The organism is Bacteroidota bacterium (genome assembly GCA_039111535.1).
Lineage (GTDB): Bacteria > Bacteroidota > Rhodothermia > Rhodothermales > JAHQVL01 > JBCCIM01.
In genome coordinates, this window is the sequence record JBCCIM010000020.1 from 1 (window position 1) to 48,376 (window position 48,376).

Annotated in this window: 41 protein-coding genes and 1 tRNA gene; 17 read left to right on the forward strand and 25 right to left on the reverse strand. The window is 48.7% G+C overall.

Going from position 1 to position 48,376, the window contains the following annotated elements:
* Positions 1 to 209 precede the first annotated feature (209 nt).
* Positions 210 to 1,133: a PHB depolymerase family esterase gene (locus AAF564_05310; GenBank protein ID MEM8484943.1), complete on the forward strand. Its 924-nt coding sequence runs from the start codon at positions 210 to 212 to the stop codon at positions 1,131 to 1,133.
* A 6-nt stretch (positions 1,134 to 1,139) separates the two neighbouring features.
* Here the strand turns inward: AAF564_05310 and AAF564_05315 are convergent, their stop codons facing one another.
* Both AAF564_05315 and AAF564_05320 read right to left on the reverse strand, forming a co-directional pair.
* A complete protein-coding gene (locus tag AAF564_05315) occupies positions 1,140 to 2,630 on the reverse strand; it encodes a glycine betaine ABC transporter substrate-binding protein (protein ID MEM8484944.1) in 1,491 nt (496 codons plus the stop codon).
* On the reverse strand, positions 2,623 to 3,357 hold the full coding sequence (locus tag AAF564_05320) for an ATP-binding cassette domain-containing protein (protein ID MEM8484945.1): 735 nt from the start codon (positions 3,355 to 3,357) through the stop codon (positions 2,623 to 2,625). The genes AAF564_05315 and AAF564_05320 overlap by 8 nt, the downstream gene beginning before the upstream one ends.
* A gap of 238 nt (positions 3,358 to 3,595) precedes the next feature.
* Between AAF564_05320 and AAF564_05325 the strand changes: the two genes are divergently transcribed.
* Positions 3,596 to 3,668 (forward strand) — tRNA-Thr (locus tag AAF564_05325).
* Positions 3,669 to 3,746: 78 nt separating this feature from the next.
* On the opposite strand, the gene AAF564_05330 is transcribed toward AAF564_05325, so the two are convergent.
* The 7 genes from AAF564_05330 to AAF564_05360 all read right to left on the reverse strand — a co-directional run bounded on the left by AAF564_05330 (position 3,747) and on the right by AAF564_05360 (position 11,574).
* Positions 3,747 to 5,030, reverse strand: coding sequence for a prolyl oligopeptidase family serine peptidase (locus AAF564_05330; GenBank protein ID MEM8484946.1), 1,284 nt, complete (start codon positions 5,028 to 5,030; stop codon positions 3,747 to 3,749).
* 456 nt (positions 5,031 to 5,486) lie between these two features.
* Positions 5,487 to 6,257 (reverse strand): intradiol ring-cleavage dioxygenase, encoded by a 771-nt coding sequence (locus AAF564_05335; GenBank protein ID MEM8484947.1) that lies wholly within the window; start codon positions 6,255 to 6,257, stop codon positions 5,487 to 5,489.
* A gap of 61 nt (positions 6,258 to 6,318) precedes the next feature.
* Positions 6,319 to 6,759 (reverse strand): DoxX family protein, encoded by a 441-nt coding sequence (locus tag AAF564_05340; GenBank protein MEM8484948.1) that lies wholly within the window; start codon positions 6,757 to 6,759, stop codon positions 6,319 to 6,321.
* 103 nt (positions 6,760 to 6,862) lie between these two features.
* Positions 6,863 to 7,537: a thioredoxin family protein gene (locus AAF564_05345; GenBank protein ID MEM8484949.1), complete on the reverse strand. Its 675-nt coding sequence runs from the start codon at positions 7,535 to 7,537 to the stop codon at positions 6,863 to 6,865.
* A 48-nt stretch (positions 7,538 to 7,585) separates the two neighbouring features.
* Positions 7,586 to 9,715, reverse strand: coding sequence for a thioredoxin family protein (locus AAF564_05350; protein MEM8484950.1), 2,130 nt, complete (start codon positions 9,713 to 9,715; stop codon positions 7,586 to 7,588).
* A gap of 4 nt (positions 9,716 to 9,719) precedes the next feature.
* A complete protein-coding gene (locus AAF564_05355; GenBank protein MEM8484951.1) occupies positions 9,720 to 10,607 on the reverse strand; it encodes a dienelactone hydrolase family protein in 888 nt (295 codons plus the stop codon).
* A 28-nt stretch (positions 10,608 to 10,635) separates the two neighbouring features.
* Positions 10,636 to 11,574 (reverse strand): hypothetical protein, encoded by a 939-nt coding sequence (locus tag AAF564_05360; protein ID MEM8484952.1) that lies wholly within the window; start codon positions 11,572 to 11,574, stop codon positions 10,636 to 10,638.
* 390 nt (positions 11,575 to 11,964) lie between these two features.
* Here AAF564_05360 and AAF564_05365 point away from each other — a divergent pair, with 390 nt between their 5' ends.
* Complete coding sequence (locus tag AAF564_05365) at positions 11,965 to 14,487, forward strand: DUF5916 domain-containing protein (GenBank protein ID MEM8484953.1); 2,523 nt, start codon at positions 11,965 to 11,967, stop codon at positions 14,485 to 14,487.
* A gap of 395 nt (positions 14,488 to 14,882) precedes the next feature.
* On the opposite strand, the gene AAF564_05370 is transcribed toward AAF564_05365, so the two are convergent.
* Both AAF564_05370 and AAF564_05375 read right to left on the reverse strand, forming a co-directional pair.
* The gene (locus tag AAF564_05370; GenBank protein ID MEM8484954.1) at positions 14,883 to 16,370 is read right to left on the reverse strand and encodes a carboxylesterase family protein; all 1,488 of its coding nucleotides are present in this window, start codon (positions 16,368 to 16,370) and stop codon (positions 14,883 to 14,885) included.
* 133 nt (positions 16,371 to 16,503) lie between these two features.
* Entirely contained in the window at positions 16,504 to 17,316 is an 813-nt protein-coding gene (locus AAF564_05375; protein MEM8484955.1) for a DUF6503 family protein, read from the reverse strand.
* Between the two features lie 419 nt (positions 17,317 to 17,735).
* Here AAF564_05375 and AAF564_05380 point away from each other — a divergent pair, with 419 nt between their 5' ends.
* The 7 genes from AAF564_05380 (at position 17,736) to AAF564_05410 (ending at position 24,507) form a co-directional block, all read left to right on the forward strand.
* Positions 17,736 to 18,935: a DUF3500 domain-containing protein gene (locus tag AAF564_05380; protein ID MEM8484956.1), complete on the forward strand. Its 1,200-nt coding sequence runs from the start codon at positions 17,736 to 17,738 to the stop codon at positions 18,933 to 18,935.
* Between the two features lie 23 nt (positions 18,936 to 18,958).
* Positions 18,959 to 19,612 (forward strand): methyltransferase domain-containing protein, encoded by a 654-nt coding sequence (locus AAF564_05385; protein MEM8484957.1) that lies wholly within the window; start codon positions 18,959 to 18,961, stop codon positions 19,610 to 19,612.
* A 321-nt stretch (positions 19,613 to 19,933) separates the two neighbouring features.
* Positions 19,934 to 21,049: an ABC transporter permease gene (locus AAF564_05390; GenBank protein MEM8484958.1), complete on the forward strand. Its 1,116-nt coding sequence runs from the start codon at positions 19,934 to 19,936 to the stop codon at positions 21,047 to 21,049.
* A 1-nt stretch (position 21,050) separates the two neighbouring features.
* Entirely contained in the window at positions 21,051 to 21,827 is a 777-nt protein-coding gene (locus AAF564_05395) for an ATP-binding cassette domain-containing protein (protein ID MEM8484959.1), read from the forward strand.
* Between the two features lie 75 nt (positions 21,828 to 21,902).
* Positions 21,903 to 22,934, forward strand: a complete 1,032-nt coding sequence (locus AAF564_05400; GenBank protein MEM8484960.1) for an MlaD family protein — start codon at positions 21,903 to 21,905, stop codon at positions 22,932 to 22,934.
* A 2-nt stretch (positions 22,935 to 22,936) separates the two neighbouring features.
* A complete protein-coding gene (locus tag AAF564_05405; protein MEM8484961.1) occupies positions 22,937 to 23,557 on the forward strand; it encodes a PqiC family protein in 621 nt (206 codons plus the stop codon).
* Positions 23,558 to 23,616: 59 nt separating this feature from the next.
* Positions 23,617 to 24,507 (forward strand): RNA-binding domain-containing protein, encoded by an 891-nt coding sequence (locus AAF564_05410; protein MEM8484962.1) that lies wholly within the window; start codon positions 23,617 to 23,619, stop codon positions 24,505 to 24,507.
* Between the two features lie 233 nt (positions 24,508 to 24,740).
* Here the strand turns inward: AAF564_05410 and AAF564_05415 are convergent, their stop codons facing one another.
* The 3 genes from AAF564_05415 to AAF564_05425 form a co-directional block, all read right to left on the reverse strand.
* Complete coding sequence (locus AAF564_05415) at positions 24,741 to 24,950, reverse strand: DUF2892 domain-containing protein (protein ID MEM8484963.1); 210 nt, start codon at positions 24,948 to 24,950, stop codon at positions 24,741 to 24,743.
* 251 nt (positions 24,951 to 25,201) lie between these two features.
* Positions 25,202 to 25,570 (reverse strand): hypothetical protein, encoded by a 369-nt coding sequence (locus AAF564_05420; GenBank protein MEM8484964.1) that lies wholly within the window; start codon positions 25,568 to 25,570, stop codon positions 25,202 to 25,204.
* A 12-nt stretch (positions 25,571 to 25,582) separates the two neighbouring features.
* The gene (locus AAF564_05425; protein ID MEM8484965.1) at positions 25,583 to 26,242 is read right to left on the reverse strand and encodes a Crp/Fnr family transcriptional regulator; all 660 of its coding nucleotides are present in this window, start codon (positions 26,240 to 26,242) and stop codon (positions 25,583 to 25,585) included.
* 224 nt (positions 26,243 to 26,466) lie between these two features.
* Between AAF564_05425 and AAF564_05430 the strand changes: the two genes are divergently transcribed.
* The 7 genes from AAF564_05430 to AAF564_05460 all read left to right on the forward strand — a co-directional run bounded on the left by AAF564_05430 (position 26,467) and on the right by AAF564_05460 (position 34,526).
* Positions 26,467 to 28,569 (forward strand): ATP-binding protein, encoded by a 2,103-nt coding sequence (locus AAF564_05430; GenBank protein MEM8484966.1) that lies wholly within the window; start codon positions 26,467 to 26,469, stop codon positions 28,567 to 28,569.
* A 436-nt stretch (positions 28,570 to 29,005) separates the two neighbouring features.
* Positions 29,006 to 31,177 (forward strand): DUF4331 family protein, encoded by a 2,172-nt coding sequence (locus tag AAF564_05435; GenBank protein ID MEM8484967.1) that lies wholly within the window; start codon positions 29,006 to 29,008, stop codon positions 31,175 to 31,177.
* Positions 31,178 to 31,313: 136 nt separating this feature from the next.
* Positions 31,314 to 32,627 (forward strand): hypothetical protein, encoded by a 1,314-nt coding sequence (locus AAF564_05440; protein MEM8484968.1) that lies wholly within the window; start codon positions 31,314 to 31,316, stop codon positions 32,625 to 32,627.
* Positions 32,628 to 33,090: 463 nt separating this feature from the next.
* The gene (locus AAF564_05445; protein MEM8484969.1) at positions 33,091 to 33,216 is read left to right on the forward strand and encodes a hypothetical protein; all 126 of its coding nucleotides are present in this window, start codon (positions 33,091 to 33,093) and stop codon (positions 33,214 to 33,216) included.
* 59 nt (positions 33,217 to 33,275) lie between these two features.
* Complete coding sequence (locus tag AAF564_05450; protein ID MEM8484970.1) at positions 33,276 to 33,440, forward strand: hypothetical protein; 165 nt, start codon at positions 33,276 to 33,278, stop codon at positions 33,438 to 33,440.
* A 350-nt stretch (positions 33,441 to 33,790) separates the two neighbouring features.
* Positions 33,791 to 34,144, forward strand: coding sequence for a nucleotidyltransferase domain-containing protein (locus AAF564_05455; protein ID MEM8484971.1), 354 nt, complete (start codon positions 33,791 to 33,793; stop codon positions 34,142 to 34,144).
* Positions 34,134 to 34,526 (forward strand): HEPN domain-containing protein, encoded by a 393-nt coding sequence (locus AAF564_05460; GenBank protein ID MEM8484972.1) that lies wholly within the window; start codon positions 34,134 to 34,136, stop codon positions 34,524 to 34,526. The genes AAF564_05455 and AAF564_05460 overlap by 11 nt, the downstream gene beginning before the upstream one ends.
* A gap of 175 nt (positions 34,527 to 34,701) precedes the next feature.
* Here AAF564_05460 and AAF564_05465 read toward each other — a convergent pair whose 3' ends face one another.
* From AAF564_05465 to AAF564_05515, 11 genes are all read right to left on the reverse strand, one after another.
* Positions 34,702 to 36,729: a tetratricopeptide repeat protein gene (locus tag AAF564_05465; protein MEM8484973.1), complete on the reverse strand. Its 2,028-nt coding sequence runs from the start codon at positions 36,727 to 36,729 to the stop codon at positions 34,702 to 34,704.
* Entirely contained in the window at positions 36,710 to 38,767 is a 2,058-nt protein-coding gene (locus AAF564_05470; protein ID MEM8484974.1) for an SMP-30/gluconolactonase/LRE family protein, read from the reverse strand. The genes AAF564_05465 and AAF564_05470 overlap by 20 nt, the downstream gene beginning before the upstream one ends.
* 19 nt (positions 38,768 to 38,786) lie before the next feature.
* On the reverse strand, positions 38,787 to 39,653 hold the full coding sequence (locus AAF564_05475; GenBank protein ID MEM8484975.1) for a hypothetical protein: 867 nt from the start codon (positions 39,651 to 39,653) through the stop codon (positions 38,787 to 38,789).
* A complete protein-coding gene (locus AAF564_05480) occupies positions 39,650 to 40,438 on the reverse strand; it encodes a ParA family protein (protein ID MEM8484976.1) in 789 nt (262 codons plus the stop codon). Before AAF564_05480 ends, AAF564_05475 begins: the two co-directional genes overlap by 4 nt.
* 75 nt (positions 40,439 to 40,513) lie before the next feature.
* On the reverse strand, positions 40,514 to 41,722 hold the full coding sequence (locus AAF564_05485) for an Hpt domain-containing protein (protein MEM8484977.1): 1,209 nt from the start codon (positions 41,720 to 41,722) through the stop codon (positions 40,514 to 40,516).
* Positions 41,723 to 41,796: 74 nt separating this feature from the next.
* Positions 41,797 to 42,399, reverse strand: a complete 603-nt coding sequence (locus tag AAF564_05490; protein ID MEM8484978.1) for a DUF3332 family protein — start codon at positions 42,397 to 42,399, stop codon at positions 41,797 to 41,799.
* Positions 42,400 to 42,457: 58 nt separating this feature from the next.
* Positions 42,458 to 43,051: a DUF3332 family protein gene (locus tag AAF564_05495; protein MEM8484979.1), complete on the reverse strand. Its 594-nt coding sequence runs from the start codon at positions 43,049 to 43,051 to the stop codon at positions 42,458 to 42,460.
* A 12-nt stretch (positions 43,052 to 43,063) separates the two neighbouring features.
* On the reverse strand, positions 43,064 to 45,202 hold the full coding sequence (locus AAF564_05500; protein ID MEM8484980.1) for a tetratricopeptide repeat protein: 2,139 nt from the start codon (positions 45,200 to 45,202) through the stop codon (positions 43,064 to 43,066).
* A gap of 197 nt (positions 45,203 to 45,399) precedes the next feature.
* Positions 45,400 to 46,203 carry an ADP-ribosylglycohydrolase family protein gene (locus tag AAF564_05505; GenBank protein MEM8484981.1) on the reverse strand — a complete coding sequence of 268 codons (804 nt, stop codon included), beginning with the start codon at positions 46,201 to 46,203 and terminating at the stop codon, positions 45,400 to 45,402.
* 74 nt (positions 46,204 to 46,277) lie between these two features.
* Positions 46,278 to 46,778, reverse strand: a complete 501-nt coding sequence (locus tag AAF564_05510; protein ID MEM8484982.1) for a TlpA disulfide reductase family protein — start codon at positions 46,776 to 46,778, stop codon at positions 46,278 to 46,280.
* A gap of 146 nt (positions 46,779 to 46,924) precedes the next feature.
* Complete coding sequence (locus tag AAF564_05515; protein ID MEM8484983.1) at positions 46,925 to 48,250, reverse strand: adenylate/guanylate cyclase domain-containing protein; 1,326 nt, start codon at positions 48,248 to 48,250, stop codon at positions 46,925 to 46,927.
* Positions 48,251 to 48,376 lie beyond the last annotated feature (126 nt).

Below are 48,376 nucleotides of genomic sequence, written 5' to 3' on the forward strand. Positions count from 1 at the left end.
AAAGAAAGTGGCTTTGATAGCAGTGGCCAACAAGCTGGTAAGACAGGTGTTTGCAGTAGTCAAAAGCGGTGTTGCCTTCGACAATGATTATGTCGAAAAAATGAAACTGAATACTTGATTCTTAACACAGTTCATCCTGAGTCCGGGAAGGATCTCTGCATGCATGGCACCGTACCTAAACTTCTGTGCAAACCCTCTATCCAAAGCCAATGAAGCAAACCAGTTTTCTCATCCTCGCCCTTCTACTCGCAGTCGGCTGCGATAACAGTACTACTGCCCCAGAACAGGAAATGCAGCAGATGGAAACCGTAGGCACCATCACAGCAGGCCTTACCCACGACGGGCTTGACCGGACCTACATCCTCTACGTCCCCGAATCCTACACCGGAGATACCCCCGTCCCTGTTGTCTTCAACTTCCATGGCTACACCTCCAACGCGACCGAGCAAATGGGCTACGGCGATTTTCGTGCGATTGCAGACACAGCCGGCTTCATTGTCGTGCACCCGCAAGGCACTTTGCTCGATGGCAGCACGCACTGGAACGTGGGGGGCTGGACGCTGGCCAGTACAGTCGATGATGTAGGGTTCACCGCAGCGTTACTCGACAAGCTGATTGAGGGCTACAACATCGACGAAAGCCGCATCTACTCGACGGGGATGTCTAACGGCGGATACATGAGTTTCTTGCTTGCCTGTCAGCTTAGCAACCGAATTACGGCTGTGGCCTCTGTGACGGGGTCAATGACACCTGAAACCTACAGCGCCTGCAACCCGCAGCATCCAACGCCAATTTTGCAAATCCACGGTACCAATGACAGCGTGGTGCCCTACAGCGGGGCAGTGTGGACACGGTCCATTGAAGATGTGCTCGACTACTGGGTAACCCACAACAGTTGCGACGGGAGCATGAAAACTGTTGCAGATCTGGCAAATACGAGCACGGCGGATGGCAGTACTGTCGACTACATTACCTATCCCTGTAGTGTCGACAACGCCGCAGTAGAACACTATCAGGTAGCCGGCGGCTTCCATACATGGCCTGGTGCAGAAGGGCCGGGCACCAATCAGGATATTGATGCCTCCGTTGAGATTTGGCGCTTCTTTTCGCGGTACGCACTACCCACAAATTGATCAAGCTCAGACGCGCAGCCCTTTAGGAATCACAACCTTCTCGAGGCTGTCAAAAAATGCCTGCGCAACGATGGCTAGCACTGCAGCCGGGATGGCGCCTTCAAGAATGAGCGCGGTATCATCAAGTCGAATGCCAGTGAGAATGGGTTGTCCATAACCGCCGGCGCCAATCAGCGCACCCAGTGTGGCCGTTCCAATGTTGATGATGGCAGAAGTTTTGATGCCGGCAAGAATGGAGCGCGAGGCCAGCGGCAACTCAACTTTAAGCAGCTTTGTGGAAGGAGAGAGGCCGAGGGCGTGAGCCGACTCAATAAGCGGTTGCGGGATATCGGTCAGGCCGGCGTGTGTGTTTCGGACAATGGGCAGCAGACTGTACAGGAAAAGTGCAACCATGGCCGGCGGCCCCCCAATTCCTAGCAGTGGAATCATAAAAACCAGAAGCGCCAGCGACGGGATGGTATAAATTACACCCACAATCCCCAGGATCACTCGGCCAATCTGTTCATATCGCGCGGCAATAATGCCCAGCGGGATGGCAAGTAAAATGGCTGCGAAAAGGGAAATTAGCACCAGATAGAGGTGTTCGCGGGTATATTGCCAGATACGCTCCCAGCGTGTAGCTTGAGATACTGCAATCTGGTTGTCCTGGAAAAAGGTCTCGTTGAGGAAATCGGCTGCGACAACGGCTTCTGGATTTTTGTCGAGTTTTGACCGGGCGTTGAGCGCGGTCATGCCTGCTTCATCGATCAGATGCTCAAGTTTCTTTAAACGTGCTTCCGCGCCGGGGAAGCGGTCCTCCAGATCATCACGATAGAGCAGGACCGCCTGGTAATCTGGGAAGAACTGCCGATCATCTTCCAAAACAGTGAGTCCGTAGTACGCAATCTCTGCATCTGTGGAGTACAGGTCCATCATATCGATTTCGCCAGACTCCAGCGCCCGGTAGGCAAGGTCGTGTACGAGGCCGCGGACGTTTTGCTGGGGCAGTCCGTATGCACCTTGCAGCCCCGGCCATCCATCTTCCCGATCCATAAACTCATTTGAAAATCCGCCGACGAGTTCAGGATGATTGATCAGGTCTGAAATCTGCGTGATACCAAGCTGGGTTGCCCGATCAGTGCGCATCCCAATGGCGTAGGTATTGTTGAATCCAAGCGGACGGGTAATGCTTATGCCGCGGTTGGCTAGGGAAGCCTTGAGCGCATCGTAGTTGGCTATGTTTTCCTGGGCGAGTACATCCTGGATGAGGGTGCCGGTGTAGTCCGGGTAGATGTCAATTTCGCCGGCCTGGAGTCCGTTCCACAAAATTGCAGTCCCGCCAAGTTGCGCACGGTGTGTTGCCGGTAACGCGTTGTTGGCGAGCAACTGTGTTGCAATCTCTCCGAGGATAACGGATTCGGTAAACGACTTGGAGCCAACCGTAATGGTGGATTGCCCAAAGGCCGGAAGGGCCCACGCAAAACAGAAGAAGAGTCCGATTAAGCAGCGATTACCCATCAAAAACCGTCCGTTGTGCGTTGGTGAAAGCTTCGACAAAAGGGGTAGCGGGTGAGTCAATGAGGTCGGTAAACGATCCCTGCTGTTCAACGCGTCCTTCGCGCAGGAGCAGGATGGTATCTGCAAAGTAGCCGGCTTCGTGCAGGTCGTGGGTGACCAACACCACGGTTTTGCTGAGCCGGCGGAAGATAGACCGCAAATCGGATTGCAGGTTGGCGCGGATCATCGGGTCAAGTGCGCCGAGGGGTTCATCGAGGAGTAGGACGTCGGGGTCGAGCATCAGGGCGCGCATCAAGCTGACGCGTTGCTGCTGGCCACCTGAGAGTTGGCCGGGGAAGCTGTCGAGCCGGTCAAAAGGGAATTGCACAAGGTCGGCCAGTTCGCGCAGCCGGCTTTCCTGTCGCTCTTTGGGCCACCCGAGTTGGGTTGCCAGCAGGGTCACGTTGTCGCGTGCCGAGAGATGGGGGAAGAGGCCACCATCCTGAATCACATAACCCATGTGGTACCGCATGGCTTGCAGGTTGTCGCGGGTGATGGGTTTACTGTCGAAGTAAACGTTGCCGGTGGTTGGAGCGATAAGTCCGTTCATCAGCCGGAGAAGTGTAGATTTGCCACAGCCGCTGGGCCCGATGAGGACCGTGGTTTCACCCGGTGTCGTGGTGAGGGACAGCGGGTGCAGCGCAACGGTAGATGCGTACGTCTTGGAGACCTGGTCTAGTTCGATCATGGTACCTTGGTGCGGCTGTAATTTAGCAGCGGTGCCAAGTCAATGCACAGGTATCCATTTGGTTCAACAACGGATCACGGAAAAGTAAAGCCGGTAATTCCCGGAGTCTCGGATGCATGTGAAGAAATATTGAGTAGCATTCAGGAAATCATCTCCCATGGGATCTCAGCCGCGATAACGGCGTGAAATGCCCTCGTTTGCAGAAATCAATCGGCAATCGAAATTCGACATTCGAATGGCCAACGTAGCTCAGCTGGTAGAGCAGCTCACTCGTAATGAGCAGGTCACCGGTTCAAGTCCGGTCGTTGGCTCTGGTCTAACATGGAAAGCCGCTGGTAGCGTATGTAGCCGGCGGCTTTTTTTGTTTTTGCATTTTGGCTAGAAATCTATCACCGCGACTGCGCAGCCAACCATTCCATAATCGTCACAGCCCTCCCATCGATCTCGACCAAGCTACCGTCGTAGTCATGCCGGGCAACGTTCGCGTGGCCGTAGATCCAGCTCAAGTGGCCGTTGTAGTGGAAGCCGGAACCGCCAAAGAAGCCGGTGATGTCTACCACGTGGTCGTAGTAAGAGAAGTACACGTCGGATGCGCCGGCAGCTTTCAACCGATTGTATACCGGCACCACCGTTTGCTCTGGATCGGTAACCGTATCATCTTTTGAGTGGATAAACCACATAGGGATTTCTTTAATCCGCTCAATCTGTGCATCTGTCAGGTACTCATTCGAAAAGGCTAGCGCGCTTGGGAACGCGGCTGCGTAGAAGTCGGGATACTCGATTAACAGTTTGATGGTCATATAGCCGCCATTGGAGCAGCCGCCTACATAAATCCGATCTCGATCTATGGATGGGTTTTGAGCGATGTACATTTCAATCAGGTTTTGGAGCGCCTTAAAGTAAATATCGTCAATCTCGCCCCAGGTTGTGCCCTCGCCGCTGTCCATCCAGCGCGTAGGTGTTTGTGGAACCAGTACAAAAGCGCCGCCCATAATCGCCTGTATTTCGTCGGATGCATAATTGGCAGCACGGTTGGCCACCAAGGGAATGGACGGATCTGTTCCGCCTTCACCGCCGCCATGCAGCCAGATCAGGAGGGGCGGTTTTTCGTTGTTGGTTTCCGGACTGTATGCTGCGTAGGTGAGGGTTGTGCCGTTGCCATCTGAGAACTTTCCAGAGAGATCAAAACGATCAATGATGGGCATGATTCTGTTCACTTCCCTGTTCCAGATCAAGCCGCTCGATTCATCCCTGATGGTCATTTTGTAGTCTACCCAGGCGTTGCCGGGGCAGCCTTTCGCCTGCGAGTACTGCATGGGTGAGCCGATGGGTAGATTGGGTGCCACGGCTAACACGAGCGTGACATGATTGCCTTCAGCTAACCGGTTGCCGGCTCCATTCGATACATACCCGTTGATCACACGCCGGCTACCCAGCTGCTGACTGGCGGGGATGTTATCGCAATCTGACGACCGTTGTACCAGGACCTCGTAGTTGCGCCAGTTGACCGTCTTGACGGGTTCGTTCAGCGACAGCATGACTTTGCTCACCGCCGGCCCCCAGTCGTAGCCTTCTATGACGATACCGTATGTGCCGTCTGTCGTTGGGGAGGCAGCAATGGAGCCGTGAAAGGCTGTGAAGAGGAGAAGGAGAAGTGGGAGTTTCTTTGTCATTGTGGGGGTCTCGAAGTGGGGTAGTACACTATGGCGATTCAAGGGGGAGTGCATAATAAGCAACTTTTTTGATTCCAGAGACTGTATACGTTTTTTTTTGCTTACCAAAAAACAAATCTCCAAAACGGCACCACCAAATAAGGCGCGCTGACTGATCTATCACCGAAAAACTGACCCATTCTAAATTTGAAAAATTACAGGTTCAATCGATCCTGTTTTTCGGGAAGCTTACACTTCCAGCAGCGCGATTTGCTGTTTCGCAGATGAAGGTGTGTCTCGACGCGATTTACGCCAGTTGGAATAGTGAGGCTGCATGTTGTATAACACCCGCGTCTGTCGTGCCAGACTTAATCTGGAATCCTGAGGGATGGCGTACAGTTTGGCTATTTGTATGCCTTTTGCTAGCCGAGTGGATACCGAATCAAGTTCTGCAGGACGTGGAGGTCAAGGGGATGACTAAGCGCGCTCAATGCCAAAGGTCAGCGTACCAACGTAGCCCCCTTCCACTTTGGTCATTTCCGCGATGGGGCCACGTTTGCCTTGTCGTTTGAAGATGCCGTCGTCAGCATTCATGGTACGGTTGCCACTTTTGGTGCTATATGCCTCGGCTCCATAGACGGCTTCGTTTACTTCTTCCGGGAAGTAAAGCTGACTCGTAAATACTTCGTTGTTTTCTAGATATACTTTGATGTGGATGTGGGTAGCACGCCCTGGGTACCAACCAGGATAAATAGTTTTGAAGGCGACCTCGCCTTTGGCATCAGTCACCTGGGCACCCCGCAGGTACGTTTTGTCGTTGTTCGGCTCCTGATGGAAACGCGGACGGTCTTTGTTTTCCGGTTTTGATCGATCCATAGGGCGGCCACGCTGCTCCTTGAACTCGCCGTCTTTGGTATAGACGGTTTCATAACCTGAATAAATACCGCCAGCATCGCAGCTCCAAATATCCACTACCGCATCCCGAACAGGCTCGCAGGCTTCATCTACAACTTTGAGTTTCAGATCCAGCACAGTACCGGGCCGGCCCTCGGTGATGTCCTGCCGGATCATCTTGGTGTCGAAGTAGAACGGCCCTTCTGTTTGTTGCGGTGTTACCGTGCAGGATGGTAACGCAGAAGGGGAGATGGCTGCTACTTGTTTTTCTCGCAGCGCGAGCGGTGCAAGGGCAGCACCAGCGCCGGCAGCACCAATACCCAGTACAACTTGTCTACGCGTTAGCTTTTTCATGGAATTGGATACGATAAAATGGAGTAATACACACTGAATAATAGTGTTTTGCTAAAATGGCTCACGCCGCAGCTGTTTCTTTTTCAGCTTTCGATTTTGCCATAATGGCATCTAGGCTGTATTTACCGGGGCCAAGAGGGAGTAGGCCTAGCAAGACGAACATATTCTTGAACGCGTGCGCTGGTGTTCCTTCTCCAGAAATAGCGTGCCGCAGTGTTGCAACCAGCATGGTGCCGGCTAGCAGTGCGACTATTGGACGATAGAACAGGCCGGCTGCGATCATTACCCCGCCAACCGATTCTGCAAAGGCAGCCAAAAATCCGAAGAAAGTATGGCCAAAGCCGATCCCAAACATCTCTAGCGTACTGCCCAGGCCTGCCCAGCTTTCCGGGCCACCCATGAGTTTGCCCCAGCCGTGGAAGAATAGGAAGCCGAGGCCAAAGCCAAGTCTGAAGATGAGCAGGCCATGGTCACGATACTTGTAGAGGTTGTCCCAAATCATGGTGGTAAGTGATTGGTGAGTAAATAAAAAACCGCCGGCTGAAGGGGAGCCGGCGGTTTAATATACTGATTTATGCGTTCTTTCGTGTTCTCGGGATCTCGTATCACCCCACAACACTCCGCACTCCAAACTCCACACTCAAATAATAATTAACCGAGCACCCATACGGCCGCGCAGTGGCAACAGACACTTCCTGCCCGTTCATTGCTTCTTCTAATGCGGCGCGGACGTAGTTGTTGGCCGTTTTGGTTTCATTCTCGCGGGCGCGTGGCTTGTCGTCGATGCCGCCTTTGTAGATCAGGGTGCCTTCCGGATTGATGATGTACATGTGCGGTGTGGTTTTGGCGCCGTAGAGCCGGCCGACGTCACCTGATGGGTCGAGCAGAATGGCCGTTTGCTGGCCGCCAAACTTTTCGTTCTGCATGTTCATACCGTCAGCTTCGTAATAACCCTGTTTGCCTGGGGAAGAAGAGACAATTGAAAGCCACACAACATCTTTGTCTTTATACGCTTGCTGGAGCTCTGGCATGTTGCCCGAGTTGTAGTGACGTTTCACGTATGGGCAGCCAAAGTTCAGCCATTCGAGTACAACAAACTTGCCTTCGAAGTCTGCAAGCGTGTACGATTCACCATCGGTACCGGGGAGGATAAAGGCCGGCGCAGCTGCGCCAATTGTTGCGTCATCTGCTGTGTTCGATGCAGGCGCATAGAAGCCCACAAAAAGTACCGCAGCAAAAGCAAGCAGTGCAATAGGTAAGAATTGGGTATGTGTTTTCATGGATAGTGTTCTATGTTTTTTATTCGGATTAAACGCAGGATATACTGATTAAAGTGACGCGCCGGCACGATCCGGGAGTGCTGAGAGCGCGTCGAGAATAATGGATTCGTTCAAAATTTCGGGAAGCAGCACTGGGGCCGCGTTTTTACCTGTGTAAAGCGCATACACCGGGACGCCATTTCGGCCAAGTGCTTCGAGGGCCTGTGTAATTTCAGGGTCTTCGTTGGTCCAGTCGGCCTGAAAAATCGTCACGCCTTTTTTGCGAAATGCATCCTGCACCGCAGTGGCGTTTAGCGTGGTGCGTTTGTTTACCTGACAGGTCAGGCACCACGCTGCCGTAAAGTCGATGAACACCGGTTGACCCTGTTCGCGCAATGCGGCAACCGCAGTTACAGAGAAGGGTTGCCAGCCCGATTTTACGCTGGCTGTTTCAACTGATGTCAAATCTGCCTGGCTGGCGGCACCGGTAAATACAGCGGCCATAGCGAGCAGGGTGAGGGCTGATGCGCCAGCGCGCGACCACAGCCGGGTACGCGTTGATATTTGAATGGCCGGCCATTTGCCAAGCACCCAACAGGCTGCCCCGAGCAAGAGCAGGCCCAGCAGCAACAGCGTAATGCCATCCGTGCCCGTCTGTTTGCCAAAAACCCAGATGAGCCAGATGGCCGTTGCCAGCATTGGAAAAGCGAGCACTTGCTTGAGCGTTTCCATCCAGGCGCCGGGTTTTGGGAGGCGCTTCACCAGGTTGGGCATGTTAGATAGCAACACGTAAGGCAAGGCCATACCGATGCCCAGTGCGGTAAAGATGAGCAGCCCTTCCGCAGTAGGTAAAACGATGGCAGCACCCAATGCCGCACCCATAAACGGTGCCGTGCAGGGGGTAGCAACGAGGGTGGCAAGTATGCCGTCAAAAAAGGCACGCTGGTGACCGCTGCCGCGAGACAGGTTGCCAAGTCTGGTTGTGAAGAGGCCAATTTCAAATACGCCCAGCAGGTTGAGTCCGATAACAAAAAAGAGGGCTGTCATGCCGGCAATAAACAACGGCGATTGCAACTGGAATCCCCAACCGACCTGACTGCCGGCAGCGCGGAGCGCAAGCAGGAGTCCGGCGAGCACCCAAAAAGAAGCTACCACCCCAAAGGCAAAGAACCACCCATGTTTGCGGATGTCTGTGGGACTACTGTCTGTTTGCTGGGCAAAGCCGAGCACTTTGAGCGACAGTACAGGAAAGACACAGGGCATCAGGTTTAGCAGCAGACCGCCGGCCAGGGCGAGCAATAGTAAAGGCAGCAACGCTTGTGTTGCCGGCTCAGCAGCAGCGGCTGCAAATCCTTGCTGGTCCTGCACCGGGATATCAACGGCGAGGGCCAGCGTGTTGTCGGCTGATTTGTTGATCAACACACCCGTCAGCTGTTCAGTTAATCCGCCGGCATATTCAGACTGCTGCAGACCAATCAGGTAAGCATTGCCATCGCGCGTGACAGGTTGCGGAGCAGCATGTTCTACAACGCTTTGTGCGCTTGAGAAAAAGTGAACATCTTCCCAATTTCCCTCAAAGGCTGAAGGCGGCACAACGCGGAGCACATAGCTTCCAGTTGTGCTGGTTGCTGCTACGTCCCAGCTTTCATCGGAAACGGGCAGTTGGTTGCGTGCTGTGTTAAAAAGCGGGGCGTCAGCACTTGATGTAGGCGTTGCCGCTTCAACGGGCAACTGGATAGAGACGGCTTCCTCTGCCGGTAAGCAGATTTCTTCGCAAATCAGCCAGTAGACTGTCGCTGTAATTTCGATCTTACTTCCCGTCGCCAGGTCTGCTGGCGGGGTGATGGCTGTCAGGAGTGTCACCTCGTTTTCATAGCCATACGTGCGCAGCGGGGGCAGGTCAATTTTGTGGGGAATAGGCCACTGGATGGCATCAGTGCTAAACGTTGCCGGCAAATCCCATACAATTTCAGTCGGCTCCCCCGAATCACCAGGGTTCAGCCAGTAGCTGTGCCAGCCCGGATCCATTTCCAGGTGAAGGCCCAGCGTAAACGGCACCCCGGGCTGGATCGATGTCACTTCTGAAATGAGGCGTGCGCTGCTGTACGGACTGCTGTCCTCAACTGCCTCATCCTGGGCCAATACAGGCGAAGCCACGAGGGTGAAAAGACTGATCAGGAGTGGGATAAACAATCGCATACCGTTAGCTCAGGTGCTCATTGAAAAAATCGACGGTTCTTTCCCACGCCAGTTTGGCTGCCGCTTCATCATAGCGTGGCGTCGTATCGTTGTGGAAGCCATGGTTCACACCCGGGTACATGTGCGCTGTGTACACCTTGTTGTGCGCTTTCAGTGCTTCTTCGTACGCCGGCCATCCTGCGTTGACGCGGGCATCGTTTTCTGCAAAATGAAGCAGGAGTGGGGCGTTGATATTGGGCACTTCTTCAGCCGATGCCTGGCCGCCATAAAAAGGGACCGCTGCTTTGAGTTCGGGTACGCGCGCAGCCATCATATTTGAAATCCAGCCACCAAAACAGAACCCTACCACACCAATCTGACCGCTACACTGTGGATGGCTTTTCAGGTAATGGAACGCGGCAATAAAGTCTTCCAGCATTTCACCCCGATCGCGTTCGCGTTGTAGCACGCGGCCTTCGTCATCCGTACCCGGATAGCCACCCAGCGGCCAAAGCGCATCGGGGGCAAGTGCAATGAAATTGGCGAGTCCGGCGCGCCGGCAAACATCTTCAATATGTGGATTCAACCCGCGGTTTTCATGCACGACCACAACACCGGGCAGTTTGGCCTCGTTGCCGGCCGGCATAGAAAGTAATCCGCGTATGGTACCCCCGCCTTTGGGGGATTTGTACTCAACATAGTTATCATCGAGCCGGCTGTCACCTGCCCGTACTTGCTGTGCCGCAGCGTACTTGGGCGACAGGAAATTGAGGATCGCTGTGGCTGTCAGGCCGCCGACGGCATATTGAGACAACTGCTCCAGAAACGTACGGCGGTCCATGTTACCGTGTACGTACCGATCAAAAAGATCGTAGACTTCCTGTTTGATGTCGTCTTTAGAAATTTCTCGCATGATTCAGTGGGGCAATGTGGGGCAGGTTTTATTCGAGTCCGAGTTCAGCGCGGAGGGGCAGATCCGCGTTGTTGTTATGATTCCAGTAGGCCAGCATCATCCGTTTGTTGCGGGTCGCTTTTGTTGTTCGGGGGCCAGAGCGAACATTGCGTGTTTCTTCCCAGCCTTCAATTTCGTGCGGGAAATCTTTGTTGAACGTAATGTGCAAGGTGCTTTGGATGACCGGGTACTTGATGACGTACTGCATCACATTGTCGCCGACTTCTTCCATCGAGGCTTCAGCATCCATAATTTCAAAGTCCATGTGATCCAGTCGCTGAATCATGGTACCCGGAATCATTTTGAATTTGCCTGTGGGCAACAGCTCAGGGTCGAGCCGGATAGCGTTCCACACTTCATCTTCCAGCATCACGGCATCCAGCGATACATCCTGATCCCCTTCACTTTCGAAGTAGGAGCGGCCTTCGATGTGATATTTGTTGCTGTCGCGGTTGATCTGGGTAAAGGTGTGCCCACACCATTCCTGCGAAGAGGTTGCCACCTTGAGCGTCCGGGGAAATTCGCTGCCCGGGATAGGGGTAAATACCGAAGACATCATCGAATACGGATAGATGCCCGTCGTGAAATTTCTTGTGGCGTTGAGCTTGAGCACACTCACTTTGTCATCGCCGGCGCGACTGGGGTAGTCGAGTTTTACTTGCTTCGACTTCGAGAAGTCTTCCGTGACAAAAATGAGCATGGCTGTTCCTTCGCGTACTTCGCCGTATCGCGATTGCTCGAGTGTGTAGCTTGTCAGTTCAGCTTCACCCTGGTACCAGTAATCGCCAAACTCATCCACGCTGGAACTGGTAGAAGCCAGGTTAACCGGACTGACGTCGGGGGATGGTGTATTCGTCTCCGGCGCCTCACAGGCAGTGAGGAGGCAGGCAAAAACCAACAACGATCCCGGGAAACTCAACCGTTTCATAAAATTCTTCAGTAAATGAGCTTGATATAAATAGCTGTTAATGCAGGCGTCAACTAGGCCGTTCACACCGCATACTCTTTCAGAATGAAGGGCAGAAATGATTTGTTTCTCATTTAACGTAATCATTACAACTACCTAAAACGACGTCTGGTGCATTTGGTGGCGGAGCTTTAATCCCTCTTTATACTTGTTTACAACTTTTAACAACACGCAGTTTGACAGATGCCGTTCTTTACTGGCAGCACCTTACACCGATTTTTGCGATGAGATGGACATGGATGAGACTTTCTCCCGCGATCAGCGCTGAAACCAAAGATCTAAAAAATGCAGGCCAACTTTTCTGGACGGACAGGACCACAAATTTGCAGCGTGTTTTTATTGATTTGCTTTATGGCCGGCACACCCGATGCTTTTGGGCAATCGCGTGAAGCAGCGGTGCCGGAAACACAACAACAGATGCGAGCGGAAGCGGTGTCCGAATCCATTGCATTGGATGGTTTTCTGGATGAAAGCGCATGGGAGACGGCAACGCCCATCACAAACTTCAGGCAGTATGAACCGGTGGATGGTGCTGAAGCATCGCAGCGGACAGCAGTTAAAATTCTCTACGGCCAGAATAGCCTGTACGTTGGTGCAATGCTCTACGACGACGAGCCACAACTGATCGAGAAAACCCTTGGCCGGCGCGATGATTTTAACCGTGCAGACTGGTTTCTGGTATCCATCGACGCGTATTTTGAAAAACGCACGGCTTATGTTTTTGGTGTAAACGCAGCCGGCGTGCAATTCGACGCCATACAGTCGTCTGGCGGTGGAGGAGGAGGTGGCGGTAACGCCCCCCGTGGCATGGACCCTTCCTGGGATGCCATTTGGTATTCAGATGTGCAGGCAACAGGTGACGGCTGGAGCGTGGAGGCACGCATCCCATACAGCATGCTGCGCTTTGCTGATGCGCCCATCCAGACGTGGGGCATTCATTTCACGCGCCGCAATCCACGACTGGGTGAGCAGACCGAGTGGCCCTACGTGCCGCGTACACAACGTGACAATCTCATTGCCCAATTTGGCGCCCTTGAAGGGATACAAAATATCAAGCCACGCCGGAATATCCAGGTTTCGCCCTATACCGTAACGGGCTTGTTTACCGAAGAAGATGAAAACGTCAGCGGAAAAACGGCAAGCAGCAGTACGTTTGACGTTGGGGGCGACCTCAAAATAGGCCTTGGCCCCAATATCACGCTCGACGCTACAATCAATCCAGATTTTGGGCAGGTCGACGCGGATCCGGCAGTGCTCAATCTGACAGCCTTTGAGAACTTCTTCGAAGAGCGCCGGCCTTTCTTTGTAGAAGGGATCAATATTTATGAGTTTGACATTGGCCGCGGTGGCTTGCTCTACACGCGTCGTATTGGGGCAGATGCGCCCATTATTGGTGCCACCAAACTATCAGGTCGTACAGGATCCGGTTTGTCGTTTGGCGTCCTGGGTGCGGTGACTGGCAATAATTTTGATCCTACGCGAGAATTTGGCGTTGCCCGTGTGCGGCAGCAGATCGGCCGGTATTCCAGCGCCGGCGCCATTGCCACGTTTTTTAACGGCACAAACCTGGATGAGGGGCGCCTGAGCACGTTTGTTGCTGGTACGGATTGGGATCTCCGCCTCAAAGACAACCAATACGGTATTGAGGGATTTCTGGCGATGACCCGACGAAACTGGGCAGATGCCTCGATTGGTGATGAAAACGGATACGCCGCGGATCTTACAGCGCGTAAACGGCAGGGCGCATGGAATGGGAGTATGGGGGTGAGTGTGTACACTGACAGTTTTGAACCCAATGATCTGGGACAACAACGCGAAAACAATTACGTCTCGCTATTTTCCAGATGGGAGCATGAAATAAATAGTGGGCAGCCTTTTGGCCCCTTTCAACGCGCCGGCTTCCGCATTTTTGGTATCCAGCGGTATACGTACGATGAAGGACTGGGGCTCGGGCAGCGCCTGAGCTTTGGGTCTCGTTGGACGCTCACCGAATTTCAGACAATCGGGTTAGATTTTGGCATTGATGACGTCTTTGGTGGGTATAATCAGTTTGAAACCCGCGGCTTGTTATCCTGGGCAAATCCGGCCAATTTTGATTTTGAAATTGACTTCGAGACCGATGCGCGGCGCAACTGGCAGCTTGAGCCGGCCGTTGAAATGGCATTCCTCGACAATGGCGGCCGCGAATACGGCCTGGTGTTGGAAGGGCGATTGAATGCCGGCGCGCGTCTGTCCTTGTCTGGTGAAATTGCCGGCGAGTGGGAGCAAAACGTGGTAGCCTGGTCAGCCAACGAGTCATTCCGGCGCCTGGGCGACGGCTGGCTGATTGGCCTCGAGTCATCTGCCCCGGATGAACTGGGTGATACAGACTATGTGCCTGTGGCAGACAACGGCACCCTCGATGCGATTGTGTCTACTTTGACACCGTTTGACACGGACGTTTATTATGCCTCGGTCTTTGGCACCCGCGATACCCGCTCGGTAGATTTCACGCTGAGAGGCACTGTTACCCTGACGCCTAAACTTTCGGTACAGCTATACAGCCAATTGTTTGCTGCGCGCGGTCGATATGAAAATTTCCAAATCCAGCAGGATCGCGATAACCTCGCTGCTTTTGATGCTTACCCGAAGCGCGATGAGTTTTCATTCAGCAGTTTGCAGTCCAATGTGGTGTTGCGCTGGGAATACAGACCCGGCTCCTCCCTGTTTCTTGTCTGGACCCACGGCAGAAGCGCTGAAGACGTACTCAATCCACTTTCCCCCTGGAACGGTGCACCATACACCCGGTCCCTCAATGACCAGTTTGGCGATACCTTTAACATCTTTCCGGAAAATGTACTGCTGTTTAAGTTAAACTATACGTTTCTTTATTGAGTGAAGAGTGAGGAGTTTGGAGTGAAGAGTTTGGAGTGAAGAGTTTGGAGTGAGGAGTTTGGAGTGAGGAATTCGATTTTGTACCAACTGAGGGGGCACACGGCTACTCGCGTCGCTCACCATACTCTAGCCACTGTTATACCCGATCCCGTCATGCCCAGCTTGACTGGGTATCCACCCGTTTGGCAGTTCAGTGAACTAGCACCGCCGTATCCTATACCAGTCGCCCCGATCCCGTCGTGCTCAGCTTGACTAGGTAGTCCACCCGTTTTGCAACCGGCTTTAAGCCTACTCATTTATAAGCATGCCATGCCTGTATATCCTCCAATTAAGCCCGGAGCAACAGTAGCATGAAGAAAACCACATCAATCGCCATTCGAAACGCGACACTCAATTCACTCCTCACTGTAAAAAGCAATCTTCTCTTTGCTCAGGATTTCGTCGGCCTGGATGGTTGAGTCGAGGCGGAGGAATTGATCGGCTGCGGCAGGCCATTGGGGTAGGCCTTCGCCATTAGGGTTGCCGGTTTTTACAAAGTTGACCCAATAAGCAGACATCTGGCTGGCAAGGGTGCGGTCTGCGGCTTCCCAGGGTCTGTCGATCAGGTGCTGGTTGTCAAACACGTAGGGAATTTCTGAAGAGTGGAATGCTTTGTAGCGCGGATGCTCTGGCCAGGGTGTTGCGCGGTCGAAGCTATAGTTGAACGTAGTAGCTGTCCCGGTTCTGGCCCGGTGCTGGGCGAGTTCATACAGTCCCATCGCCCATGTATCCTGTTGCTGTTTACTGAATGCGTACTTCAACGCTTCTTCAGAATCAGCGGGATAGAGGGCTTTGAACGCGTCTAACCTTGTCTCGCCATAGTTCTCCCTTGCCATTTCGTAGAACGCGTCGGCGTTCAATTCATCCGGGTTGAAGAAAATGCCGGCAAACTCATCTGCTGTAAAGCCCATCAACATCGGGACGTCATTGTGTGCGCCAGCATCATAGGCAGAAGTGGGCCATATCCACCCATCGATATTGGGAACGAGGCGAACTTGCGCACGCTGTGCATGCAGGGTATGCAACGAATCTGCTGAAAGGGCACGTAGCGCTGAGATTGAGCTGGCATCAAAGCTTTCAAGCAGTTGCTGGCCGGTCTGCTCAGCTTCAGCAAGTGTTGGCATAAGGCCGGCCCCAGCACTTTGTTCAATGGCTCCATGAAACAGATCTTTTGCAAGGGGTGAGGCGACAAGCGCGCGTACTGAAATAGCACCGGCAGACTGGCCGGCTATGGTCACTCGGTCGGGGTTGCCGCCAAAGGCTGCGATGTTTTTCTGAATCCATTCCAGGGAAGCAATTTTGTCGAGTAATGCATAATTGCCAGAAGCATTGTTGGGGGATGCTGCTGTTAATTCGGGATGGGCAAGAAATCCAAATACACCAAGCCGATAATTGACCGTCACTACGATGATACCCTGTGCGGCCATGTTTTCGCCGTTGTAGAGCGGCACTTCGCCAGATCCCTCTACAAAACCGCCGCCGTGGAAGTACACAAATACCAGCAGGTTTTCAGCGTTGTTTTTTGCCGGCGTCCAGATATTCAAGGTCAGGCAGTCTTCGTCGACCTCGTTGGCAATCAGGTATTCCATGGTCCACGGCAACCGATCTACCGGAGCGTTCTGCATGCAACTGCTACCAAAGGTGTCAGCAGCTTTTACGCCTTCCCAAATCGCCGGCGCTTGCGGGGGCGCCCAGCGTAGTTCGTCCACGGGTGGTGCAGCAAACGGAACACCTTTATAGACTGTTATCTCGGCGTTATTGCCGGCAATACCGGTAAGTTGCCCTTCTGCGACTTTGACAACTGCATCTGGCCCAACCGGTGGCGCCTCCGAACATGCAAACAAGAGGGTAAACGACAGCAGTAAACAGCGGTGAAGAATCCGGAAGCAGTTCATTGATTGCTTTGTTGCCTGGTGGGATGGTTACCGGGCAGTATAGCTATTCCTCGACAAAGAATAAACAAAAGCCAGCGAGGTACTATGGTGTCGTTGGCTGCGCAATTTCGGCTTCTGCTGGTCGTGCAAATGCATCCAGTGATGGCTGCGCCGTAGAAAGTGTAATGTCACTGAATTTCGCTTCTCTGTAGGTTTCACCGGTTGTGCGCGTTTCGCTGTCCCAGGCATAAGAGGTCATCTGGGTAGGCAGCAACAGCCCGTCAACTGCTGCCCATGTATCATAGGCGCGTGCATAATACTGCTCGTTGGCGGTTTGCGACATAAAGGTCACTGTATACAGCAGGAACTTAAGCTGGTACGAGGTGGGGTCAAAGTGGGCGATGTAGTAATCATTCGATGAAGCACCCGTGCCGGCGTCAAACGTGATTTTTATCGTCTCGTAAGATTCGCCGTTTACTGTGGTTTGTCCCAGATATTCCCGGTTTGAGCCTGGGTCTGCGAGGACAAAAGGAATGGCAAAGAAATAGAAGTCGAGTCCGCTGGCAAAACGGGGGTTGCCGGGGTACGCATCGAGGGCCGGCGCAACCCATACATCCTGCCCATTATTTCCAAATATATAACCGTCGCCAGTGTGGAGGATTTTTCTGTTGTTGAGGTCAATCAGGTGGTGCTCTTCGCGTTCCCCTTTGACAATGTTGTATTCAAGGCTGCCAAAGCTCTGCCAGAGATCCAGGCCGCCATGGGCTGCAAGGGCTTTATCCAGAACATCCATATCGACTGTCGAGGCAGGGGGCTCAGCTTCTGCTGTGTCTGGAGCCGGCTGGCAGGCAGCACATAGCAAAAAGATGAGGCCAATAGAGGCGCTCAGTTTTGACAGAGGGTGGGTGTGTAACATGGTTGGGTAGGATGATTGAGGTGGTGCAAGAAAATACGTTAAAAAGTTCAGAATCAGCAGTAATAATTCCTTTTGGCTGACGCTTGGTGGTATTTTGTATCCCTTTGTTACCGTCGACCTGGCCAGGGTACGCCGCGAACTCAATCCCTGGAAATGGTCGGCAATCATGTGGATTTACATGGCCGGACTCGCTTACATGGCATCCCTGATTGTATACCGGGGCGGACTTGCACTTTGTTGGGGAGATAAAAAGACATTCGGTTATTCAGCATGCTATTTTGAGCTTAATAACATATTATAGAGTCATGCAAATTATGGGTAAGCAGGCAGGATCAACATGACTTCGTGTTTCGGTTGACTGACCATTTGCTGCCGGCCCATTTGTACACACCTGTTTCTCCAAGCCACCCGCCAAAATAATGTTGAATCGATTTTTACTCCTGTTTGTCTCCGTTGCCTTATTGGGTTGCAATGCGCCGGCTTCGGATAAAGCTGATGCGTCCCTGCTACCTGCTCAACGTGCCGAGGCTGTAAAGGACGACCCAACGGGCAGTGCATACCAAATGCAGGGTGCAGCAACAACCTTTCTTGCATCGCTGTCTCCTGAACTTCGTGAACCCGGTATGTTTGCTTTGACAGATGGTGATGCACGCACAAAATGGAGTAACCTGCCGGCTTCCATGTACGAACGCGTTGGTATTCGATTGGGGGATCTGTCAGATGAACAGCGCCGGCATTTCCATAATCTACTGCGGGCATCTTCGAGCAGTCAGGGCTACCTGAAAATGTCGTCGCTATTCTGGATGGAGGACATCCTGCATGAAGAAGCGAAAGCGCGATTTGAACGGGATGGCGGCAGCGACTTTTTTGCGCGGCTGATTGAGAGCTGGCGGTCTGAAAACTACTGGGCTTCTTTTTACGGCGACCCGGCTACAGATGACAATTGGGGGTGGATGATTACCGGTCACCATCTGGCAGCAAGCTTTACGGTGGTTGACAACGATGTGGCCTTTACACCGCTGTTTCTAGGTGCAGAACCTTACGAAGTAGAAGCGGGGACCTTTGCCGGCTGGCGCGCGCTATCCCACGAAGTCGAACGGGGTTTTGAATTATTACATGCCCTTTCTGCAGCGCAGCAAGAACAAGCTGTATTGGATACGGAAATTCCAAGGGATGTACTGGAAGGTCCGGGCTTAAAGCAGAGCCTGGAAACATACCAGGGCATTGCCGGCAGTGAACTCAATGCACCGCAGCAAAAATTGCTCAACCATCTGATTCACGAATACGTGAAGAATGCTGATCACGACGCCGCCGAGCGACAACTCGCTAAAATAGCGGCGGATGGCATGGATAAACTGTTTTTTGCCTGGATTGGGCCTACCGATGACATTTCAAAACGGTACTACTACCGCGTTCATGGACCATCCATTCTCATCGAGTACATTCGAGAGCGGGGCGTGGGTGGCGATCAGGGCGCAGCTAACCATGTACACACCATGGTGCGCGATCCGCAGAACGATTACGGAGAAGACTGGCTGCAGACGCATTACGAAGAGCATCACAGCGGACCGGGAGGTCCAGGCGGTCCGGGCGGCCCACCACCAGGTGGAAATAACTAGGCTGTAGTGCATTGCTCAGACGGATGGACCGCAACATCATAACAGATCTCTACCTTGAGCAGGAGCCTGTGCCGCGTTTGCACCTGGGCAGCGCGGATAACTATTTGGCGGGCTGGCTGAATACAGACCTGATGCCACATAACGGATATGGCGACGCCGGGCAGGCCTATGTATTCATGGATGCAGCGAAGCCCTTCCCACTACCCGATAATGCGTTCCTGTATGTTTACACCGAGCATATGATCGAGCATTTGAGCTGGATAAAAGGGGCACGCATGTTAACTGAATGCGCCCGGGTACTGCAGCCGGGCGGGAAAATACGTATAGCAACGCCAAATCTTGCGGTACTGCTTGACTTGTATCGGCCGGATAAATCTCCTATCCAGGAACAGTATATTGCCTGGATAGCCGAGCGTTTTTTACCCAATGTTGAGGAAAGCAGCGATGTTATGGTCATCAACAACGCATTTCGAAGCTGGGGACACCAGTTCATTTACGATGAAAGCTTCCTGACAAAAGCACTCATTAAAGCCGGCTTTCAAAATGTGGTGGCTTGCGATGTTGGAAAAAGCAGTGACCCGTATTTCGACCAACTGGAACGGCACGGCATACGCGTTGGGAATGAAGAAATGAATGTGTTTGAGACCATGGTTCTTGAGGCAAAATTGCCGGCTTAAAGCATAGACTGCGCTGTACAGACCGCCACAGCGTTTTTAGCTGCTCCGTGTAGATGGAATGAATAAGCATAAACGCTGTGCATAAGGTCCTGGTCTATCTTATCGTAGTAAGGTCAACTGACTTCAACCTATGCGACCACCCACTAGGTACAAAAAAATAGATGTTGAAGGTTGTTTGTAAGTCCCAGTAAAGAAAAATAGTGGTATAGGACCCAAAACCTTCAGCCTTTAACCTGCAACATTTAACAGCAAACACAATACTCCATCAGGATTGAAGTGTTTGCCCAAGCTTACCCATCAGCGGCCATTTTCGCCGTGCCCATGCAGATTGACGCCCGATACGAAGGAGACACACTCGTGCTGTTACTCGCCGGTGACTGGTCCATCGACCAGCCCCTGAAGCGTTTCATGCCGCCGTTTTCTGCCTGGGAAGACGAGCGACAAGTGCGCGCCATCGGGTTTGATGCGTCGCGGTTGGGCAACTGGGATAGCAGCTTACTCACCTACGTCCTGGATACGCTCCAATTCTGTGAGTCGAACGGACTGGCATTCAAGGGGGAGACCCTCCCTGAAAATATCGCGGGCCTGATCGATTTATCCCAGGCAGTACCAGAGGCTGAACTCCTGGACCAACAGGAGGACAAAGGGTTCTTGCCCCGTTTGGGCAGGGCCGGTCTCAAACTCTTTCAAGAACTGACTGCTTTTGCCCGATTTACAGGCGAGTTTGCACAGACCTTCACAGGCTTTCTGTTTGGCCGAGTGAAACTACGGTGGCGTGACTTCTGGCGGATTGTGCAGTCTAACAGTTCGAGCGCGTTACCCATTGTGACGCTGATCAGTTTTCTGATGGGATTGATCCTTTCCTTTCTCGGCGCGGTGCTGCTCAAGCGGTTTGGGGCAGACTACTACGTGTCGTATCTCGTGAGCTATGGGATTTTGCGGGAGTTGGGCGCACTGATGACAGCAATTATCATGGCTGGCCGAACGGGTGCCGCTTTTGCTGCTGAGTTGGGCAGCATGAAAATCTCCGAAGAAATAAATGCGCTGGAGACCCTGGGTATTTCTCCCATGGATTTCCTCGTATTGCCGCGCTTTCTGGGCATTTTTGTGACGTTGCCGCTGTTGACGATTTACGCAAACTTTATTGGTGTCCTGGGGGGCGTGCTGGTGGCTTTGAGCATGCTTGATGTTGGTATGACACAATTCATTACGGGATTTCTCGAGCCCGTGTCTATGCTCGATGTCATGGTCGGTTTGTTTAAAGCAACCATCTTCGGTGCCATCATCGGATTGGCCGGCTGCATGCGCGGATTACAGACAGGCAACGACGCCGGCGCCGTAGGTGTCTCGACTACTTCAGCAGTTGTGACAGCCATCACCCATATTATCCTTGCCAATGCCATCATCGATTGGCTGGCTGCTGTGGTGGAGATTTAAGATGACAGACTATCACCCTCATAGCAACGAGGTAGCGATTCGCATCAGCAATCTGACGATGGCTTATGCAAACTACGTTGTGATGCGTGATCTGGATTTCTCGATCCAGAAAGGAGAAATTTTTGTCATCATGGGCGGGAGTGGGAGCGGTAAAAGTACCTTGCTCAAACACATGATTGGCCTGAAGTCGCCGGCGGAAGGGCAGGTGCTGTACGACGGTCAGAGTTTCTGGGATATGGAAGAGGAAGGGAAGAACCATGTGCGCAAGCGGATCGGGATTTTATACCAAAACGGAGCGCTGTGGAGCGGGCTTACGCTTGCTGAGAATATCGCGCTACCGCTTGAGGTATATACTGATTTAGAGCGCGAAGAAATAGCTGCGTTGGTTTCGCTCAAATTGTCGCTTGTAGGCTTAAAAGGATTTGAGTCGTTTTATCCGGCGGAGATTAGTGGGGGGATGAACAAGCGCGCAGCCCTTGCGCGGGCGATGGCGCTTGATCCTGAGATCCTGTTTTTCGACGAGCCTTCGTCGGGCCTCGACCCGATATCCGCTGGCCGGCTGGATGACCTGATTTTGCGGTTGCGAGACGGCCTCGGCACAACCATCATCATTGTAAGCCACGACCTGTCGAGTATTTTCAAAGTAGCAGATCGCGGGGTTTTCCTGGACCGAACAGTCAAAACCATGACCGGCCTTGGCAACCCGTTCGACTTGAAATCAAATCCGCCTAACGAAGAAGTCCATCGCTTCCTCACGAGAAGCGGAGATGTGGATTGAAGCCTATGCATAATATACTTAGCGTATCTATCAATTTTAACCTAAGCACAGTCAACCACCAAACGCAGTCAAACAATGAGTAAACGCGCAAATCCAACGATGATCGGCCTGTTTCTGCTCGGTGGACTGGTGTTATCCATTCTGGGCGTTGTTGCATTTACATCCAATAGCCTGTTTCGGGTACAAGCAGAATTTCAGAGCTCATTTCGCGAATCGGTTAACGGGCTTGCCATTGGTGCAAAAGTAAAGTGCCAGGGTGTACCCATCGGCGAAGTCACCGACCTCCAGTTGTTAATTGATTTGGATGAAGAGACGTTTCAGGTGCCTGTTACCTATGAAATCGATATGGAGCGGCTGGACCTGATTTTGTCAGATGGCTTGAAATGGACGGAATACCTGGCGCTTCGCGAACATATTAAGAAAGGCCTTCGGGCACAGTTACAACTTGAGAGTATCGTAACAGGGCAAATGTATATCGAGTTGCGGTATGTAGATACGCCGCCCCTTTCTGATGAAGCATTGGATAACCTGGCCGAGAATGAAATCCCTTCTACATTTTCGCCGATGGCTTCACTGAGCTCTGAGGCGTCAGGGCTGGTATCTAACTTGCGCTCGTTCAACGTAAATGCCATCAGTGAAAACCTGACGGCGCTGCTTGTAAAGGCCAACCTCAAAATTGATGAACTGGATACCGAAGGCGTAAGCAGGTCGCTCATGCAGACGGCGTCTTCGATTCGCCGGCTTGTGGGCTCCGACTCTCTGCGGGCTACATTCGACAAACTGCCGGCTGCCTCCGATGAATTTGCGCGCACGATGGCCGATGTACGCCTGCTGGTACAGCAACTTGATACATCAACGCGCACCCTTACATCGCGCCTGGATCAGACAGGCACCGAACTGGATCAGACCCTGCGGGTCATGCGCGAGTCGATGACGCAGGCGAATTCGATGATGACCACCGACAGCGGCCTGGGCTTTCATCTGCAAGAGACGCTGGCAAGCCTTGCCAAAGCAGCGGATGCCCTGCAGGTACTCGCCAATACGCTCGAACAAAATCCAAGTATGCTCATCCGTGGCAAAGATGAAAACAACAACAGCGGCCAATAACTATGTATAGCATATCTCGAATAATTCCCCTGCTCCTGGTCTGTTTATTGGTTCAGGGCTGTGTAAATCTGAAACCAAGAGAGAACGAGACCCGGTTTTATGTACTCGGAGGCCAGCAACTGCAAGCGCCTGTCTCCAGCACCCAGGGCGCAGTCATTGGACTGCGTCGCTTGCAACTGGCCTCGTATCTCGATACGCCGCATCTGGTCGTCCGTCGGGGCGCTAACGAGGTTGGATTTCTGGACGCCCATCGTTGGGGAGAAGACTTGAGTCCGGCCATTAACCGCGTCGTGGCTGGGCTAATGACTGCAAACGCTGAGGTGAAGCAAGTGGACGTTGTCCCGTGGTCTGCCGGCGCCCGGCATGATTACGTGGTAGAAATCTCTGTGACCAAGTTCGAGGGTACACGGCTCGCGCAGGGAGGAGCAATAGGGATGCAAGCCCATCTGGAGGCGTACTGGAAAGTGCTGGAGCCATCGACAAATGCCGTGCTCAAGCAAGGAGTAACCGTGCATACAACAGAAGGACCTGTGTTGCTTGGATTCCCTGACCTGGTGACTGGCCTCGAAAAAACACTGGATGGCTTATCAGCGGACCTTGTTACAGCAATTAGCAGTATGTGATCTCGTGCAGGCCGGAGTGTGGCGATTGGATGACGTATTGAACAAGGATTGCTGGAGTTATGACAGACATCTTGCAGGTGCTAGCGCGTCATGAAGTGTTTTCGGAGTTGGACGCAGATGAATTGACTGCCCTGATACCTATTGTAGAACGGGTGACCTTTGACGCCGGCACGCGTGTTTTCGACAGCAAAAGAAAGCCCCGCTTCTTCTATCTGATTGAGTCAGGGACCTTTTCATTGGAGCTTGCCTATGGGGAGTTGAAGACGCTGGGACCCGGACAGCTTGTGGGCGAAATTGGTGTAATAAACGGCGATTTTAGATCTGGAACTGTTGTTGCCGATGAGGCCGTTACTGCCATCGAGATTTGTGGGACCCGCCTGTTTAACGAGGCTTTTGTACCTGCTACAACAGCCCTCAAAATAACGCGGGCGCTGAGCAAACGGATTACAAATTACCTCCGTTCGCGTACCCAGATCTCAACAGCGGAGCTGATCCGCCAGGGGGAAAGTGAGAATGTTGAATTTAAGTCGACGTTTCGCATGAACCTGTATACCAACAAGAAAGACCGGTCCATCGAGAAGGCTGCCCTTAAAACCATCTGTGCCTTTCTCAACTCAGAAGGCGGCATCCTGATGATTGGTGTAAATGACGAGGGAGAAGTGCTTGGGTTGGCGCGCGACAACTTTCCCAACCATGATAAACTGATGCTGCACGTGACCAATATGATCAAGGAGCGCATCGGTGCATTGCACCTGCAGTTCATCCAGTTTGCTATCGAGGAGATTGAGGGGCAGGACATATTACGTATCGACTGCTCGCCGGCGTCCATGCCGGCCTATTTTATGGATGATGAGCAGGATGCGTTTTTTATTCGCACTGGGCCTTCGACGACAAGTTTGCGTCTGCGGGATGTGCCTGCGTATCTCAAGGAGCGCTTTGGCAGCGTTTGACGGACACACCCCGAACCCGACTTTGTCGGGCCAACCCCACTCAAGAGGGGAATAGAAAAGTCCGTTTTTCTGGATAGGCGCCTAAATTGACGCAGTCGCTGAATTCCCTACCCAAGCGAGGAATAGAGAAGTCCGTCTACCTGGAAAGGTGCCTAAATTGACGCTGTAGGTGAATTCCCCTCTCGAGAGGGGTGCCGGTTGAAAATCGGCGGGGTGTGTCCTCAGGTGTGTATTTATGCCGGCTCCTTGGCCTTCGTTGACAGCTTCAATGGTAGGTACAACGGACAGGTACCCACGAAGCTGGTGATCAAAAAGATAGCAGCCAGGACGCCCAGCACAATTGCTACCGTACCTGAAATCTGACCTGTGAAATAGAGTACGCCAACAACTGCGGCCAGAATGAAGCGAACAACCCGGTCGATGGTGCCCATGTTCAGGTTCATAATATTTCTCCTTCAAAGTTAATTAAAAAGTGTCCCGCCAAACTCAATCAAAAGTCCAATTACCACAGCAATTCCAACACAGAGCATGCATACAAGCGCCAGTTTTTTTGCTGTGTCGCGTCTGGACATTGGTTGCCGTATCTGGGTGGATTTCAGTTTGATGGTTTACCTGAAAATAGACTTCGCCTCAGATACCTTCTGTGACCTGGATCACACAGCCCATGATTATACTGCGAGCAATGAATTAGCCATTATGCGGCAGGGTTGGGAAACGCATCCACATCTTCATCGCGATGCGTCAGGCATTTAAAGTCCTTCTCCAGGAGTACCGTGACGGATGTGCCGGCATAAACTTCTTGGGTGATGGTGGCTCCAACCCGCTCCGTATTGAGCAATTCATCAACCAGGGCATGTGATGCCTTGATGAGGATTTTACTGGTTTTGTAAGAGATTTGCAGCGGTGCAGGATCAGGGGTTACGCGCAATTCAAAAGATACTATCTGATCTGGTGTGGGGCCAAGTTCAAGTGACTGCGTAAGCGTGCCAGCAGCGTGTAAGGCTGTCAGCTCTGCCGGCTTGATACGCAGGCGGATGGATTGCGGGGCAATGCGGATTTTCATAACAATTCAGGTTCAGGCGCTGCGATGGGTTAACGCGTCTTTTTGGAGCACTGTAATGGCACCCCTGGAGAGCGATACAACCGATTTGTATTCAAGTTCTTTCAATAGCCGACTGACAACTTCTCTGGAGGTCCCGAGGTCGGTTGCAATTGCTTCATGGGTTTTTTTGATGACCGTATTGTTGGCAGATGCGTCTGAGAGGTAGCGGGCCAGCCGGACATCCATACGTTGAAAAGCGACTTCTTCCACAAGCGAAATGACATCCACAAGCCGGCGCGAGAGCAGGCTGAAAATGTAGCTGCTCCAATCGGGATGGGCCGTCAGCCAACGCCGGACGTATTGCGAGGGTACCAGCAGCGCTTCTATGTCGGTGACAGCAATTGCATTGGCAGGAAACACAATATCATTCATGATACAGGAAGCCGTCAGGATACAACTGTCACCGGTCAGAATGGGGTAGAGGGTCAACTCCCTGCCTTCATCACTCATTTTGTACACGCGTGCCTCGCCGCGCAAAACTAGCGGAAGGTACCCGCATTGATTGTTCTCGAGGCATATAAAGCTGCCTGCCGGCATCGTTTTGTGGATTGCCGTTTCGAAAAATGTGTTTCTGAATGCCTCAGTAGCATTCGGGAGAAACGCGAGGGCATCTAGTGCCTGGGATTCATCCATGCTGAATACGTTGGTACATACATCAAATAAAGTCAATGGTCCGCTAACACCATCAACCCACAAATCTTGGGCAATTGACGTTGCACGCCATTGAATATGGTGTTGTCATAGCCGAACTTAGGAAGAATATAACACCCCACAACGGGCAAATCCCACGCAGCACGTAGTGTTCGGTCTCGCACGGCAATTCGTCGGGCGTATTTCGGCGCTTCATTTCGACCCGCATGGCAGGAAAATTATCAGACCGATTACGTGAAGCAAGCCGCCGGCTTTTTGTAGGGCGCAGTGCACAACGCAAGTTGTTTGAAACCGTGCTGTCAGCAGACACGCATCCCTTTGCGTTACTCCACATTTATGGTCCGGGTGGTATTGGTAAAACATCGCTATTGTATGAATACCGTCATCTGTGTGAAGCAGCACATATACCCGTTTTGTATCTCGATACGCGCACCATCGAAGCAGATCCGGCGATATTTCTGTCAGCCATCCGGCAGCAGTTGGGGATAGCAAACAATGTTGCGCCGGCTGATATGCTTGGTGCTGAGGGCAAACACGTCTTGATGCTCGATACGTATGAATCTATGTTTGCGCTCGAGCAGTGGCTCTACACTTCGTTTTTTCCCGAATTGAATGACACGGTGTTTATTGTTGTTGCTGGTCGGTATCCGCCCTCGCCTACATGGACCGATAACCCGGGATGGCGTTCGCTTATCAAAACTGTTGCTTTACGCAATTTTTCGCCGGATGAAAGCAGGACATACCTGTCGCGGGTAGGCATGCCCGAAGACTTTCAGCAGCCGGCCATCAATTATACCCACGGACACCCGCTCGCGCTTTCCCTGGTCGCAGAATCCTTTACGCAAACAGATGCTGCAGCGTTTGACGGTGAACTCGAACCTGATTTTATAAAGGTATTGCTCGATCGGTTTGTTCGAGAAGCGCCAAGCCTGGATCATCGGTTGGCACTCGAGGCCTGCGTATTGGTTAATAACCTTACAGAGCCATTGCTCGCTACCATGCTCGAGCGTACCGACGTACGGGCGCTCTTTGAGTGGCTTCGTAGCCTTTCTTTTATCGATTCGGGCACGCGCGGCCTCTTCCCGCATGATCTGGCGCGTGAGGTACTGGGGTCGGAATTGCGCTGGCGTAATCCGGATCAACACAAAGTGCTTCACCAGCAGGCGCGCGTGTATTACAATGCGCAACTGAAAGATGCTTCTTCGGAAGAGCAAGGCAATGTGTTGAAAGACTACATTTTCCTCCACAGAGACAATGCGATTGTGCGTCCGTTTTTTCTACAGCTCCAGTCGCAGTGGCAGGGCTCTACAGCCGCTATTTCTACGGATCAATACCACCCGCGCGATTTGGCGCAAATTGAGGCCATGGTGACCAAACACGAAGGCGAAGCATCAGCAGCGTTGGCGCGGATGTGGATTGAAGCGCAACCCGAACACGTGATTCTGTTCAGGGATCAGCAGGGAGACGCTGCCGGCTTTTTGCTGTTACTTGCCCTCCATGATGCCAGTGAGACGTCGTTAAAAAAAGATCCGGTTGCGCAAGCGTGTGTCAAATATCTGAACACAAATGCACCACTACGCCCCGGTGAGGCCGCTACGCTTTTTCGGTTCTGGATGGACCGGGATGCCTACCAGAATATCACGCAGGTGCAAAGCCTGATTTTTGTATACATGGTGCGCCACTACCTGACAACGTCCAAATTGGCGTTTAGCATGTTGCCAATTTCCAGCCCGTCTTTCTGGAAATCCGTATTTGGCTATGCTGATTTGCATCACCTTGAATCGCTCGATTTTGAACGCAATGGGATTCCGTTTGGCGTATTCGGACACGATTGGCGGAGCCGGCCACCTGCCGCCTGGCTCGATGTGCTGGCTTCTCGTGAAACAGGCAGTGGCTTCAGTGGCACTGCAGAAGCTACACCCCAGCGCACCATGCTTGTGCTCAGTGAAGAAGCGTTTGGTGAAGCGGTGCGGATGGTATGCCGAAATTACACCCGCCGCGATCGGCTGGTTAACAATCCACTACTCTCTTCCCGTATTGTGGCGGACAGTGTTGCTGAAAGTGCTGATGATGCTGAGCGCGTGGAGGTGCTCATGCAGCTTGTTGATGACGGGGTGGCGTTGTTGCAGCAGAATGTTAAGCAGGCCAAAGCTTTCAAGGCGCTGGATCGGACCTATCTGCGGCCGGCTGCTTCGCAGGAGCAAGCAGCAGAATTGTTGGGATTGCCGTACAGTACGTTTAGGCGGCATCTGGCGACAGCGCTCAATGAGCTCATTCAGTTTCTGTGGCAGAAAGAGTTGGGGCGGTAGGTTGGCATTTCTAGCATTTTACCTGAGGTATTCTGAAAAGCTTTTGCCGTTTGGTTCGGGACGCGTACGTTCATTTTTTTGCTTGCCCAAAATAACGAACCAAAAAAAGGGCACCACCAAAGAAAATGCGCGCTTTTATCGCCATTCGCACTTGCCTTCCTGAACTTCATTCAGGAAAACGCTTCGATAAAAACTTCCTCCGCACACCGCCACGCATTTGGTGGACGTCCATCGCACTGATTATCTCAAAGCAACGGGTGTACTTTACTCAATGAAAATTGCAGAACTCCTTCACATTTTACTGGAGAGTACTGCACTTTTCTCAATATTGAGCAGAAAGTGAGCAGGTTTTGGTCTGGTGGGTGAGCAAATCAGGAGGCTATTCTCGAGGTCGGTTAACATTCCAATTAATAAACGACCTTTAAGGAGGTAGCATATGTTACGCAAATCTGTTATCGGATTTTGTCTGCTACTGGTACTCGTCAGCGTTGGTTTGCTGGCGGGGCCGGAGTGGGGAGATGCTTCCAGTCACCGTGAAGCACCTCTTATTAGCAATGATCCACTGGCGGATAATACCGACCTGTATGCATTTCGATCACCAGACGATCCGAATACAGTAACCATTATCGCCAACTACATCCCGCTCGAGGTCCCCGAAGGCGGGCCGAACTATCACACGTTTGGCGAAAATATCCGGTATGAAATCCATATCAAAAACCAGACATCTGTTGGGCCGCTTGGCAGCGCAAAAGATGATATCACGTACCGGTTTACATTTGACCAGGTGAACGAAGATCCAACCACGTTCTTCAACATCCGCCTGGGCAAACAAAACCTGAAAACAACCTACACGCTTGAAAAAAGCACAGATGGTGGAGAGTCCTTCACCACAATCCTTTCCGACGGTATTGTACCGCCGAACAACATCGGCCCTCGCTCTATCGAAGGTGGAGCCGGCCTGGGTACCGACTATGCCACACTGGTTGAAAATGCCATCATGACGGCATCCACTGGCGAAATGGTATTTGCCGGCCCGCGTGATGACGCATTTTTTGTAGACCTCGGCGGCATTTTTGACCTCGGCCAAACGCGTAGTGCGTACGGTGCAGATCCGTCGAACTCAGACTATGCGCGTGACGCCGTAGCCGGGTTTAATACCCACGCCATTTCGCTCAAAATACCGATCGATATGCTTCAGAAAGACGGTAAAAGCGTCAGCGAAGCAGAGAGCATTCTCGATCCGGATTTTGTGATTGGTGTGTGGGCCTCTGCAAGCCGGCCGCAGATCCGGACCCTTTCTACAACAGGGGAGAAGCCTGAGTACTCTGGTCCCTGGGTTCAGGTGTCACGTCTTGGTATGCCACTGACCAACGAGGCAGTGATTCCAATCGGCGAAAAAGACCGCTGGAATGCTGTAACACCGTACAGTGAAGCAGAGCAGTCCTTCTACCCTTACTTCGCCAACCCAGAGCTGGCTTTGTATATGGATGACAGCCAGTTTGGCGGCGCTGTGCCGGCCTTGAGTGCGCTGCGCGTCCAGTCGATGTCGTATCCCGCAGTTGGGGATGTTGATGATGACGGTGTTGCCGGGTTTGACTTCCGGAATACCAAAGACGGTGTTTATGAACTTGCTGAAGCCGGCGTTGACCTCTCGGGTACTGCTTTCGCTGTGCCGCTGAGCCCAGGCCTCGCTGCGCCGGGCATGCCGCGCCTCTCGGATATCTTCCCGATTTTCTACTATGGCGTGCCGAATGCCATCCCGTACCAGCTTGCCACCGGCAAAACCGGCGGTCCATTGAGCGCCGGCAAGCCATTTATCCACAACTTCCTGCCCATCACGCAGGATGCAGAAGGTGTGTTGTATGGTGGGGATATGCTACGCCTGAACATGGCGACACCGGTCACAGAACGCGGTACCTCTGAGTTCATGACCTATGCGTCGCAGGGCTTGATTCGTGCGGCAGTACTTGGCCTCGTTGGAGACCCGTATAACACAACGGCAGACCTCGAAGCCATTCCGCACATGGATGGCTTCCCAAATGGCCGCCGGCTTGAAGATGATGTGACAACCATCGAATTGCAGGCCGTAGGCGGACTTGTATTAGCCGCTGTTGGGTTACCTTTCGACGACGCAACCGCAAGTGATTACTCCGATCTGGCTTCTCCGGCACTGCTGGCTGAGCTTGGCTACAACGCCGGCCCAGTTGCCAACGATGTACCGCTGGCTGCAAGCTTCCCTTACCAGGCAGACCCGCACAACGGCTACGACTACGTCAAGCAGTTGACTGCGGCTGATCCGAATATGGAGCCTGTCGGGATCAACATCGGGGTAGGGGTACCAGATGCGTTTATGCTCAATCAGAACTACCCGAATCCATTCAATCCGAGCACAACCATCGAATACCAGGTGTCGCGTCCTGGCAATGTTGCCATCCGCGTGTACGATATCCAGGGCCGTATGGTAGATACGCTGGTTGATGGAGACCATGCAACGGGGCTTCATTCCGTCCAGTGGAATGCAGCGTCCCTGGCAAGTGGTACCTATTTCTACCGGATTGAGGCTGCCGGCAAATCTGTGCAGACCAAAAAAGCCATTCTGGTGAAATAATTCCCCGGTATGCTGCAAGCAAACGTCCATCCCCGCCGCGCCCACAGGCTGATTCCCCGGTCAGCAGCGCGGTGGGGCATGGGGCATCACAACATTCAGATACATCGATCCTATCAATCTGCATTCCTTGCTATCCATGAACGCAAAATCACTCGTACAACGGAGCGTTGCGCTCCTGCTTTTTCTAATCGTAATTGGTGGTGCCTTTTACGGTACCCGTATGCATCAGCAGGCGCCTGAACCAACCGCTACGCCGGTAACGTCCGTGGCCTGGTCAACAAAAAGAACAGACGCAATCAGCACCCTTGAAATGCGGTTGCGCAAAAAACCATCTGATACACAAAGCAGCATCCAACTGGCAGAATTGTATCTACAGGAAGCACAACGCTCGTTGCAAGAAGCGTATTACCTGCCGAAAGCGCAGGACGTACTTGACAGTATTTTAGCACGCGATAACGATGATTTCTCAGCCCTGACGTTGCAGGCCTCATTGTACAACACCTTACATCAATTTGAAAAAGCACGCGACATTACGCGGCAGCTTATTGCCCGCGGTAATGAAACAGGCTATATCTACGGTATTCTTGTGGATGCGCTTGTTGAATTGGGTGCATACGAAGAAGCTGTTGTAGCGTGTGATCGGATGATCGCGCTGCGTCCCGGTATCTCTTCCTACTCACGCGCTGCGTATCTGCGAGAGCTGCATGGGGATGGTGATGGGGCGATAGAAGCGATGAAGCTGGCGGCAGAAGCCGGCGTAACCGGCGAAGAGGACCGCTCCTGGGCACTTTATCAGCTCGGACAGCTGTATCTCGGGAACGATGACCTGGCCAGCGCTGAAGTAATTTTTAACGGCATTCTTGATGAGACTCCCTACTACGCGTATGCATTGGGTGGACTCGCACAGGTGGCCCTGCAGCGCGGCGATCTTGCAGCGGCTCAAAAGGGATTTGAAGAAGCATATGCATTTGTGCCGGCAGACGAATTTCTCGAAGGGCTGGTTGAGGTACAGCTTGCGCTCGGCGATCCCGAAGAAGTGCGTGCGCTGGAAGGCCGGCTTGCGCAAAGCTATCGCGATGCAGATGCCATGGGAGAGAATGTACGGATGGAGTACGCTGACTTCCTCGTTGACATCGAAAAGGACCTCGAACACGCCCTGCAGCTTGCTCAATTGGAGCAAGAGCGCCGGCCGAATCACATGCACGCCCTAGAGACCTACGCATGGGCCTTGCACAAAAATGACCGGTCTGCTGAGGCGATTCCCTACATCGAGCGCGCCATGCGGTTGGGCACAGGTGATGCGATGGTCCATTTCCGGGCAGCCCACATTTACCAGGGCGCCGGCGATCCCGATATGGCGGATCTTTACTTTGAATCAGCCCTGGATGCGAATTTGCACATTGAGAGTCCGTCTGCGGCTGAAGAGGCAAAAGCGTTATTGGCTGGCTAAGGACACAAGAACGTTCAAATTTAAAGAGGCCGGGGCTTACTGCTACCGGCCTCTTTTTTTGCCCAATAATGGGGATTAAGGGTTCAAAACACTTGTCAACCGGTTTTTTGTGCTTTCGTATTTCTGTACTTCCGGTTTATGCTACCGTGGTATATTCGCATTTATCCCATTATCGCAAAGAATGCCTGCCTAACACGCTTGGCAGTCTGTAAGTGCCGAAATACATCAACCGGCATTCGGCACTCGAAAATCGGCATTAAATTCTACAGTCATGATGGCTTGATTCGATTTTTGTAGTGATATGTAGAGGAATGACTGACAGGAGACACGTTATTAGTTAAGATTTAATCCAAATTAGGATCCAAAGCACTTGTAGAGCTGTAAGCAACTTCCGATCTTACGTGTAAAGATTGCACATACCCTCGATTACACCTGGTATCACATAAATTTTGGGAGTGAAAGAATGGCGAACGCAGAAGTGCGCACCCACCCAGTACTAGGCAAGCAACCGGAAAAAGGCACCTGGGACAAGGTGTCGATGACTTTCATCATCACCTACCACGTTGCTTTGTTTATTGGGTACATCTAGTCAAGTCTTTTGTGTACCCTTGTGCGTTTACTAAATTTAGAACAAACAAGGAGTTTCAAATGAAACCAACAGAAGAACCAGATTACAAAGCTTTGTTTGACCGAATGGAAGTTTTGATAGACCGTCTCTACAACAAGCACAAAGTTCACCGCAAAAAACGCCGTAAAAAATACCACAAATTGCTGCACAAACAGCTCAAGTTCTTGCGTGCACAGTTAGAGTAGGATCGTTCTGCGTCTCGGGCACCTCGATACAAAATTTATTGCAGTTGCAATAAATTTCACTCGGTGTCCGGGATTGCTCTGGTTTTAAGCTAGGGAAATCCTGCTTATCGAGTAGCTGGAATAAAACTTTATTTGCAAATTCAATCTTAATTCTGCATACCGAGATGAAAATTCACTCCATGTCTAAGATTATTCTGGTTTTAAAATAGAGAGAAGCTTCGGTCATCGAGCGTAGCCGAGATGAAAGAGCAAAGGGAAAGAATATGAATTGAGCTGTTCTGGTTCCACAGAAAAATGGCTTGTTTTTACAAAAAATTTTGTAATACTGTTATTTTAGGCCTTTTCTGAAAATGATAACTGATGAACCAATCCAAAATCTTAAAATACTAGATACAACTTTGATGGATGAGTTTATTCATCTAATAATTCAAAATATAGCTCCAGAAAAAATAATTCTATTTGGTTCCTATGCTTATGGAGAACCGAATATGGAAAGTGATATCGATTTATTTATCATATTGAGAGAATCTCAAATTCCAAGATACAAAAGAGCGAGACAGTTAAGAAAAGTTTTCAGAAAATATAGAAATTTGGAATTTGATTTTATAATTTATACAGAAGATGAAGTCGCTGAATGGAAAGATGTAGATTTATCTTTCGTAAATACTGTCTTAAAAAAAGGTCGGTTGGTTTATGAGAAATAAAAATAACCTTGTGCAAGCATGGCTAAATAAAGCGGATAAAGATCTTTTAACAGCAAAAAGAGAGTTTTCTTTTGAAGATCCTGTAATTGAATCAGTCTGTTTCCATTCCCAACAAGCTACCGAAAAATATATTAAAGCGTATTTGGTTTATAAAGACATACCATTTCCAAAATCACATGATATAGGAAAATTAATTGATTTATTAGATCAAAATGAAAAAGAACTTCACGAGTATAAAGATATAGCTGATACTCTAACTGACTATGGTGTAGAAATTAGATATCCTGATATAAATGACATTCCTGAAAAAGAGGAAGCGAAAGAAGCATTAGCAATAACAATAAAATTTCGAGAATTAATAACCAGTAAAATTAGAAGTTAAAGAATAGGAATCATATCTCAAAAGAACGCTTTTAAGAGCATCAATCTCGCCCATCACCCGTAGCGACTGATTGTATCAGTCGTACGATTGAATCTGCCATAGCTGCCAATGCCCGAGATTTTTCTAGTTTTAAGATAAAGAGAAATCTTGTTCATCGAGCGGAGCCGAGATGAGTTTATTTACATCTCTTCGGATTGCGATCCTTGCGGTTGCTTTCCCTCTCGACAATATCCTTAGAGCTTATCATATGCTGCCAAGACTTACCGATGGGAGTCGCTAGGGCAAGGAACTCATCCATATCCTTTATGCATACATTGCCGATTTTCCTACCATTTCGGGATATACGGTAGACCTGCTTTTTGCGAATTCCATCCCTATAACCTAAGTTGATGACAACTTCTTTGTTTTTGATTTTTAAAACACGGCCTATGCGAGGGATCTTGCTGGAAATCGTTTTTGCGAGCCTGACTGATACTTCGCTGACGTAGTTTTGGCTGGAGGAAAGAAAGCTAATCTTTTTTAGGATTTGCCCATCTTGCCTGTCGTAGAGAACGAAGTTTACCTTGAGTTCATTGCCTTGCAAAGAGTATGTACCATAACCTACATAGCGTATCTTTTCTTTGTAAAGGCGACCTGCGTCTAAATTGATATGGTTGAGAATATCAGGAGAATAAAAGACTCCTTGGGTATGCTTGTATTCCGGTTTCGCTTGGCGAATTTTCTCTTTCAGAGCTTTCTCTTCTGTATCCGATAGAACAGAGATGTTGGGCATGAGACTGATAGAAAATTTGATGGAGTTGGTCAACACAAGCGAGGTATCTGGGTAGTTCTTGAGAAAGTTGTCTGGTTGCAAGTCAAAGAGAAAGATCTTAGGTGTATTGCGGATGCCACGAGAGATTTCACCATCCAGAGTTGTGTAACCTTCTCTATAGGAGAGACTATTCTTACGGTAGCGAAGGGCTCGTTCCAAACGGTTGTGTATTTTGATATTACGTGGTTCGTCGTTACGAATTTTCTTCAACAGGTGGATCATCTCTTGTAGATACCCGTTGCGGTAGTAGTACTGGGAAAGGAATTTGCGCAATTGGCGGTTGTCTGGGATGAGTTTGCGGCTGCGCATCAAGCTGTAACCGGCTTGGCCATAGCGGTTGTTATTACTCGCTGAGCGATTTTGCCACAAACGATATTTCCCTAGATTGTTGCGTAACCAGTGGTTGGCACTCAAGTTTTGCAAAGAAAAACTTTCCGCAGAGTAACGACCAATTTCATCCAGGTCGTTGATACGTAGTACTTGTACATAGCTTTTGATCGCTGTGGAGTGGGAGCCTAGCTTTTTCGCAAGGTAGGCGTTCAAATAGTGCAACTCGCCATTTTCTGGGTACTTCTGCAACAAATCTTTGCACTGTTGTTGTGCATTGGCATACTCTTCGAACCACATAAAGGTCTGCATTAAGAGAGATTTGGTTTTGTCACTTTCTTGGTTTAGGGCAAGAGAGATGAGTAGATTCGATTGTGCCTGGTCAATTAGTTTTTCTACTTTGGTGGAAGGAAAGAGGCTGACTGCTTCTTGTAGGCTGATCTTCGCATACTCACGAAACAAATCGGGGTTTTCGGGTTCTAGGCTGGTAAGGTTTTTGAGGATTTTTTTGGCTCTACGGAAATTGCCGGAACTTGCATTGACTTTTGCGTAGAGCAACTTGAATTCGGTATTGTTGACAGTTTTGCCTTTTGCATCTTCCAGCTTACGTAGAGCCTGCGCATAATTCTCTTGCATGAGATAGATTTCTATTCTTGCTAGCAATAGGTGTGAGTTATAGGGTTTTTTACGTAAGTTTTTGTTGAGCATTGTTAGGCTTTTGCGGTATTTTCCCTCTAATGCCTGGAGCTTGGCAACACCTGCAACAGCTTCCATGTTTTTGGGTTCTAATTTTAAAATTTTGCGAAATGCTTGCAGGGCTTTCTTATTGGCTTCTATTTTTATAGAGCAACGGGCGACACCTAAAAGAGCCTTCAAAGAAGAGGGGTTGACCTGTAGGGCGTTTTTGTAGTGAAACAATGCTCGGTTGTAGTTTTTGCTTTGGTAGAGCTCATCGGCTTCTTTTAGGTATTTGTAGATATTGTCTGCGTGAACAGGTCCGTTTAGAGTCAGAACTGCTAGGAGAAGTAGAAAGATAGCTAAGAATTTATTGGTTGTTGGGAACAAAATAACCTGCCTTCGATTTTCCTATGATATTTCGATAGGATACATCCACTCGTATGTCCATGTATTTGCCTGCTAGATCAGAGGCCGTTTTGGTACGGTATGAGATAATGTATCTTTTGTCTCGTTTAGATCGGATAAAGGAGTATAGTTTTTTTTCCTTTTGGCTACCAGGAACCTTGAGAAATAACCCTCCGGTTTTTTTAGCCATATTCTTATACCGTTCTACAGCTTCTCCTTCTCCTTGCAAAGAGAGAACAATGATGGGAATAGAGTGTGCGTTGGCATATTGGATGTTGCGAATCATACTGTACTGTTTGAAGCTTCCTGGCAACTCCTGTCCAGAAACTAATAGGATAACCGCTCTAGGTCCTAATTGGTTCATAAGAGAACTGATTCCGTCAAAAATACCTTTTCCCAAGTTAATATTAGACCTTTCGGGAGGGGATTTGCGGATCTTAGAGTATACATCTAAAATAGAATGGCCGAATTCATACAACTGGACAGAGTCCTTACCAGCTCGGATGACATTGACTTGGTCCTTGACCGTGAAAGAATTGAAAAAGTCACCTAAGAAGCTCGCTAAATTGCCGGAGATGTGTTGGATGCTCGTACTATTTTCAAAGACTAGAGAAACGCTCAATTTGTCGTTAAAACGCTTCATATCCGCCTGGCCTACCAAAGGATAGATATTTTCGTTTTCAATGATACGGAAGGCACTTCTTCCTATTCCTGTAAGGTCTTGGTTTTTACGGTTTTTCACACGCATGAATACAGAAATGTCAGGAAAGCGGTTTAACTCGATTTTTTCAATGAATACGTTTAAATTGGAAGTAAGCATGTTGCGCGGGGCAAACATATCGATACGGTGGCGGGCGTAGTCAATGGTATACAGTGTTCCGGTATAGTCGTAAGCACTGGAGAAAGGCCGCAAGAACTTGCGGTACTTGCGGCTATGGTCCATAAACGAGCTAAGTTTGCTCCATTTGTCCTGATCCGGCTCATAGATAAGCAAACCAGCGTATTCATCGGCGACATATACCTTTTTACCGTGAATTTTAATAGAGCGCGGTTTTTGCAAACTGGGATGGCTGATATCAGCTATATAATTGCCCTCTGAATCAAACCTGACGATACGGCGGTTTCCCTTGTCTACAACCCAGATCGTGCCATCTTCGGCAACGGATAGACCAGACGGAGAGTAGAGCTTTCCATCTCCTTCCTTGCCAAACTCTTGGATAAACTCACCGGTAAGGTTGAACTTCTGGATACGGTTGTTGCCGGTATCCGCGATGTAGAGCTTTTCATCGGGAGAAATCGAGATACCAGCAGGTCCAATGAACTTACCTCTTTTGCTCCCTTTGCCCCCAAAGCGTTTCTGAAAATACCCTTTGGTATTCAAGATATATACGTAGTTAGAGGCAAAGTCACTGACAAAGAGATGCTTTTTGTGAATTGTGAAAAACAGAGGTCCGGTAAAGGAGCGGGCAAATCCACCTTTGTAATTTCCTACGGGAAAACCATTGGTATCAAATTTAACTATATTGGCCGAACCGAAAGACAGTACGTAGAGATTGCCAATATCATCTACCAAGGCATCGGTGGGGTTGCGGAAGCGGTAGCTGCGAAAACTATCTCCGGTGATTTTATTATAGAATGTTAGAGGGTGCTCTTTGCCCTCGCCTGCAATGAGCATGCGTAAGACTTCTCTACGGTTCCTCCAATAGGGGTTGCGTGAGTCTTGGTCGAGAATGATGAGTTCGTTGAGGCTTTCTTGCCATTCACCGGTGAGGTAGTAGGTATCGGAGAGTAATTTGCGCGCCAGGCTAAAGCGTTCCATAATCGAGAGGGAAGCGATAAAATTCTCCCTTGCTGCACCATACTCACTGCGGTGGAAATAGATCAGACCTTTTCTGAAAAATGTTTTGGCTTTGTCTTCTCCTCTTTTGAAGTCAGGCAGCTCATCTGCTGTTAGGGAGCTATAGCAGAGAAGAACGACAAAGAAAAGAAGGAATGGTATGTTTTTTTTTATGTACTGCATGGTGTTACGCATTTAAGCTCTAGGTGAATTTCTCAGGAATCTTTGAGATTTTAGTACTTAGCCTCTTTATATTTTCGGCTTCTTGCTGGATATTTTCAATCAGATCTGGTAAAGATTTTTCAACTAGAGAGGAGGTGAGAGAGAAGTTTTCTTGCAAATGCTCTAACTGTAGGCTCAATCTCTCTAAATTTGTCAGAGCAGAGGTATTGAGAAAGGAATTTGGTTGCAACATCATTTGTTTGTATTTGCCCAATAAATTTTCAAGTGTCATTTGCAAGTCCAGTTGGAATTGGTAGAGAAATTCTTGTAAAAACTGCATCGACTCTTCTGGGTTCTCTTTGCGCTTGGCTACTTCTAAATTGATTTTGGCAACTTGCAACAAGGACTGTAAGTTTTCCATATCGAATTTGGTTTTTTGGTCAAAGATTTTACTCGGACGGTGCAGTTCCGTTTGGATTTGTTTCACATCCCCCTGCAAGTTTTCGGTCTTTTTTTGGTTTTGCTCACACTGCTGTAAGACAGTTTGCTTGAGTTCGGAAGAGAAGCCTACCTTTTCGACGATTGTCTCTGAAGTGCTTGTGAGTTCTTGGCAAATCGACTGTAGGGTCTCCAATTCGTCGTTGCGTGATTCTTTGACAGCCTCTAGGATGGTGTTGATCGCAGCTGCGGTTTCACGCCAGAAGCTGGGCATCTCTTCGCCATCAATTCGTTCTTGGAAATCCCCTATTTTGACCCGCCCGACAATTTTTTTGAGCTGTGTTTCAAAGCTCAAATTGCGTTGTAATTCTTTTTCGCTCTCTTGTAGATCGTTGCCTTCTCGGATGAGCTGTTCTCCTTCTTGTAAGAAGGGATTTTTGCCTATCGTATGTGCTTGGGGTTGGTTCATGAACTTTCCTTGGAGCGGTATTTGCCTTCTTGTGCGATCACTTCTTTGGCAAGAGAACGAAAGTCGCGCGCACCTTTGCTTTGGCTAGAGTATTGTAAAATGGTCTTGGTAAAGGAGGGACATTCTGCTAATTTGATGTCTTCACGGATGTAGGTGGAATAAACCAATTTGCCAAATTTGGTTAGCAATAGATCGAGAACTTCCATCGTATGCTTGACCTCTGGATCTATGCGTGAGGGCAAAACACCTGAAATGTGAAGTTCCGGGTTTAGCTTTGCTTTGATCGCTTGGATGGTCTCTAACAAACTGATGACACCGTTTAAAACTAGGTAGTGTGCTACAATGGGGATTAGCAATTCATCCGCAGCGATGAGGGCATTGAGAGTTACCAGGTTGAGACCAGGGGAACAGTCGAAGAGTACATAATCATAGTATCCTGGTGCCAATTTGCCAAACTTCTCTTTCAAAATCATTCCTTGGCTGGCGTGTTCACGCATCTGCTGGGAATGCCTATTGGGGACTTTCATATTGGGGATGATGTCTAAATTCGCTGTTTTCGTTCTTTTGGCTAGCCTAGGAATCGCTTCCCAACCTATCGACAGGTCAAATAGACCTGGATCGTTGTACATACGGTTTAGGCCAAACCAGATCGAAGCTGAACCCTGGGGGTCTAGGTCGACAAGCAATACTTTTTTCCCTTGTTCGGCAAGAGCTGCTGCCAGGTTCACTGCGGTGGTCGTTTTGCCACTGCCCCCTTTATGATTGTTAATAACAAATCTTCTCATTTTCTCCCAACTGATTGCGGAATGTGTTTCTCTGTAAGGGAACTTTTATCCCTTAATTCTGTAAAATAGTTTTTCCTAAGAAACTATATCGAGTAAAGTGACTGCATTGTCTTGGTACATCGCTTTGCCATAAGAGGAAATAGCAACATTGGGATTCGGATCTTGTTGTTGTATATGCTGCCATTCCCCGTTGTAAAGCTGCATAGATTGTACTGCAATTTGGTATGCTTTTTCTCCTTGGCGAAAGCTAAAGGTCAGCTCTACCTTCTCTGGTCTATCTTTTTGCAAGTAATCTGGTATATGGGCCGATTCTTTGAGGCTAAAGCCAGACGTATGCTTTTCTACCCGATATACTTTTTCGAGTGATAGGGAAAAGTATTCCGAATTATGGTTCTGGAAAAGGAGGTATTTTGCTCTTGTGGTTGTTTTGTTCGCTTTTCCACGTTTCGCACCTTGTTTTTGTAAAAGTTCTGTTAGAGTTTCTTCTGCCTTTTGCCAATCTGTGTGTGTAAGCAGGGAAAAAGAACCAATTTCACCACAGCTTAGATCTAGGGTATGTGTTTCATTGGTCAGGCAAAGCAAAAACTTATGCGGTAGGGGAGGGTAGTCTGGACTGAGATGATTGTCTAAATCTAGGTATTCTAAATCCTGCAAGCTATCGTTGTTTAAGATACAACGGATCGATTGGATGAGGTAGCTAGGAATGGCAAAGGCTTCTCCAGAGCTGGTGAACAGTTGCAGGGCTTCCCCACGCGTCCTGTCAGCTTGTTGGTTTTGCAATTGCAAAAGGGTTTGGCTAACCTGTTGTAAATTTTCAAGCGCCTTTGATTGTTGTGTCGATGCTGTATTCGAAAGGTCTTCTTGGATAACTGCTAATTGGTCGAGTATCGGGCTAAAATCTGTCTTTGCCTGTTCTTCTGTGGCAGCCGGTTCCGCAATTGTCTCTTTTTCAACAACCACACTCATACCTTCCTCTCCTCGCTGTTCCATGTTGTGTAAGATAAGCCCTAGTTCGTAAGCGTACTGGTCCAACTCTGGTTCTAGGCTTGGTACATCGGCTTTTTGTTGGAGAACTTGTTTGATTTTGTTTTCGATTGTGAGGGACTTATTCTCTAAGGCCTCTAAACTGTACAAGCTGCTCGTTCCATGTATGATGTGGATGGTACGTTGCAAACTTTGTAAGATTTCGGTTGGGTTCTTACTGATTTTTAGATTGCCGCTTAGCCTACGGATTTTTTGTAAGTCTTTCTGTGTCTGTTGGATGAAGGTTTTGATAAAATTCATGGCTTGTATGGAGAAGAAAACTGGGGAATTGTTAGTAGTGGGACGTACAGAGTTACGTCCCTACTAAAATGATATTAGAACGTTCCTTTGTTATAGGAGTAGTTTAAATCATTATAATCTTTGTAGTCTACAACTTTGGAAGATTGCAGTTTGCCGTCTTTTGCCATTTTGATCAGAACTTTAGAGCCAATTCTCTTAGAACTCATCTTTACTTCTTCTAACTTACCATTGTTTTCTTGGAAGATTTGGTTTGGTTTGTTTTGTAAGAAAATGTATTTAGAGTCTTTGTTACCATTCTTGATATGCATTTCCATTTTCTTTCCATAGTCTAGGTACACTAATTTTAAAGTTTGGCTACCTTTGCTCATGGTCTTTACATACATTCCGTTCTCATCGTACTCGTTGAAGCCAAGCAAATTGTTGCCAGTCCAGAACTCAATGAGGTTTAGAATGACTGCATCAATGAACATTCCAATACCATAAACCGGTAGGATGTAGAATACATACATTACTATAGTTTTTAGAAATCTACCTACTAAGTTTTTCCCACCAATCGAGTCATTGAATTGGTATATTTTGCGTGTCAAAGCAAACTTGCCAAAACAATTTGCTGTACTAATGGTGATAAAACCGAACATTAGAACTAGGACTAAAGCCTTCTTTAATTTTTGTTTCACTAGAAAGATTCTCCTTTTCACTCAGTTTGAAACTTCATCTATGTTTGGCAATGTTTTTTTAGAAGACTTTTGAGTTATATGCATAGGCTAATTCTCTGTAACCTTGGTAATCTACTACTTTAGAGGATTGTAATTTACCGTCCCTTGCTAGTTGCAATACTACTTTGGAACCTATCTTTTGTGCTTTTATGCTGATAGCCTGTAGTTTGCCGTTTTGCTTTTGGAAAAGCTGGCCAGGATTCTCGCGGAACAACCAAAATACCTGTTTTTTCTTTCCTTCGGAAAATTCTAACTGTAGGGTCTTACCGTATTCGCTGTAGGTCAAACATAGGTTTTGCTTGCCTTGCTGGAGGTTTTTGACAAAAATCCCCTTATTGTCGTACTCGTTATAGGCAATGGGGTTTTTGTCTGTCCAGAACTCATAGACATTGAGGAAGAGGTAATCGATAATGCCGATAAAACTGCCAATGGAAAAGGTTACAACAAAGAACAGAGTAGAGCGGATTGTTTTTCCGAGACGTCCCTTGCTACCGGTAGAGTCAATAAGTTCATAGGTCTTACGCACTAAAGCAAATTTTCCGTGGCAATTGCTGAGCATTGTAAGGGAAAAAAATAGCAGTGCTAGGCTAATGGGTTTTTTTAGGTGTTTCATACTAGTGTCCTTTTACAACTTTCGAAATTCATTACAACTACGTTTGCTACCAAGTTTGCACGATCTTTGCAATAAGGATTTGTATTTTGCTTCACTTTTTCCTACTTTTAGTTCAAAATATGCATAGGAGCGGTATACTTGCGGATTTGTTGGACTCTGTTGGGTCAGGATATCATAGTTTCTCTTCGCATTCGGATAGTCACCCAGACGGGAATACGAATTGGCAATTGCCAGGCGGCAACCTAAAAATTGGGGATACAATTTTAAGGATTTCTCAAAGTAGGAAATCGCTTTTTGGTATTTCTTACCGGCATATTGTACATAGCCCTTGTTGTATTCCAAGATAGTATGCCTCCCATATTTTCTCTCACCTTTAGAGATGAATTTCAAAGCATCTTTATAGCGACCTGCATCGGCAAAAGTCTTGGTCAAGAAAGTGATGCTACGAAAACGTCTTGGATTTAAGTTTAACGCTTTGTTGGCATAGGCATAGGCTTTTTTGAAACTCTTTTCTCGCACGAATACTTGGCTTGCTGCGAGGTTGATATGGATATCGCTTTTTCCCAATTCTAGGGCTCGGCGAAAGTAGTGGTTGTCGGAATTGCGAGAAACTTTCGGAGATAGTCGGAAGAGACTCAAATAAATGGAAGCGTCATTCTTATCATACTCCAACGCTTTGTAAATAAAGTTAGTTGCTTTTTTGAGGTTTTTCTTGATAAACTTTTCGACAAAGGACATGCACTGGTTGGCTTGTGATAGTTTTTCATCAATGTCATAGGCTTTGCGGCAGTACTTTTCGGCGAGTTCCAGACGGGACTCACTGTAGACACCATATGTTTTATCGTATTTGAAAAGAGCACGGTAGGATTTAGCTAAACCTACATAGGCGAGAGCATACGAAGAATCCTCTTTGATCGCTTGCTTATAGAGCTTTATGGCTTCTTCGATGCTAAACAGGTCATTGAGAGCAAATTTCTTTTGTGCTTGGATGTATATGCTAAAAGCCTTGCTATTTTCCGTAGCATGGGTGACGCGCTCGATAGCTTCTTTTTCCTTCTTGGTTGCCTTAATACGAAAGTTTTCCAGCGTCGCGTAGGATACCTTTTCCATCACCTCATCGTAATCATCGGATTTTGGTCTGATGATAAAGCTCTTCTCCAAGCCACCTTTGGCGACATTGTACAACTTACAGGTAATTAAAATTTTGTTTTGGATGCGTTTGAAGCTACCCTGTAAAACGGACTGTACATTGAGACGTTTTCCCAACACAACTGGGCCTAATTTGCTACTGCCCTTTTCTTCTAAGATGTTTTTGGCATTTTGTCCAGGTACGATATTGAGAGACTCGACTTTGTTTAGAGCTACTTCTAAGGTTTCCGGTAAGCCATCTTTGTACAATAACTCGTCCTCAGGATTTGTACTGGTGATAGCAAATGGCAGAATCGCGACGCGTTTTTGGTTTTTGTACAGTGCAGAGACGTCACCCGAGAAACTTTTGATTTGGTCTGCATTTGGTGGTGGATTCGATAGTTTGTAGCCGACATAAGCATTCTCAGCAAAAAAAGCCGAACCAGCCTTGGTGCTAGACTTGAAACTCCCATTCGTTTTGACATTCAAGTGTGATAGTGCTACACTTCCAGAGAGCTCCTTGCCGTCTTGGTTGAGCATTTGTACGGTAATCTTGTCCACCTTTAGCACAGAGCTGACATAGGGTTTTTCCAATAGATCTGGTCTGTTTTTTGCCAGTGGAGAAGGCAGGGGGTTTTGGATAGAAATTTCTTGTGGGTTGATGAGTTTTAAAACAATCCGAGCTACCGACTCATTTTTGACCTTGCCGTCTGTTTCGACTTTTTTGCCGGCTAAAATCCCTGTAAAATCAAAGCCAAAGGCAAAGGACTTACTCTCTGTAACGTCGATTTCTATGGTTTGTTTGACAGCACTGGTATTGTAGGGGGCACCTTCCCAGACTTTCTCTAAGAATTGGTTGCCGTCGGCGAGAACATAGCCAATGTAATCCCTATCCCCAGCGATGTCGAATTGGGTAAAACCCTTGATCTTCTCTTGCGCTTGTCCCCCTTTGAGTGCTCTATTGTCGATTAGGGAAGAGCAGTGGAACAAAAATAACAGCAGAACGAATAAACTTCTAAACATGGAATTCCTCTAAGTAGTCAGTGATTTTACTCTTATATATGGTTTTTTGTATCGGACTCATAAATAAAATTTCTTTCGACAATGAGTGGGATATGTAACAAATTTATGGATTTTTCCTAAAGAGTAAAAAACGTAAGTAATGGATAAAAGTTTCTGAGCCATTACGTATTGTGCAAGCATAAATCTCTAATTCAGACTTAAAGGTAGGAAAGTAGTCTATCATTCTCCGTCAGCAGTGGGTAGGTTTCGGCGAATTGTTGGGTAGTTTTTTTCAGAAAAGGATCGAGGTAACTGATTCCCTTTTTTAAGATGCTTTCTGGAATGGAGCCATAATAACATGCTGCGATTCCTCCTGCCATACAAGCAATGGTATCACTATCACCACCAATAGAAATAGCTTTGCGAATGGTCGATTCAAAGTCATTGCCTTCTAAAAAACTGATAATAGCCTCGGGAACTGAACCTTGGCAACTTACATCAAAAGAATATGTTTTGCGAATTTCATCGATGCTTCTCTGCAAGGAATAGGAGAAACGTTGTTCTATTTCGGATTGGATAAAGCTCTTGGTCTGTTTCTGTCTGGCATAAAAAATACATAGGGCAATTGCCTGTGCTCCCTTGATCCCTTCCAGGTGGTTGTGGCTTACCTCGGCACTTTGCTTGGCATGCAGTAGAACCTCATCTTCAGTCTCAAAAGCAAAGGCGATGGGACTGACTCGCATAGCGGAACCATTGCCATAACTGTTATAAGGTTTTGCATGTTGCAGCCTCGCCCATTTTTGGAAGCGGCCACCATAACCAGCTCTGGGGTAACGCTTGTAGAAGTCTTGATAGGTTTCTCTGTAGGGTTTTTGGTTTAAGATTGCATACGCTGTAGCAATGGTTAAAACAGAGTCATCGGTAAAAGATGTCCTCGGTGGAAAGAGGGGAAAGTTTTCTAACTTAGTGTTTCTTCGTTCAAAACTCGAACCTAAAATGTCACCAATGATTGCACCTATCATAAAGCCCTTCCTACAATAATACTCTTATTCATAATGATACATCTAGAGCATGAGAAAGCAAGCCTTTACTGCTATCAGAGTTTCTCATTGATAATCTTTTTCAATCCTGGTACATCTTCTGCCGCCAAACCGTACTGTCTGTGAAAGATTTTCCCTTCCTGATCCAGAAATATAAGAGCAGGTTGGGCACTCACCTCCATAGCTTGGGCAAGAACCTGTCTTGGATCCAAAAGACTATTGTAGGTAATGCCAAACTGAGCTGCAATCTTTTTCACTTGGTAGACAGAGACCGATCGGGGGTCATCTGTATTGATACCTAAAACCACCACATTCTTCTCACGATACGCGTCTTCCAGTTGGCTGATAAGGGGTGCCGCTTTTTTACAATTGTGGCACCAGCTTGCCCAATAGTCTAAAATAACAACCTTACCTAGGTAATTCGCCAACTTGTGCGGCTTTCTCGACCAGTCTTTCAATTGGATATTGGCATACTCTGGCAATTTCTCTGCCTTAGTACAGGAAACTAAGCAGAGCAGCAAAAAAATAATTATATAAATTCTCAACAGTACTTTCATGAATAGTGCCATCCTTTGTTGTATTAGGGATTTGTTCGAATATTCTATATACAAAGTTCCCTCCTTACAGCGTGTCTTAAAAATAGGTCTATTCTTACGCGTAGGATAAGCTGCAAGAGTCTATAGTTAGGTTTTCAGACAGGCTCTTATAGAGCTATTCCTTTTTTGTTCCTATCTTCAGGAGTATTTTCCTGAACCCAGTATGTTTGCAGATCCTTGGCGATCCCCTTGACTCGGATCGGTTCTCTTTTCCTACAAGGAATGACATCCCTGACTAATTCATAGGTTTCTTGCGATATTAGAATTCGATCCGGTTCAGAGCTAGATTCTAACCTAGCTGCCAAATTTACCGCTTTGCCAATAATCGTATATTCCATATGCTTTTCAGAACCAAAATTTCCCACAATGCATTCCCCTGTATTGATGCCGATACGAATTTGGATTCCTTTTTGCTTGGCTTGTTTTTGCATCTCCCTAGCCATAAATACACAGTTGATCGCATCCTTTTGGACACCTTGCGTTTTAGGGTCGCCAAAAAATACCATTACAGCATCGCCAATGAATTTGTCGACTGTCGCGTCGTAACGAAGGGCTATATTCGTCATGTCTTCTAGATAATCATTCAACCATAAGGTTAGTTCTTGGATGTCGGCATTTTCTGTTTTGCTGGTGAAGCCAACAATATCAGAGAAAAAAACTGTCAAGGGCTTGCGTTGGTTATCAATTCGGACTTCTTTCTCACCTTTAAAAATTGAGTCATAAACTTGTGGGGAAAGGTATTTTGATAACTTGTTGGATAGCTGGAAGAGCTTGTCTTTTTTATTGTCGATTTCGATAAGCAAGGAATAGACAAACAGGTAGGTTAAAAAGAAAACACTGGTAAAAACTACAATGCCGATAAAGACTAAAATTTTAGCTCCGAATGGATCTTTTAAGAAATGGAAAGTGTTAAAAAGAGGGAAGACTGGGATGTGACCTAGATAGGTTAGAGTTGCATTTAAAACAAAGAAAACTAAAATAGTCGAACTAGATGCATAGTTTTGCATTTTATTCCCAAACATGAGTCCAACGAAAATTACAATGAATACGATGGAAATAATCGGGGAGGCAAACATACCTATAAAACTAGAGTTGAGCATTGACCAAACCGCGATCAACTGAAAACCAAGATGAACAAATAGCCTATTCTGAGGAAATCTCTTTTGTAAGTAAAGTCCCCAAAGTCCTGCACTGGAACAAATCGCAAATAATCCCAGATTCACAAAAAAATATAAGCGGTAAGTCTTTAGATTGAGTAAATCGATACGCTTGTTCGCTTGCAAGATCGATTCAATGCTAAATAAAATAGTAAGGATCATGACGCTGAATGCAGCCGAAAGGAAAAGAAAGAAAGTTACCAATTGAACCTTGCCAATGCTGCCATTTTCGATTTTTTTGAATATGGATTTAAAACTGTTCTCAGTAGTGCTCATTTCGTTTACAAGCGATTCAGTAATTCTTGCACATACTGGCCACCAAACTTCAAAGGGTTTCCTTCGATATGCAATTCGCGTAAATTTTCTAATTTGCTGATATTTCTAGATATATAGGTAATATTG

Coding starts and splice junctions, on each gene's coding strand:
- AAF564_05515 (MEM8484983.1), bottom strand. CDS start 48,250: ATGAGCACTACTGAGAACAGTTTTAAATCCATATTCAAAAAAATCGAA.
- AAF564_05335 (MEM8484947.1), bottom strand. CDS start 6,257: ATGAAAAAGCTAACGCGTAGACAAGTTGTACTGGGTATTGGTGCTGCC.
- AAF564_05425 (MEM8484965.1), bottom strand. CDS start 26,242: ATGGATGAATCCCAGGCACTAGATGCCCTCGCGTTTCTCCCGAATGCT.
- AAF564_05460 (MEM8484972.1), top strand. CDS start 34,134: ATGAGAAATAAAAATAACCTTGTGCAAGCATGGCTAAATAAAGCGGAT.
- AAF564_05395 (MEM8484959.1), top strand. CDS start 21,051: ATGACAGACTATCACCCTCATAGCAACGAGGTAGCGATTCGCATCAGC.
- AAF564_05330 (MEM8484946.1), bottom strand. CDS start 5,030: ATGACAAAGAAACTCCCACTTCTCCTTCTCCTCTTCACAGCCTTTCAC.
- AAF564_05385 (MEM8484957.1), top strand. CDS start 18,959: ATGGACCGCAACATCATAACAGATCTCTACCTTGAGCAGGAGCCTGTG.
- AAF564_05415 (MEM8484963.1), bottom strand. CDS start 24,950: ATGAACCTGAACATGGGCACCATCGACCGGGTTGTTCGCTTCATTCTG.
- AAF564_05440 (MEM8484968.1), top strand. CDS start 31,314: ATGAACGCAAAATCACTCGTACAACGGAGCGTTGCGCTCCTGCTTTTT.
- AAF564_05450 (MEM8484970.1), top strand. CDS start 33,276: ATGAAACCAACAGAAGAACCAGATTACAAAGCTTTGTTTGACCGAATG.
- AAF564_05495 (MEM8484979.1), bottom strand. CDS start 43,051: ATGAAACACCTAAAAAAACCCATTAGCCTAGCACTGCTATTTTTTTCC.
- AAF564_05500 (MEM8484980.1), bottom strand. CDS start 45,202: ATGTTTAGAAGTTTATTCGTTCTGCTGTTATTTTTGTTCCACTGCTCT.
- AAF564_05345 (MEM8484949.1), bottom strand. CDS start 7,537: ATGAAAACACATACCCAATTCTTACCTATTGCACTGCTTGCTTTTGCT.
- AAF564_05360 (MEM8484952.1), bottom strand. CDS start 11,574: ATGAAACGGTTGAGTTTCCCGGGATCGTTGTTGGTTTTTGCCTGCCTC.
- AAF564_05405 (MEM8484961.1), top strand. CDS start 22,937: ATGTATAGCATATCTCGAATAATTCCCCTGCTCCTGGTCTGTTTATTG.
- AAF564_05470 (MEM8484974.1), bottom strand. CDS start 38,767: ATGCAGTACATAAAAAAAAACATACCATTCCTTCTTTTCTTTGTCGTT.
- AAF564_05310 (MEM8484943.1), top strand. CDS start 210: ATGAAGCAAACCAGTTTTCTCATCCTCGCCCTTCTACTCGCAGTCGGC.
- AAF564_05475 (MEM8484975.1), bottom strand. CDS start 39,653: ATGAACCAACCCCAAGCACATACGATAGGCAAAAATCCCTTCTTACAA.
- AAF564_05430 (MEM8484966.1), top strand. CDS start 26,467: ATGGCAGGAAAATTATCAGACCGATTACGTGAAGCAAGCCGCCGGCTT.
- AAF564_05480 (MEM8484976.1), bottom strand. CDS start 40,438: ATGAGAAGATTTGTTATTAACAATCATAAAGGGGGCAGTGGCAAAACG.
- AAF564_05320 (MEM8484945.1), bottom strand. CDS start 3,357: ATGATCGAACTAGACCAGGTCTCCAAGACGTACGCATCTACCGTTGCG.
- AAF564_05340 (MEM8484948.1), bottom strand. CDS start 6,759: ATGATTTGGGACAACCTCTACAAGTATCGTGACCATGGCCTGCTCATC.
- AAF564_05435 (MEM8484967.1), top strand. CDS start 29,006: ATGTTACGCAAATCTGTTATCGGATTTTGTCTGCTACTGGTACTCGTC.
- AAF564_05355 (MEM8484951.1), bottom strand. CDS start 10,607: ATGCGAGAAATTTCTAAAGACGACATCAAACAGGAAGTCTACGATCTT.
- AAF564_05445 (MEM8484969.1), top strand. CDS start 33,091: ATGGCGAACGCAGAAGTGCGCACCCACCCAGTACTAGGCAAGCAACCG.
- AAF564_05455 (MEM8484971.1), top strand. CDS start 33,791: ATGATAACTGATGAACCAATCCAAAATCTTAAAATACTAGATACAACT.
- AAF564_05380 (MEM8484956.1), top strand. CDS start 17,736: ATGTTGAATCGATTTTTACTCCTGTTTGTCTCCGTTGCCTTATTGGGT.
- AAF564_05505 (MEM8484981.1), bottom strand. CDS start 46,203: ATGATAGGTGCAATCATTGGTGACATTTTAGGTTCGAGTTTTGAACGA.
- AAF564_05390 (MEM8484958.1), top strand. CDS start 19,934: ATGCAGATTGACGCCCGATACGAAGGAGACACACTCGTGCTGTTACTC.
- AAF564_05375 (MEM8484955.1), bottom strand. CDS start 17,316: ATGTTACACACCCACCCTCTGTCAAAACTGAGCGCCTCTATTGGCCTC.
- AAF564_05510 (MEM8484982.1), bottom strand. CDS start 46,778: ATGAAAGTACTGTTGAGAATTTATATAATTATTTTTTTGCTGCTCTGC.
- AAF564_05410 (MEM8484962.1), top strand. CDS start 23,617: ATGACAGACATCTTGCAGGTGCTAGCGCGTCATGAAGTGTTTTCGGAG.
- AAF564_05350 (MEM8484950.1), bottom strand. CDS start 9,715: ATGCGATTGTTTATCCCACTCCTGATCAGTCTTTTCACCCTCGTGGCT.
- AAF564_05485 (MEM8484977.1), bottom strand. CDS start 41,722: ATGAATTTTATCAAAACCTTCATCCAACAGACACAGAAAGACTTACAA.
- AAF564_05365 (MEM8484953.1), top strand. CDS start 11,965: ATGGCCGGCACACCCGATGCTTTTGGGCAATCGCGTGAAGCAGCGGTG.
- AAF564_05315 (MEM8484944.1), bottom strand. CDS start 2,630: ATGGGTAATCGCTGCTTAATCGGACTCTTCTTCTGTTTTGCGTGGGCC.
- AAF564_05400 (MEM8484960.1), top strand. CDS start 21,903: ATGAGTAAACGCGCAAATCCAACGATGATCGGCCTGTTTCTGCTCGGT.
- AAF564_05420 (MEM8484964.1), bottom strand. CDS start 25,570: ATGAAAATCCGCATTGCCCCGCAATCCATCCGCCTGCGTATCAAGCCG.